This is a genomic window from uncultured Jatrophihabitans sp. (assembly GCF_964244045.1).
Classification (GTDB): Bacteria; Actinomycetota; Actinomycetes; order Mycobacteriales; family Jatrophihabitantaceae; genus Jatrophihabitans.
This window is the reverse complement of record NZ_CAXTHK010000028.1, coordinates 1-50,428: the sequence shown is the minus strand read 5'-3', so window position 1 is coordinate 50,428 and position 50,428 is coordinate 1. Positions and strand designations below refer to the sequence as shown.

46 protein-coding genes and 2 pseudogenes are annotated in these 50,428 nt (G+C 69.8%); 24 read left to right on the top strand and 24 right to left on the bottom strand.

Going from position 1 to position 50,428, the window contains the following annotated elements:
- Window positions 1-312, top strand: a 312-nt coding sequence (locus ACFFC4_RS17695) for an ethanolamine ammonia-lyase light chain EutC (protein WP_375503275.1), incomplete at its 5' end; no start/stop codon positions are given.
- A gap of 17 nt (window positions 313-329) precedes the next feature.
- Here ACFFC4_RS17695 and ACFFC4_RS17690 read toward each other — a convergent pair.
- From ACFFC4_RS17690 to ACFFC4_RS17670, 5 genes are read right to left on the bottom strand one after another with little or no spacing between them, the layout of a single operon-like run.
- Window positions 330-1,352, bottom strand: a complete 1,023-nt coding sequence (locus ACFFC4_RS17690) for an LLM class flavin-dependent oxidoreductase (RefSeq protein WP_375503273.1) — start codon at window positions 1,350-1,352, stop codon at window positions 330-332.
- A gap of 3 nt (window positions 1,353-1,355) precedes the next feature.
- The gene (locus tag ACFFC4_RS17685; protein ID WP_375503271.1) at window positions 1,356-2,372 is read right to left on the bottom strand and encodes an aldo/keto reductase family protein; all 1,017 of its coding nucleotides are present in this window, start codon (window positions 2,370-2,372) and stop codon (window positions 1,356-1,358) included.
- Window positions 2,373-2,406: 34 nt separating this feature from the next.
- On the bottom strand, window positions 2,407-3,273 hold the full coding sequence (locus ACFFC4_RS17680) for an oxygenase MpaB family protein (RefSeq protein ID WP_375503269.1): 867 nt from the start codon (window positions 3,271-3,273) through the stop codon (window positions 2,407-2,409).
- Window positions 3,274-3,313: 40 nt separating this feature from the next.
- Window positions 3,314-3,769 carry a type II toxin-antitoxin system VapC family toxin gene (locus tag ACFFC4_RS17675; RefSeq protein WP_375503267.1) on the bottom strand — a complete coding sequence of 152 codons (456 nt, stop codon included), beginning with the start codon at window positions 3,767-3,769 and terminating at the stop codon, window positions 3,314-3,316.
- The gene (locus ACFFC4_RS17670) at window positions 3,750-3,980 is read right to left on the bottom strand and encodes a plasmid stability protein stbC (RefSeq protein ID WP_375503265.1); all 231 of its coding nucleotides are present in this window, start codon (window positions 3,978-3,980) and stop codon (window positions 3,750-3,752) included. The genes ACFFC4_RS17675 and ACFFC4_RS17670 overlap by 20 nt, the downstream gene beginning before the upstream one ends.
- A gap of 65 nt (window positions 3,981-4,045) precedes the next feature.
- Between ACFFC4_RS17670 and ACFFC4_RS17665 the strand changes: the two are divergent.
- Window positions 4,046-4,478, top strand: a pseudogene (locus ACFFC4_RS17665) (TIGR03618 family F420-dependent PPOX class oxidoreductase).
- 6 nt (window positions 4,479-4,484) lie between these two features.
- On the opposite strand, the gene ACFFC4_RS17660 reads toward ACFFC4_RS17665, so the two are convergent.
- Window positions 4,485-4,934 (bottom strand): MarR family winged helix-turn-helix transcriptional regulator, encoded by a 450-nt coding sequence (locus tag ACFFC4_RS17660; RefSeq protein WP_375503263.1) that lies wholly within the window; start codon window positions 4,932-4,934, stop codon window positions 4,485-4,487.
- 86 nt (window positions 4,935-5,020) lie between these two features.
- Here ACFFC4_RS17660 and ACFFC4_RS17655 point away from each other — a divergent pair, with 86 nt between their 5' ends.
- Window positions 5,021-6,829: an ABC transporter ATP-binding protein gene (locus ACFFC4_RS17655; RefSeq protein WP_375503261.1), complete on the top strand. Its 1,809-nt coding sequence runs from the start codon at window positions 5,021-5,023 to the stop codon at window positions 6,827-6,829.
- A gap of 9 nt (window positions 6,830-6,838) precedes the next feature.
- Here ACFFC4_RS17655 and ACFFC4_RS17650 read toward each other — a convergent pair whose 3' ends face one another.
- On the bottom strand, window positions 6,839-7,237 hold the full coding sequence (locus ACFFC4_RS17650) for a hypothetical protein (RefSeq protein WP_375503259.1): 399 nt from the start codon (window positions 7,235-7,237) through the stop codon (window positions 6,839-6,841).
- A gap of 80 nt (window positions 7,238-7,317) precedes the next feature.
- Between ACFFC4_RS17650 and ACFFC4_RS17645 the strand changes: the two genes are divergently transcribed.
- From ACFFC4_RS17645 to ACFFC4_RS17630, 4 genes are read left to right on the top strand one after another with little or no spacing between them, the layout of a single operon-like run.
- Complete coding sequence (locus ACFFC4_RS17645; RefSeq protein ID WP_375503257.1) at window positions 7,318-8,097, top strand: SDR family NAD(P)-dependent oxidoreductase; 780 nt, start codon at window positions 7,318-7,320, stop codon at window positions 8,095-8,097.
- A 30-nt stretch (window positions 8,098-8,127) separates the two neighbouring features.
- Window positions 8,128-9,795, top strand: coding sequence for an FAD-dependent oxidoreductase (locus ACFFC4_RS17640; RefSeq protein WP_375503255.1), 1,668 nt, complete (start codon window positions 8,128-8,130; stop codon window positions 9,793-9,795).
- The gene (locus ACFFC4_RS17635; protein ID WP_375503253.1) at window positions 9,792-11,252 is read left to right on the top strand and encodes an ATP-binding protein; all 1,461 of its coding nucleotides are present in this window, start codon (window positions 9,792-9,794) and stop codon (window positions 11,250-11,252) included. Before ACFFC4_RS17640 ends, ACFFC4_RS17635 begins: the two co-directional genes overlap by 4 nt.
- On the top strand, window positions 11,252-11,593 hold the full coding sequence (locus ACFFC4_RS17630; RefSeq protein WP_375503251.1) for a UBP-type zinc finger domain-containing protein: 342 nt from the start codon (window positions 11,252-11,254) through the stop codon (window positions 11,591-11,593). Before ACFFC4_RS17635 ends, ACFFC4_RS17630 begins: the two co-directional genes overlap by 1 nt.
- Window positions 11,594-11,669: 76 nt before the next feature.
- On the opposite strand, the gene ACFFC4_RS17625 is transcribed toward ACFFC4_RS17630, so the two are convergent.
- Window positions 11,670-11,873, bottom strand: coding sequence for a cold-shock protein (locus tag ACFFC4_RS17625; protein WP_375503249.1), 204 nt, complete (start codon window positions 11,871-11,873; stop codon window positions 11,670-11,672).
- Window positions 11,874-12,097: 224 nt separating this feature from the next.
- Here ACFFC4_RS17625 and ACFFC4_RS17620 point away from each other — a divergent pair, with 224 nt between their 5' ends.
- The 4 genes and pseudogenes from ACFFC4_RS17620 (at window position 12,098) to ACFFC4_RS17605 (ending at window position 15,864) form a co-directional block, all read left to right on the top strand.
- A complete protein-coding gene (locus ACFFC4_RS17620) occupies window positions 12,098-14,182 on the top strand; it encodes a RecQ family ATP-dependent DNA helicase (RefSeq protein WP_375503247.1) in 2,085 nt (694 codons plus the stop codon).
- A complete protein-coding gene (locus ACFFC4_RS17615; protein ID WP_375503245.1) occupies window positions 14,182-14,547 on the top strand; it encodes a hypothetical protein in 366 nt (121 codons plus the stop codon). The genes ACFFC4_RS17620 and ACFFC4_RS17615 overlap by 1 nt, the downstream gene beginning before the upstream one ends.
- Window positions 14,548-14,589: 42 nt before the next feature.
- Window positions 14,590-14,832, top strand: a pseudogene (locus ACFFC4_RS17610) (pyridoxamine 5'-phosphate oxidase family protein); the annotation flags it as partial.
- A gap of 66 nt (window positions 14,833-14,898) precedes the next feature.
- Window positions 14,899-15,864 (top strand): YihY/virulence factor BrkB family protein, encoded by a 966-nt coding sequence (locus ACFFC4_RS17605; protein WP_375503243.1) that lies wholly within the window; start codon window positions 14,899-14,901, stop codon window positions 15,862-15,864.
- 3 nt (window positions 15,865-15,867) lie between these two features.
- On the opposite strand, the gene ACFFC4_RS17600 is transcribed toward ACFFC4_RS17605, so the two are convergent.
- Genes ACFFC4_RS17600 through ACFFC4_RS17590 form a run of 3 tightly spaced genes read right to left on the bottom strand, consistent with a single transcriptional unit; the run spans window position 15,868 to window position 19,387 of the window.
- Entirely contained in the window at window positions 15,868-16,617 is a 750-nt protein-coding gene (locus ACFFC4_RS17600; RefSeq protein WP_375503241.1) for a lysostaphin resistance A-like protein, read from the bottom strand.
- Complete coding sequence (locus ACFFC4_RS17595) at window positions 16,614-17,522, bottom strand: NAD(P)H-binding protein (protein ID WP_375503239.1); 909 nt, start codon at window positions 17,520-17,522, stop codon at window positions 16,614-16,616. Before ACFFC4_RS17595 ends, ACFFC4_RS17600 begins: the two co-directional genes overlap by 4 nt.
- Before the next feature lie 29 nt (window positions 17,523-17,551).
- Complete coding sequence (locus ACFFC4_RS17590) at window positions 17,552-19,387, bottom strand: NAD-binding protein (RefSeq protein WP_375503237.1); 1,836 nt, start codon at window positions 19,385-19,387, stop codon at window positions 17,552-17,554.
- Between the two features lie 45 nt (window positions 19,388-19,432).
- Between ACFFC4_RS17590 and ACFFC4_RS17585 the strand changes: the two genes are divergently transcribed.
- Together ACFFC4_RS17585 and ACFFC4_RS17580 are read left to right on the top strand one after the other, a co-directional pair.
- Window positions 19,433-20,674: an acyl-CoA dehydrogenase family protein gene (locus ACFFC4_RS17585; RefSeq protein WP_375503235.1), complete on the top strand. Its 1,242-nt coding sequence runs from the start codon at window positions 19,433-19,435 to the stop codon at window positions 20,672-20,674.
- Between the two features lie 29 nt (window positions 20,675-20,703).
- Entirely contained in the window at window positions 20,704-20,970 is a 267-nt protein-coding gene (locus ACFFC4_RS17580) for a hypothetical protein (RefSeq protein ID WP_375503233.1), read from the top strand.
- Window positions 20,971-20,976: 6 nt separating this feature from the next.
- Here the strand turns inward: ACFFC4_RS17580 and ACFFC4_RS17575 are convergent, their stop codons facing one another.
- From ACFFC4_RS17575 to ACFFC4_RS17555, 5 genes are all read right to left on the bottom strand, one after another.
- On the bottom strand, window positions 20,977-21,396 hold the full coding sequence (locus ACFFC4_RS17575; protein WP_375503231.1) for a rhodanese-like domain-containing protein: 420 nt from the start codon (window positions 21,394-21,396) through the stop codon (window positions 20,977-20,979).
- A 93-nt stretch (window positions 21,397-21,489) separates the two neighbouring features.
- Entirely contained in the window at window positions 21,490-22,020 is a 531-nt protein-coding gene (locus ACFFC4_RS17570) for a cysteine dioxygenase family protein (protein WP_375503229.1), read from the bottom strand.
- 76 nt (window positions 22,021-22,096) lie between these two features.
- Window positions 22,097-22,564, bottom strand: coding sequence for a hypothetical protein (locus ACFFC4_RS17565; protein ID WP_375503227.1), 468 nt, complete (start codon window positions 22,562-22,564; stop codon window positions 22,097-22,099).
- A 65-nt stretch (window positions 22,565-22,629) separates the two neighbouring features.
- Window positions 22,630-23,499, bottom strand: coding sequence for a serine/threonine-protein kinase (locus ACFFC4_RS17560; protein ID WP_375503225.1), 870 nt, complete (start codon window positions 23,497-23,499; stop codon window positions 22,630-22,632).
- Window positions 23,500-23,574: 75 nt separating this feature from the next.
- The gene (locus ACFFC4_RS17555; RefSeq protein ID WP_375503223.1) at window positions 23,575-24,027 is read right to left on the bottom strand and encodes a universal stress protein; all 453 of its coding nucleotides are present in this window, start codon (window positions 24,025-24,027) and stop codon (window positions 23,575-23,577) included.
- Window positions 24,028-24,117: 90 nt separating this feature from the next.
- On the opposite strand from ACFFC4_RS17555, the gene ACFFC4_RS17550 reads away from it, so the two are divergent.
- Complete coding sequence (locus ACFFC4_RS17550; protein WP_375503221.1) at window positions 24,118-25,089, top strand: alpha/beta fold hydrolase; 972 nt, start codon at window positions 24,118-24,120, stop codon at window positions 25,087-25,089.
- 73 nt (window positions 25,090-25,162) lie between these two features.
- On the opposite strand, the gene ACFFC4_RS17545 is transcribed toward ACFFC4_RS17550, so the two are convergent.
- Window positions 25,163-25,900, bottom strand: a complete 738-nt coding sequence (locus ACFFC4_RS17545; RefSeq protein WP_375503219.1) for a class I SAM-dependent methyltransferase — start codon at window positions 25,898-25,900, stop codon at window positions 25,163-25,165.
- Window positions 25,901-25,971: 71 nt separating this feature from the next.
- Here ACFFC4_RS17545 and ACFFC4_RS17540 point away from each other — a divergent pair, with 71 nt between their 5' ends.
- On the top strand, window positions 25,972-26,613 hold the full coding sequence (locus ACFFC4_RS17540) for an NAD(P)-dependent oxidoreductase (RefSeq protein ID WP_375503217.1): 642 nt from the start codon (window positions 25,972-25,974) through the stop codon (window positions 26,611-26,613).
- Here ACFFC4_RS17540 and ACFFC4_RS17535 read toward each other — a convergent pair.
- Window positions 26,597-27,859 carry a serine hydrolase domain-containing protein gene (locus ACFFC4_RS17535; RefSeq protein WP_375503215.1) on the bottom strand — a complete coding sequence of 421 codons (1,263 nt, stop codon included), beginning with the start codon at window positions 27,857-27,859 and terminating at the stop codon, window positions 26,597-26,599. The two genes, ACFFC4_RS17540 and ACFFC4_RS17535, sit on opposite strands and share 17 nt — an antisense overlap.
- A 135-nt stretch (window positions 27,860-27,994) precedes the next feature.
- Here ACFFC4_RS17535 and ACFFC4_RS17530 point away from each other — a divergent pair, with 135 nt between their 5' ends.
- From ACFFC4_RS17530 to lat, 5 genes are all read left to right on the top strand, one after another.
- Window positions 27,995-28,852: a PP2C family protein-serine/threonine phosphatase gene (locus ACFFC4_RS17530; RefSeq protein WP_375503213.1), complete on the top strand. Its 858-nt coding sequence runs from the start codon at window positions 27,995-27,997 to the stop codon at window positions 28,850-28,852.
- Window positions 28,853-28,882: 30 nt separating this feature from the next.
- On the top strand, window positions 28,883-29,920 hold the full coding sequence (locus tag ACFFC4_RS17525) for an FHA domain-containing protein (protein WP_375503211.1): 1,038 nt from the start codon (window positions 28,883-28,885) through the stop codon (window positions 29,918-29,920).
- Window positions 29,920-30,624, top strand: coding sequence for an SGNH/GDSL hydrolase family protein (locus ACFFC4_RS17520; RefSeq protein ID WP_375503209.1), 705 nt, complete (start codon window positions 29,920-29,922; stop codon window positions 30,622-30,624). The genes ACFFC4_RS17525 and ACFFC4_RS17520 overlap by 1 nt, the downstream gene beginning before the upstream one ends.
- A 76-nt stretch (window positions 30,625-30,700) precedes the next feature.
- The gene (locus tag ACFFC4_RS17515) at window positions 30,701-31,159 is read left to right on the top strand and encodes an Lrp/AsnC family transcriptional regulator (RefSeq protein WP_375503281.1); all 459 of its coding nucleotides are present in this window, start codon (window positions 30,701-30,703) and stop codon (window positions 31,157-31,159) included.
- Window positions 31,160-31,238: 79 nt separating this feature from the next.
- Entirely contained in the window at window positions 31,239-32,540 is a 1,302-nt protein-coding gene (lat, locus tag ACFFC4_RS17510; protein WP_375503279.1) for an L-lysine 6-transaminase, read from the top strand.
- A 70-nt stretch (window positions 32,541-32,610) separates the two neighbouring features.
- Here lat and ACFFC4_RS17505 read toward each other — a convergent pair whose 3' ends face one another.
- The gene (locus ACFFC4_RS17505) at window positions 32,611-34,662 is read right to left on the bottom strand and encodes a thiamine pyrophosphate-dependent enzyme (protein ID WP_375503277.1); all 2,052 of its coding nucleotides are present in this window, start codon (window positions 34,660-34,662) and stop codon (window positions 32,611-32,613) included.
- A gap of 205 nt (window positions 34,663-34,867) precedes the next feature.
- On the opposite strand from ACFFC4_RS17505, the gene ACFFC4_RS17500 reads away from it, so the two are divergent.
- Window positions 34,868-36,307 (top strand): MFS transporter, encoded by a 1,440-nt coding sequence (locus ACFFC4_RS17500; protein WP_375503207.1) that lies wholly within the window; start codon window positions 34,868-34,870, stop codon window positions 36,305-36,307.
- Between the two features lie 14 nt (window positions 36,308-36,321).
- Here the strand turns inward: ACFFC4_RS17500 and ACFFC4_RS17495 are convergent, their stop codons facing one another.
- Window positions 36,322-36,693 (bottom strand): MauE/DoxX family redox-associated membrane protein, encoded by a 372-nt coding sequence (locus ACFFC4_RS17495; protein WP_375503205.1) that lies wholly within the window; start codon window positions 36,691-36,693, stop codon window positions 36,322-36,324.
- A gap of 84 nt (window positions 36,694-36,777) precedes the next feature.
- Here ACFFC4_RS17495 and ACFFC4_RS17490 point away from each other — a divergent pair, with 84 nt between their 5' ends.
- Window positions 36,778-39,099: a serine/threonine-protein kinase gene (locus ACFFC4_RS17490; protein ID WP_375503203.1), complete on the top strand. Its 2,322-nt coding sequence runs from the start codon at window positions 36,778-36,780 to the stop codon at window positions 39,097-39,099.
- A gap of 13 nt (window positions 39,100-39,112) precedes the next feature.
- On the opposite strand, the gene ACFFC4_RS17485 is transcribed toward ACFFC4_RS17490, so the two are convergent.
- The 4 genes from ACFFC4_RS17485 to ACFFC4_RS17470 are packed head-to-tail and all read right to left on the bottom strand — an operon-like array spanning window position 39,113 to window position 47,045.
- On the bottom strand, window positions 39,113-41,485 hold the full coding sequence (locus tag ACFFC4_RS17485) for a transglutaminase domain-containing protein (protein ID WP_375503201.1): 2,373 nt from the start codon (window positions 41,483-41,485) through the stop codon (window positions 39,113-39,115).
- The gene (locus tag ACFFC4_RS17480; RefSeq protein WP_375503199.1) at window positions 41,482-42,618 is read right to left on the bottom strand and encodes a DUF58 domain-containing protein; all 1,137 of its coding nucleotides are present in this window, start codon (window positions 42,616-42,618) and stop codon (window positions 41,482-41,484) included. The genes ACFFC4_RS17485 and ACFFC4_RS17480 overlap by 4 nt, the downstream gene beginning before the upstream one ends.
- Window positions 42,619-42,623: 5 nt before the next feature.
- A complete protein-coding gene (locus tag ACFFC4_RS17475; protein WP_375503197.1) occupies window positions 42,624-43,592 on the bottom strand; it encodes an AAA family ATPase in 969 nt (322 codons plus the stop codon).
- A 9-nt stretch (window positions 43,593-43,601) separates the two neighbouring features.
- Window positions 43,602-47,045 (bottom strand): fibronectin type III domain-containing protein, encoded by a 3,444-nt coding sequence (locus ACFFC4_RS17470; RefSeq protein ID WP_375503195.1) that lies wholly within the window; start codon window positions 47,043-47,045, stop codon window positions 43,602-43,604.
- A gap of 249 nt (window positions 47,046-47,294) precedes the next feature.
- Here ACFFC4_RS17470 and ctaD point away from each other — a divergent pair, with 249 nt between their 5' ends.
- Both ctaD and serB read left to right on the top strand, forming a co-directional pair.
- Entirely contained in the window at window positions 47,295-49,103 is a 1,809-nt protein-coding gene (gene ctaD / locus ACFFC4_RS17465; protein ID WP_375503193.1) for a cytochrome c oxidase subunit I, read from the top strand.
- An 18-nt stretch (window positions 49,104-49,121) separates the two neighbouring features.
- Window positions 49,122-50,330, top strand: coding sequence for a phosphoserine phosphatase SerB (serB, locus tag ACFFC4_RS17460; protein WP_375503191.1), 1,209 nt, complete (start codon window positions 49,122-49,124; stop codon window positions 50,328-50,330).
- Window positions 50,331-50,428 lie beyond the last annotated feature (98 nt).

The window sequence follows — 50,428 nt, the reverse complement described above, 5'->3', positions numbered from 1 at the left end:
GCAACAACGCAGAACTACACGCGAACGAGTTACACCACCCCGCGGGGCACAACCGAACGACCGGGGCTTTCCGTCAACGACAGCCTCGGCGTCTACCTGACCTACGCGCCGCGCGCCGGCCGACACGACGCCGAGCGCAACTGCGTGTCGAACATCCACCCGCCCGACGGCCTGGGCTACGCCGACGCAGCCCGGGTCGTGGCGGGACTGCTGGCGGCTTCGTTCGCAATGGGCGAGTCCGGCGTACGGGTGAAGGACCGGTCCAAGGCCGAGCTCAGCGCGTCGGACGCGAAGGTCCTGGACGCGCAGTAGCGCGGTGGCCGACGGCCTCAGGCGTCGGCGACCTGGGGCGCCACCTCGGTGCCGAGCAGTTCGATGCCGCGTAGCAGGTCGGTGTGGGCCAACCGGGTGTTAGTCATCTGCAACGCGACGCGATCGACGCCGCCGAGCTGCTCGGACACCCGCCGCAGCTTCGTCGCAACGGTAGCCGGGTCGCCGAGGAAGAACGCGCCGTTCGGCCCGCTGGTGGCGTCGAACTGTGCTCGGCTCGGCGGCGGGAAGCCGCGCTCACGCGAGACCTTCGTGAACATCTCGTGCCAGCCCGGGAAGATCGTGTCTGCGGCCGTCTGCACGCTGTCGCCGACGTAGCCGAAGACGTGCAGGCCGACCTTGAGGTCGGTGTGCCCGGCCTCTGCACCTGCACGGCGGTAGAGGTCGACGAGCGGGGCGAAGCGTCGCGGCTCACCGCCGATGATCGCGACCATCAGCGGCAACCCGAGCAGGCCGGCGCGGACGAAGGACTCCGGTGTTCCGCCGACGCCGACCCAGATCGGCAGCGGGTCTTGCAGAGGACGGGGGTAGACGCCCTGACCGGTCAGTGGTGGGCGGTGCCGTCCCGACCAGGTGACGCGCGTCGAGTCCCGGATGCGCAGCAGCAGGTCGAGCTTCTCGGCGAACAGGCTGTCGTAGTCGGCGAGGTCGAGCCCGAACAGCGGGAACGCCTCGGTGAACGACCCGCGGCCGACGACGAGATCGATGCGGCCCTTCGCGATGAGGTCGAGGGTGGCGAACTGCTGGAACACCCGCACCGGGTCTGCCGCGCTCAGCACGGTGACGGCACTGCCCAGCCGGATGCGTGACGTCCGCGCGGCCGCGGCGGCCAGGATGACCGGTGGGGCGGAGTCGTAGTACTCCTCGCGGTGATGTTCACCGATGCCGAACGAATAGAGGCCCGCGCTGTCCGCGAGCGCGATCTCCTCGAGCAGGTGCTCGATGCGCTCCGCGGGTCCGATGAGCCGGTCGGTCGACGGGTCGGTGACGGATGAGACGAAGCTGTCGACCCCGACGTGCACTGCTCAGACCGCCCGCCGCCGCGGGGTCGAGCGGGCCACGACCTCCGGGTCGCGGGTGACGCTATCGCCGAGTGCGTCGTCGATGGCCGTGAGCGCGTCCGCGGGAATGGTGACCCCTGCGGCCTTGACGTTGTCCACGACCTGCTCCGGACGAGATGCACCGACCAGGGCGGCCGAGACGTTGCTGTTCTGCAGCACCCAGGCGACGGCGAGCTGGGCCATCGACAGGCCGAGGTCGCCGGCGATCGGGGCCAGCTGCTGCACCCGGGACAGGACGTCGTCGGTCATCCAGCGCTTGATCATGTCGGCGCCGCCGTTGGTGTCGGTGGCCCGCGAACCCTCGGGCAGCGCCTCTCCCGGCTTGTACTTGCCGGTCAATACGCCCTGCGCGATCGGCGACCACACGATCTGGCCCAGGCCGAGTTCCACGCAGGTGGGCACCACCTCGTCCTCGATGACCCGCCACAGCATCGAGTACTGCGGCTGGCTGCTGACCAGCGAGACGCCGAGCTCCTTCGCGAGAGCGTGTCCGGCGCGGATCTGCTCGGCCGTCCACTCGCTGACCCCGATGTAGAGCGCCTTGCCCGACCGGACGACATCAGCGAAGGCCTGCATCGTCTCCTCGAGCGGGGTGAACGAGTCGTAGCGGTGGGCCTGGTACAGGTCCACGTAGTCCATCTGCAGGCGGCGCAGCGAACCGTCGATCCCCTCAAGGATGTGTTTACGTGACAGCCCGGTGTCGTTCTTGCCCTTAGGGTCCGGGCCCACCGGCCAGAAGACCTTGGTGAAGACCTCGAGCGACTCGCGCCGCTCGCCCTTCAACGCCTCGCCCAGCACCGTCTCGGCCTTGCCATTGGCGTAGACGTCGGCGGTGTCGAAGCTGGTGATGCCGTTGTCGAGCGCCGCGCGCACGCACTGCGTCGCGACGTCGTTCTCGACCTGCGAGCCGTGGGTCAGCCAGTTGCCGTACGTGATCTCGGAGATCTGCAGGCCCGAGTTGCCGAGGTAACGAAAGTCCATGGCCTCGACTCTACGAACCCGTGGTGAACGGCCGTCAGGCGGCGGACGTCTCGCCGGGTGGCGGGGTGCTGACCCAGCGCAGCATGCCGACGAGTCCCTTGCCCGCGGCGCGCACGGCGGTGGCCTCGGTGATGGGCAACTGCGGGGGCAGGTGCAGTGGGCGACGGGCCCAGCGCGGTAGCGACGCGACGGCGGCGGCGCCGAGCACCGCGTACGGCGGTCGCGCGATGAGCGGCAGCGGCGGGCGCAGGAGCAGGAACCGGGCCGTCGCCCGGGCCTCCGGGGTGCCCTGCAGCTCGGGCCGGAACGCCGCCAGTTGCTCGCGAAGCTCGGCCTCGGTGGTGGGTGGGTCGATGATGCCCAGCTTGCGGGCGACGACGGCCTCGTCGGCGACGTAGCCGTCCCGTCCGTCCTGATCGAGGGGTGAGGAACCGTAGCGCTGGTAGGTGTCGAGGAAACTGTCGACCTCGGCGACGTGCACCCACTTGAGCAGGTGCGGGTCGGACGCTGCGTACGGGCGGCCGTCGGGTGCCTTGCCGCGGACCCGCTCGTGCACGGCACGCACCCGGGCCACCGCCTCCTCGGCGTCCTCGGCGACCCCGAAGGTGGTGGCGGCCAGGAAGTAGCTGGTGCGTTGCAGCCGGCCCCACGGGTCGCCGCGGTAGCCCGAGTGCCCGGCCACCCCGGCCATGGCCAGCGGGTGCAGCGATTGCAGCAGCAGGGCGCGCAGCCCACCGATGAACATGGACGAGTCCGCGTGCACCGTCCGGATGGGCCGGTCCTCGGCGAACCAGCGCTCGCCCGGGGTGTTGTGGATGCGGTCGCGATGCTGCGGCCCGTCCGACCCGGCGACGCGTTCGAAGACCATTGAGCCGAGGCGCGTACGCAGATCGGTGAGCATGCCTCCATGGTGCCCCGCGCACCTGGGCCGCACGCACGCCCTACGGCCAGAGAGGTACGACGGTCACAAGGTCATCGAAGCGGGCGAAGTCATCGACGTTCATCGTCACGACGGTGTCGATGCCGTGCACAACCATGGTGGCGACCACGTTGGCGTCGTGCACCTGCTTCCCGGCGCACTCGACCGTCTCGAGCAGGGTGAGCAGGCGATCGGCCACCTTTGCGTCCTCAACCAGCAGGCCGAGCCTGGCGCGCAGGGCGCGAACGTTGGCGACCGCGTCGGATCGGGTCATCCCGAGTCCGTTCTGCTCCAGCGGCCGGGTAGACGCCGCGAGGTACTCCCGCAGAATCTGCCCACTGGCGTAGAGCACGATGCCCGCGGCAGGCCAGTCGTTGATGGCCGCGGTGGCCCATCCGTGCTCGGCGCGTGCTTCGTCCGTCGCCGCCAGCAGGACGTTGGTGTCCAGGACGGCTCGGTCAGCGACCGGTCTCGTCATAAATCTCCCTGCGGCTCCAGGTCGTGGCGCTCGCCGCCCGCACGGTCGTCAGGCGTACAGGTTCGGGGCGTGGGCGGGGGAGGGGCGCCTCGGCCGCCGCCGCCAGGACTTGGCGAATCTCTGCCTGCATCGACTGACCGTTTATCGCAGCTCGCTCGCGTAGGGCAGTCAGCACGGACTCAGGCACATTTCGCACGTGCACGGCGGGCATGGGAGCCATGCTAGCGCTAGCGATACCGTTCCACGTGCTCAGCACGAGCGTGGCAGGCTGCACACATGAGCACGCTGACCGAGGCCCGTCGGCCTCGCCCGAGCTGAGCAGGGACTCGCCGTCGTCTCGACGGTGCGTGCCGACCACACGATTCAGAGCTCACTGGTCAACGCAGGCGTCGTGCCCGAGCCCACGTCGGGCGTCGACGTCCTTGCGTTCGTGACATACGGCCGGGTGAAGCTGGCCAACCTGCGCGCGCGTCCCCAAGCCGCGGTGACGTTCCGGGCGGGCTGGAAGTGGGCGACGGTCGAGGGGGGCGCGTCCCTGGTCGGACCTGCGGACGGCGACCTCGAACCCGAGGCGCTGAGGTTGCTGCTGCGCGCGATTTTCGCGGCGGCCGGCGGCACGCACGACGACTGGGACGCCTACGACCGCGCGATGGTGGAGCAGGGACGAACTGCGGTGCTGATTGCCGCCACTCGCGTGTACAGCAACTGAGCCGCCCTACCGCTGCGCGCGGAGCTTGGTCAGGATCCGAGCGAGCGACTTCTGGTCTGCGACACTGAGCCGCCCGAAGTAGGCCTCGGCCTGCGCGGTGCGGGCCTCGCGCAGGGCACCGAGCACCCGGGTGCCCTCGTCGGTGGTGTCGACCAGGACAGCGCGGCGGTCGTGGGGGTCCGGGCTCCGCCGAGCCAGACCGCGCTCCTCCAGGGCGTCGACGACCTCAGTCGCCGATCGGGGCGCAATGTGCAGCTGGTCGGACAGTTCGTTGAGCCTGATCGGCCCGTGCCGACCCAGCACCCGCAGCGCCCGCGACTGCGACGGCGAGACCTCCCAGGGTTCGGAGGTGGACATTGACAGCCGGCGCAGATCGCGCGCCACGACCCAGAACGCGTCGGCCAGTCCGACGTCCTCACCCGGCTCGGCCGCGTCGGGATCATGGTGGTGTCGCACCGGAATAGCGTACCAACGATTGCTGTTGTAGCCTCATCATGAGGTTACCTCAGTAAACATCTCCGAGCCGGAAGAAGGAATGCTCCTTGGAAGCCAATCCACTTCACAGCGGTGGCCGCCCCGGCCGCCCTACGTCCGAACATCAGAAGGCCGCCGACAAGGCACTTGCCAGCAGTGTCTCGCTGCGCCGCATCGGCCGCTTGTTCACCCCCTACCGGTGGCCGTTGACCCTCGTCAGCGCGCTCATCGTGGCGTCGTCGGTCGTCGCCATGGCCGCCCCGTTCCTGCTGCGTGCGGTGATCGACCACGCATTGCCGCAGCAGAATGTCGCCCTGCTCGCCTGGCTGGTCGCCGGCATGGTCGGCGTCGCCGCCCTCACCGCCGCCTTCGGCGTGGTGCAGACGTGGGTCAGCACCAAGGTCGGTCAGCAGGTTATGCATCGCCTGCGCACTGACGTGTTCGCCCACCTGCAGCGCCAGTCCGTCGCGTTCTTCACCCGCACGCGCACCGGCGAGGTGCAGTCGCGCATCACCAACGACATCGGCGGCATGCAGTCGGTCGTCACCGACACCGCCACGTCCATCGCGTCCAACCTCACGACCGTCGTGGCGACCGCCGTCGCGATGGCTGCCCTGTCCTGGAAGCTCTCGCTGATCTCCCTCGTCGTCATGCCGCCGGCGATCTACCTGACGCGCAAGGTCGCGCACCTGCGTCGCGAGATCACCACCGCCCGGCAGCGCGAGCTCGCAGACCTGAACGTCACGATCGAGGAGGGCCTGTCGATCGGCGGCGTCCTGCTCACCAAGACCATGGGCACCGGCCCGGCGCTCGTCGAGCGGTTCACCGCCTCGTCGCTGCGTCTCGTCGACCTGGAACTGCGTTCGAGCCTGGCCGGCCGCTGGCGGATGGCCACCATGAGCATCATCTTCGCCGCGATCCCGGCGATCATCTATCTCAGCGCCGGCTTGCCGGCAACGCGCGGCGCCATGACCATCGGCACGCTGGTCGCGTTCACCGCGCTGCAGACCACGCTGTTCCGCCCCCTCATGGGCCTGCTCAACAGCGGCGTCACGGTCAACAGCTCGCTGGCCTTGTTCGCCCGCATCTTCGAGTACCTCGACCTGCCGGTCGACGTCGACGAGCCGCTGAACCCGGTGCCCGTCGATCCGCGGCGCGTCCGGGGTCACGTCCGCTTCGAGAACGTCACGTTCGCCTACCCGGGCAGCGAGACGGCCGCGGTCGCCGGGATCAACCTCGACGTCCCGGCCGGACACACCCTGGCCCTCGTCGGCGAGACCGGCTCGGGCAAGAGCACGCTGGCCTCGCTCGTCGCCCGGCTCTACGACACGACCGGCGGGCGGATCACCATCGACGGCATCGACGTGCGCGAGCTCGCCCTCGGTGACCTCGCCAAGGTCGTCGGCATTGTCTCGCAGGAGACGTACCTGATGCATGCGAGCGTGCGCGACAACCTGCGGCACGCTCGGCCCGAGGCCACCGACGCCGAGATCCAGGACGCCGCCCGGGCGGCGCAGATCCACGAGCTCATCGCGTCGCTCCCCGACGGCTACGACACGATGGTCGGCTCGCGCGGGCACCGGTTCTCCGGCGGTGAGAAGCAACGCATCGCCATCGCGCGGACCCTGCTGCGCAACCCGCGGATCCTGGTGCTCGACGAGGCGACCAGCTCGCTCGACACCGAGACCGAACGAGCCGTTCAGCAGGCCTTCGACGACCTTGCCGTCGGTCGCACCACCATCACCATCGCCCACCGCCTGTCCACAGTGCGCAACGCCGACCAGATCGCGGTGCTCGACCAAGGGCGCATCGTCGAGTCCGGCACGCACGACTCGCTGCTGGCCGACGCCGGCCGCTACGCCACGCTCGCCTCGTAACCCGCGGCGTCACGCACTTGGGATCAGGTCGTCTGCAGCGAAGACCTGGATGTGGTCCCCGGTCGCGAGGTGGATCGGCCACCGACACAGCTCGGCGCCCATCGCCGCGCCGAGCTCCCGGGCCCACGCCCGGTCGTCGTCGGTCATCGCGCGTGAGCCGGGACGGGAGACGAGCAGCAACACCGATTGCATGCCCACGTCGGCGACGATGTGGGCCAGGTTGCGCAGGAGCAGGGCGTCGGGATGCAACGGGATGTCCTCGATCGGCACGATCACGTCGCTGGTACAGCCTGTCTCGTCGAGGAACACGATCCACAAGGTGCGTATCCCGAACCCGCCGGGGCCCATCATCTCCTCCCACAACTGCTCCACGTCTGCTGCCGCGCGGATCGGCGTTCCTGGTTTCATGCCTTGAGCCTCGAGCACGACGGCGTCAAACCGGGGTTGTCCACAGGCCGGATCCGTCCGGTTCGGCGATACTCGGCGGCGTGGATCTCGGACTGACCGGTAAGCGCGCAATCGTCACCGGCGCGAGCCGCGGCATCGGGCTGGCGGTCGCGCAGGCTCTTGCGGCCGAGGGCGTGCAGGTCGCCATGGTGGCCCGCGGCGCCGACGAGCTGCGGGTGGCCGCCGAGGGCGTCGGCACGGCGTTCCCCGCCGACACCACCGACGACGCCTCCGTCCGGACCATGGTCGCCGACGTGATCGGCGCCTTTGGCGGTATCGACATCCTGATCAACGCCGCAGCACGACCAGCAGGCGGCACCACCCCGCCGACGTTGGCCGAGATCTCCGATGACGACGTGCGCATCGAGGTCGAGACGAAGGTGCTCGGTTACCTGCGCACCGCGCGGGCGGTGGCTCCGCATCTCGTCGAGCAGGGCTGGGGTCGCATCGTCAACGTCAGCGGTCTGAACGCCCGGCATTCGGGTTCGATCGCCGGCTCGATGCGCAACGTCGCGGTTGCCGCGCTGACGAAGAACCTCGGCGACGAGCTGGGCCCGCACGGTGTCAACGTCACCGTCGTGCACCCAGGGATCACCGTCACCGAGCGCACGCCCGGCATGCTCGAGCGCCGGGCCGCGGCCGACGGAATCACCGTGGACGAGGCGGAGGCCCGCTTCGCCGCACCCGTGAGCATCGGCCGGCTCGTCACCGCGGCCGAGGTCGCCGACGTCGTGGTGTTCCTGTGCTCGCCGCGCAGCGTCGCGATCAACGGTGACGCGCTGGCGGTCGGCGGCGGTACCCGCGGTGCGATTCACTACTGACCCGTTCGGCGCGCCACTAACCTCGACCGGGTGACCTCCGCACGTCCCCGCACCGCGATCCTGACCGTCGACGACGACCCGGCCGTCTCGCGCTCGATCGCCCGAGACCTGCGCCGTCGCTACGGCGATCAGCACCGCATAGTGCGCGCCGAATCGGGGCCGCAGGCGCTCGAGGCGCTGCGCGAGCTGAAGCTGCGCGGCGACGTCGTCGCCCTGCTGCTCGCCGATCACCGCATGCCGCAGATGACCGGTGTGGAGTTCCTCGAGCAAGCCATGGACCTCTACCCGACCGCCCGCCGCGTGCTGCTGACTGCGTACGCCGACACCGGCGCGGCCATCGAGGCCATCAACGTCGTAGACCTCGACTACTACCTGCTCAAACCGTGGGACCCGCCGGACGAGAAGCTGTACCCGGTCATCGACGCCCAGCTCGAGGCCTGGGCGGCCGCCGACCACCGCGTCGTGGCGGAGGTGAAGGTGGTCGGGCACCGCTGGTCGGCGGCGTCATCCGAGACGCGCGAATTCCTCGCTCGCAATCAGGTGCCCTACCGCTGGTACCTTGCCGATTCGCCCGAGGGGACGCGCCTGCTCAACGCCGCCGACGCCGACGGACGCACGCTCCCACTGGTTGTCACGCCCGACGGCGTCGCCCTCGTCGCGCCCAGCAACGCCGACCTCGCCGGCCACGTCGGCCTGACGACGGCTCCGGCCGAGCAGTTCTACGACCTGGTGGTCATCGGCGGCGGACCGGCGGGGTTGGGCGCGGCCGTGTACGGCGCGTCCGAGGGGCTGCGCACGGTGCTCGTCGAGCGAACCGCAACCGGCGGCCAGGCGGGGCAGAGCTCGCGCATCGAGAACTATCTCGGCTTCCCAGATGGGGTGTCCGGCGGCCAGCTCACCGACCGCGCCCGGCGTCAGGCCGTCAAGTTCGGTGCTGAGTTGATCACCACCCGCGAGGCAGTGGCGCTCGAGGCGAACGGGGCGGGACGCACCGTCCGGTTCGACGACGGGACGTCCATCGGCGCGCACACCGTCATCCTGGCCACCGGCGTCGCATACCGGCAGCTGGCAGCTGTTGACGACTTCACCGGGCGCGGCGTTTATTACGGCTCCGCGCTCACCGAGGCGCCGGGCTGCGTCGATCATGATGTCTTCATCGTCGGCGGCGCGAACTCGGCCGGGCAGGCCGCGGTCTACCTGGCCCGCGGAGCGCGCAGCGTCACCTTGCTCGTGCGCGGCCGATCGCTCGAGAGCTCGATGTCGCACTACCTGATCCAGCAGGTCGAGGCCGTCCCCAACATCATCGTTCGAACGTGCACCGAGGTCGTCGGCGCCGAGGGGGACGGGCATCTCGATCGCTTGCACCTGCGCAACGCCGAGACCGGCGAGACCGAGACCGTCGATGCCGGTTGGCTGTTTGTCTTCATCGGTGCCGCCCCGCGCACCGAGTGGCTCGAGGGCACCGTCGTGCGCGACGAGCACGGGTTCGTCGTGTCCGGACCGGACCTCGCCGCGCCGGGCGAGAAGCCGACGGGATGGGAACTCGACCGCCATCCGTTCCACCTCGAGACGAGCGTCCCGGGCATCTTCGCCGCCGGCGACGTGCGCTCCGAGTCGGCGAAGCGGGTGGCGTCCGCGGTCGGTGAAGGTGCGATGGCCGTGATGCTCGTGCACCGTTACCTGGAGGGATCGACGTGAGCGGGATCGTGAACGAGAAGTACTCCCGCGCGGTCGAGACGCTGTCCTGCGAACTCGACGAGCTGCGCACGCTGTTCCTGTTCGAGAAGCTGTCCGACGACCAGCTCGACTGGCTGTGCCGGCACGGCAAGACCGAGCGCTACGAGCCGGGCTGGATCTATCGCGAGGGCGAGCCGGGCCGGTGCTTCTACGTCGTGCTCGACGGCACCATCGCGATGTCGCGACTGGTCGGCGAGGACGACGTCGAGATCACCCGCACCGATCAGCGCGGGGTCTATGCGGGCGCGTGGTCGGCCTATCTCGGCGATCGCGTGCCGCAGACGTACGCCGGCTCGCTGCGTGCACTCACCGAGGTCCGCCTGTACGTGCTCGGCGCCAACGACTTCGCCGACCTGATGCGCGACTGGTTCCCGATGCCCGTCCACCTGCTCGAGGGGTTGTTCTTCGGCAACCGGACCACGCAGCAGGCCGTCAGCCAGCGCGAGCGGTTGCTGGCTCTCGGGTCGCTGTCAGCCGGCCTGACGCACGAGCTGAACAATCCCGCCGCCGCAGCGGTGCGCGCGACGTCGTCGCTGCGCGAGCGGGTCGCCGGCATGCGGCACAAGCTGGGCCTGATCGCCGAGGGCACCGTTGACCGCGAGACCCTGCAGATGCTGATCCGGCTGTCGGAGGTCGCCGTCGAACACGTGGCCAAGGCACCCCAGCTTGATCCGCTGGCAACGTCCGACCGTGAGGACGAGATGTCGGACTGGCTGGACAGGCACGGCATCGACGGCGGCTACGACATCGCCCCGACCTTCGTCGCCGCCGGGCTGGACATTGCGTGGCTGGACCGCGTCGCTACGAAGATCGACAGCTCGACGCTCGCCAGCGCCGTCCGCTGGCTCAACTACGCGCTCGAGACCGAGTTGCTCATGAACGAGATCGAGGACGCTACCGGGCGCATCTCGACGCTCGTCGGCGCGGCCAAGCAGTACTCGCAGCTGGATCGCGCGCCCTATCAGGTGGTCGATGTGCACGAGCTGCTGGACAGCACGCTGGTCATGCTCAGCGGCAAGATCGCGCGTGGCGTCGAGGTGGTAAAGGCTTATGACCGTTCGGTACCGGACGTGCCGGTGTACGCCGCCGAGTTGAACCAGGTATGGACGAACATCATCGACAACGCACTGCAGGCGATGGCCGGCTCGGGCACGTTGACGCTGCGTACGAGCCGCGTCGATGACGACCTGCAGGTCGAGATCGCCAACACCGGGCCGCAGATCCCGGACGCCGTGCAGGCCCGCATGTTCGAGCCGTTCTTCACCACCAAGCCGGTGGGGGAGGGCACCGGCCTCGGGCTCGACATCTCGTGGCGCATCGTCGTCGACCGGCACCACGGGGATCTGTCCGTCGTCTCCGAGCCCGGGCTGACAACATTTCTCGTGCGAGTGCCGTTGCATGGGCCGGTGGAGGACTGATGACCGAGGCAATCAATCCGAGTGTGCCGCCGAGTGGCGCGGGCTGCGTCGAGTGCGAGGCCACCGGCGGTTGGTGGTTCCACTTGCGGCGGTGCGCTGCGTGCGGGCACGTCGGGTGCTGCGACTCCTCGCCCTCGGGCCATGCGACCGCACATGCGAAGGCGGCCGGGCACCCGCTCATCACCAGCTTCGAGCCGGGTGAGGACTGGTTCTGGGACAACGACACGGAGCAGTTCTACGACGGCCCGCGGCTGGCCGACCCGCAGGAGCACCCGTTGGATCAGTCCACGCCGGGGCCGGCGGGGCGGGTGCCCGCGGACTGGCAGCGGCACCTGCGCTGACCGGCCGATCCCGGGCGAAACGACGAACGCCCCGCACCGGAAATCCGGTGCGGGGCGAACGCGTGAGAGCTGGTGCTCAGATAGCGCGGACGTTCTGCGCCTGCGGGCCCTTCTGGCCCTGGGTGACGTCGAAGTCGACGCGCTGGTTGTCGTCGAGGCTCTTGTAGCCATCGCCGGTGATGCCGGAGAAGTGGACGAAGACGTCGGCGCCGCCGTCGTCGGGAGCGATGAAGCCGAAGCCCTTTTCGCTGTTGAACCACTTCACAGTGCCCTGGGTCATTCCTCTTGCCTTTCGATCGGGTGATTCATGGAGGGCTCGCCTTGTGCGAGACCTCGGTCCTGCTCAACTTGCCAACCCGAGGAAGACACGATGTGCGTTGCACTTCCCGCACGCGTACACGTTCGAGGAATGATGCGATAGACCGCGTCGAGCATAACAGCGTTGCGGGCGCAGGTCAGCCGTCTCGCACCGATTCTGTCGGCGGTGTGCTGCACGATGAACAAATGACCGCCACGCTCGACCTGCGCGACGCCGCCCAGCAGCACCTGACCCGCCTCGCCGGTCCGGCCGCGGTGCTGCGCGAGGATCAGTGGGCAGCCGTCGAGGCGCTCGTCGCGCACCGTCGCAAGGTCGTGGTCATCCAGCGCACCGGATGGGGCAAGTCGGCGGTGTACTGGATCGCCGCCGGCCTGCGGCGGGCGCAGGGCTTCGGGCCGACGCTCGTCATCTCGCCGCTGTTGGCCCTCATGCGTGACCAGGTCGCCGCGGCCGAGCGCTCGGGGCTGCGGGCGGTCACGGTGAACAGCGCCAACATCGAGGACTGGCCGGCCATCGAGGCCCAACTCGCCGACGACACCGTCGACGTCCTGCTCATCTCGCCCGAGCGGCTCAACTCCTTCGGCTTCCGTAGCCGGGTGCTGCCGCACCTGTCACCGCGCATCGGCATGCTCGTCGTCGACGAGGCGCACTGCGTCTCGGACTGGGGCTCGGACTTCCGCGCCGATTACCGCCGCATCAAGGACGTGCTGGCCGCGCTGCCCGACGCGACGCCGGTGTTGGCCACCACGGCCACCGCCAACGACCGCGTGACCGCCGACGTCGCAGCCCAGCTGGGTACCGACACTCTCACACTGCGCGGGTCACTCGACCGTGAAAGCCTTGCGCTGTCGGTGATCCCGACGCCCGACGTCCCGACCGCCTACGCCTGGATCGCCGACGCGCTCGCCGGGGACCAGCCAGGCGGTACAAGCTTGCCGGGTGCCGGTTTGATCTACACGCTCACCGTCGCGGGGACCACGCAGCTGGCCGACTTCCTACGCGCGCAGGGGCACGACGTCGCGCCCTACAGCTCGGCCACGCCGCCTGACGAGCGCGCCGAGATCGAGCGCCGGCTGTTGGCCCACGAGCTGCGCGCCGTCGTGGCGACGTCGAGCCTCGGCATGGGACTCGACCATCCGACGCTGGGGTTCGTGGTGAACCTCGGCGCGCCCGCGTCGCCGATCTCCTACTACCAGCAGGTCGGCCGTGCCGGGCGCGCGCTCGACACCGCGCAGGCGGTCCTGCTGCCCACTGCGGCCGATGAGCGGATCTGGGCCTACTTCGACTCCACCGCCTTCCCGGCCGAGGACCGCGTCCGCCGGGTGCTGGACGTACTGGGCAACGGTCCGCTGAGCCTGCCGCGGATCGAGGCGGACTCCGGGTTGCGCCGCGGCCGGCTCGAGACCCTGCTCAAGGTGCTCGACGTCGAGGGCGCGGTCGAACGCCTCGACGGCGGGTGGGTCGCCACCGGGCGCCCATGGTCCTACGACGCCGAGCGGTACGCGGGCATCGCCGCGGCCCGGCGCCGCGAGCAGCAGGCCATGCTGCGTTACGAGCAGTCCGAGACCTGTCTGATGCAGCAATTACGCCACGAGCTCGACGACACGTCCGGCGGGGATTGTGGTCGCTGCGCGGTGTGCACCGGACGGTTGCCTGCTCCGGGCACAGCGCCCTCGCGTGACACGGTCCGGGCGGCGGTCGCCCATCTTCGTGCGCAGACCACCGTGCTCGAACCGCGCAAGATGTGGCCGTCCGGCGCCCCGCGGCGCGGGCGCATCGCCGAAGCGTCGCGCGCCGAACCGGGCCGTGCTCTCGCCGTGGCCGATGACCCGGCCTGGTCGGCGGCCGTCTCGCGTGCGCTGGCCGCCGACGAACCCGTGCCCGACGAGGTGTTCGACGGGCTGGTGAGCACGTTGTCGCGGTGGGGGTGGCCGGCGGGCCGTCCGACGTGGGTGACTTGGGTGCCGTCGCGCACGCATCCGACGCTGCTGGCCGATGCCGCTGCCCGGCTCGCCGCGCTTGGCCGGATGCCCGTCGCCACGCCACTACGGGCCGACGGCGGCGGGTTCCAGCGCGACGCCGGCACCAACGTCGAATCGGCGATCGGCGCGCTGCGCCGGTTGTCGGTCGACGGTGACATACCTCAAGGTCCGGTCCTGCTGCTCGACGACACCACGCGCAGCGGATTCACGCTCACGGTCGCGGCTGTGCTGCTGCGCGAAGCCGGCGCGGGCCCGGTGTACCCACTCGTGTTCCAGAAGGCGTTTTGATGACGGGCCCTGGCTTCCACGTCGGCGAGCTCGCGGTGCAAGAGCGGGCCGGCGTCCGCGAGTCTGCGGCGCGGCTGGCACGCCTGCTCGACCCGGCCGATCTCGACGGCGGCCTCAGGCGGTTCCTCGCCTTGCAGCGCTTCGCCGCACTCACCGCACTGGGTGTCGACGGCCTGCTGTGGAACTCACCGCTCGTCGGACCGGCCGGCTTCCTGGCCGGCCACGGCAGCGAGCTGACTGTCGCGGCCCTGCCTCGAGCCGGCGATCCATTGGTGAGCCTTGCCGCGGGCGCCGAGATCGGATTGGTCGACATTGACCTGCCCGCTCGCCGTTGCTCGGGTCAACGGCACGGTCAGCTCGCTTGACCTGTCCGGACCGGCACCCGACGCGCCGGTCTCGACTCGTCGCATCGTGGCGGCCCGCCCGGCTTCCGCACCGTCGAGCCCGACGGCAGCGTGTCGTGGCCGGACTACCCGGGCACCCACATGTTCAACAGCCTTGGCAACCTGACGGTTGACCCGAGCGCAGCCTTGCTCGTTCCCGACTTCGAGTCGGGCGCATCGCTGCACATCTCGGGTCGAGCGGAGTTGCGCTGCAGCGATCAGCGGCGCGTCATGCTGACGCCGGTCCGCGTCGTCGAGGACGGCTGAGCGGGCGCCCCAGCACATCGATCAACTTCCCGCGCGTGGGTAACCTGACTGCGTGAAGAGCCGGCCATGACGCTCGTCGAGCGGCTTGATCGGTTCCAACGCGCGCACCCGCGCGCCGGACTTCCCCTGGCCGTGGCGTACAAGTTCTTCGACGATCAGGGCTCCTACCTGGCCGCGCTGATCGCGTACTACGGGCTGCTCTCCCTGGTGCCGCTGCTGCTGCTGTCCACCACGATCCTGAACTTCGTCCTCGAGGGCAACGAGAGCTTGCAACGCAAGGTGTTCGACTCGGCCCTGGGCCAGTTCCCGGTTGTCGGACATCAGCTGGCCAATCCGAACGGGGTCTCGGGCAGCAGCCTCGGTCTGACCGTCGGCATCGTCGGCACGCTGTTCTTCGGGCTCAACGTCGCCCAGGCCGGGCAGAACGCCATGAACACGATCTGGCGGGTGCCCCGCAACGAGCGGCCGAACCCGTTCAAGAGCCGCGGACGCAGCCTGCTGCTGCTCAGCCTCGGCGGGATCTCGGTGCTGCTCACGACCGGCCTGGCCGTGCTCGGCAGCCAGGTCGACGGCTTCCCGATCACGACGAAGGTCGCTATCGGGCTGGGTACGCTCGCGCTGAACGCGGCGTTCTTCACGGCCGGCTTCCGGCTGGCTACCGCCCGCCCGCTCACCCTGCGCCAGACCGTGCCGGGCGCCGCCGGCGCTGCCGTGGTGTGGCAGGGGTTGCAGTACGTCGGTGCGCTCTACGTCAACCACGCCGTGCGCGGCGCGTCCGACACGAACGGCACCTTTGCGGTGTTCCTGGGCCTGATGGCCTGGCTCTACCTCGGCTCGCTCATCGCCGTGATCGCCGTCGAGTACAACACCGTCCGCTCGCTGAAGCTGTACCCGCGTTCGTTGCTGACGCCGTTCACCGACGACGTTGACCTCACCTCGGCGGACGTCAAGAGCTACACGCAGCAGGCCGAGGCGCAGCGCTTCAAGGGCTACGAGGAGATCACGGTCCGCTTCCCGCAGCCGCCCGAGTGAGCGCTATTTGATGATGATCGGTGGCAGCGCGAGCAGCATGATCACCGACCAGACCAGGTGCGTGATCATCGGCGCGAGGATGCCGCCCGAGGCGCGCCGCTGGAAGCCGAACAAGGTGCCCATGAGCACCGCCGCGAAGACCAGCATCGGGTTGCCGGTGGCGATGGTGACCAGCGAGTAGATCACCACTGAGATCGGGATCGGGTGCTTGCGCCCGATGGCGGCGAACAGCGCGCCACGGAAGAAGACCTCCTCCGAGGCCCCGTTCAGCAGGGTGACGAAGAAGATCAGTGCGGTGTTGCCCTGCTGGGCGTGCTGCAGCACCGTGTCGATGATCTTCCGGATCGGCTCGATCTGCGCCACGATCAGCGCCCCGACGACGAACACCGCTCCGGCCAACAGCCCGGTGACCAACGGGGTCACGAGGGGGCGCCGCAGCGACCCCCGGAACGGGATACGGCCCAGGTGCAGCGGTCCCGAGGTGAACCCGCCGATCAGCCAAACAGCGGCGACCGAGATCGTGAGCGGGTAGAAGGCGGAGTCGCCGGGGTCCGTGGCCAGCGAGAGCCCCAGCAAGGTAGTGCCCAGGACAAGGGCGATCGCGGCGACGATGCGCCGGCGCTTGAACGCCGCGTCGGACTGCTGGTGGTCGCGGGGCACCTGCTCGAGCAGCGAAGGCGCCAGCAGACGCTGAACCCTTGTCTGCAGGGCGCCGATCTTCTCACTGCTCGCCATACCGCCAGCCTCGTTCATGTCGACTTGGTCGTCAGCGCCTGGGCCCGATCTTGTAGCGCGAGTCGCACTGAGTCCCGGTAGTTCATGGTGTCGCCGGGCAGTAGGTCATGGATCGACCGGTCGTGCACGATCGTCTCGTTCCGCATCGACTCGACCAGGTTGCGGGCCGTCTTCAGATCTACGTCGGTGACCAGCGCGAGCCACCCGGACGACAGGTGCGGGGTCAGCAGCGGGACGTTCAGGCTCGGGAAGCTGCGCCCCTTGGCCTTGGCAGCCTGCTTGAGCATGTCGACGTAGCGCAGGACCTCGGGTCCGCCGATCTCGAAGCACCGCCCCATGGCGTCCGGGTTGTCGAGCACGCCGACCAGGTAGCGCAGGACGTCGGGCAGCGCGATCGGCTGGGTGCGGGTCTTCGTCCACTTCGGGGTGATCATGAGCGGCAGGTGGTCGACGAGCTGGCGGGTGATCTCCCACGAGATGCCACCGTGGCCGATGATCACCGCTGCGCGCAGCACGGTCACGGGCACGCCCGTCTCGCCCAGCAGGTCCTCGACCTGGCGGCGCGAGCGCAGGTGCGCCGACAGCTGGCCGGACTCTTCACCCAGCCCACCGAGATAGATGATCTGGCGGACGCCGTTCTCTGCGGCAGCGTTGGCGAAGTTGCGGGCCGCAGCGGCGTCCCGCTCTTCGAAGTCCTTGTTCTCCAGCGCATGCACGAAGTAGTAGGCGATGTCGACGCCGTCGAGCGCGGTGCGCAGGCTGTCGATGTCCTCGACGTCGGCGCCCACGGCCTTACCCGGACCGTCGTAGCCGTCGGGATGGCGCGTCATCGCCCGCACGTCGTGTCCAGCGTCGACCAGCCGGCCGACGAGGTGCGACCCGATGAAGCCGGTAGCGCCGGTGACGAGCACGGTGAGAGGCATCCTTGGAGCCTTCCCTCGCTCGCTGAGGACTATCCCGCCGCCGAATCGCGCCGCAGCACCTGCAGCAGCTCGCCGTAGGGCCCGACAAGGTAGGCTTGGTCGCCGCCGTCGAAGCGGGTGCCGCGTCGCGGCGGATACTCGAAGTCGCCGGTCGAATGCCGGCGGATCGCGATCACTCGGATGCGTGCCGACAGCTCGGCCATCGTCTTGCCCCGCAGCCCACCGTCGTCGGCCACGGTCAGGCGGCCGACGAGCATCGGCTGCTTGTCGACGTAGAACGTGTTCAGGATGTCCAGGCCCAACGCGGCGCCGACGAACCACGGCGCAGCGAGCGCAGCGGTCGAGCGCACGAAGTGGAACCCGAAACCAGTCTCGACGGTGTGCGCGAGATCGCGGTCGAAGATGCGCAGCACCACCGGGACCTCGGTGCGCCGCTCGGCGAGCAGGTCGTCGACGACGAGACCGGTCTCGATGTTGGCGAGGTCGCTGCTTGTCAGCACCGCGACCGCTCGGGCGCGGTCGATGCCGACCGCGTCCAGGCTGGTCGGCACCGTCGAGTCGCCGAACACGACGGGTACGTCCAGCTCGCGGGCGCGGGCCAGGAAGCGGTTGTCCTCGTCGCGTTCGAGTACGACGACGGGTTGTCCGGCCGCCACCAGGTGCTCGAGGACGCCGAGTCCGACGGATCCCAGGCCGACGAGCACGACGTGGTCGTGCATCCGGGTCGCGAGCTGGCGGCCCAGCGACTGCGCTATGCGTCGGCTCACGAGCAGATTGGTCAGCATCGCGTAGAGGACGGTGACGAGGGTGGCGCCCAGGACCATCAGCACGATGGCCCACACCCGCAGCCAGTCCTGCTGGCGGGCGAAGAAGAAATCGCCGAAGCCGACCGTGGTCAGCGTCTCGGTGGTGAAGTACGCCGAGTCGAGCAGGCTCATGTGCTTGCCCTCGGCGCTGCGGTAGCCCACTTTAAGCAGCAGCACGGACAGCACCGCGACGCCGAACAGCGCGCCGAGGGTCAGGCGCATTGCCCGTTCGGACTCGGCCACGAACCCGTGCACGTAGCGGCGCAGGGTGCCGATGGGTTTCAGTGGCGCCCGCCGGCGCGGCGGTCGGGTCATCTCGGTGACGCCGCGGCCCTCGAGGTCCTCGGGCGTGCCAATGACGAACACCCGGTCGCCGGCCTTGACCTTGAGGTCACGGCCTGGGCAGACCACCATCTCGGCGGTGTCGTCGACCGGGACCACCGCGATCGGCGCGAGGTCGCCGAACAGCAGCCGCAGGGTGCTGTCCCGCGGCGCGGTCAGCTCGCGCAGCTCGAAGGCTGACCCGTCGATGGGGAAGGGCCGAGCGCTCAGGTCCAGGCACGACTCGGCCAGCGTCGGGGCGGCGAGGGCGGCCGGGTCGAGGACGCTGTCCGGGCCGGTGACCCGGGCGAGGGCGCGCCCGAGCGCGGCGTTGCCCAGCTCGACGACGACCCGAAGCTCGGGTTGCAGGCGGCGCGCGAGCAGCGCGATCTCGAGGTTCTCGAGGTCCGTGCCGGCCGCGCACACGAGCGCGGTGGCCGTGGCGAGGTTGGCGTTCTCGAGCGCCGTCGTCCGGCGCGGGTCGGCTAGTAGGTGCGCCGCGCCGAGCTCGGTGACGATGGCCAGGCGCCGCGGGTCGGGGTCGTCCTCGACGATGACGACCTGCTCCCCGGACAACCGCAGCTGCTCGACCACCCGGAGCCCGACACCGTTCAGGCCGCAGACGATGACGTGGGCCCGCCACTCGCGCCAGGGCGCCGGGTCGATGCGGGCGGCCGAATCCACGGTTACCGGGACAGCGGGCAGGTCGTCCACGGCGGCATCATCTGGGGCGTCCATTACCGATCTGTTTCCGGGCGGACCGAGGTGGAAACCCTCGCCTCCATGAGCCATCCGCAGCCGGCACCCGCATCCGTCCTGACCGAACCGTGGGCCACCCCCCGTCGGCTGGAGTTGCAGGCCGCTGCGCGGTCCTTCGCGCTGGACGAGGTCAAGCCGGTCGCCGACGAGTTCGACCCGCAGAAGCGGGAGATGCCCCGCAGCCTCATCGAGGCGATGGGCAAGCGGGGTTACTTCGGCATCATGATCGATGAGGAGTTCGGCGGCCTGGGTTGCGGCGTCTTCGAGTACACAATGATCTCCGAGGAACTGGCCCGCGCCTGGATGAGCGTGGCCAGCATCATCGCCCGCGCCCAAGGACTGGGCACCGATGTCGGCGACGTCGAGCGGCGGGCGGCCCTGCTGCGGCGCAGTGCGGCCGGCGACTGGATCGGCGCAGCCGGCTTCTCCGAGCCGGACGCGGGTTCGGACCTCGCGGGCGTCAGCACCCGCGCCGAGCTCGACGGCGACACCTACGTCGTGACCGGTGAGAAGCGCTGGATCGGCAACGCCAAGGCCGCCGACTTCATCCAGCTGCTGTGTCGAACCGAGGACCCGGCGCCGGGGGAGAAGCGCGCGGCCGGGCTCGCCACCCTGATCGTCGAGAAGGAGCGCGACGAGTTCCCACCCGGGTTGACCGGCACCGTCATCGACAAGATCGGCTATCACGGTTTCCTGACCTGGGAGCTGCACTTCGACGGCGTGCGGGTGCCGGCCGCGAATCTGGCGGGCGGCACTGACGGGGAGGGCGACGGAAGCGACAGTGGCCCGGGCAGCACGCAGGCCTTCCGCGACACCCAGAAGTGGCTGAACATCGCCCGGGTACACACCGCGGCGCGTGCGGTGGGCCTGGCGCGTGCGGCCGTCGAGGACTGCACGCTGTACCTGCAGGAGCGCGAGCAGTTCGGCCACCCGATCGGCGACTTCCAAGCACTGCGGTTCATGCTCGCCACGATGGCGGCCAAGGTCGAGCAGTCGCGCACCTTCTACCGGCAGGTGGCCGACCTGCTCGACCGTGGGGAGCCCTGTGCCCGCGAGTCGGCAATGGTCAAGCTGGTCGCCACCGAGATGGCCGTCGAGGTCACGAACGACTCGATGCAGCTGCACGGCGGCAACGGCTACACCACCGAACGGCAGGTCGAGCGCTACTGGCGCGACGCGCGGTTGACCACGATCTTCGAGGGCACCAGCCAGATCCAGCAGAAGATCATCGCTGACTCGCTGCTGCCCCGCAGCCCGCTCGAGTGAGGTCTAGACAGGGATGGCACGCTGGACCGATGGGACTGCTGAGCTTCGGAACCGTCGGATTCGCCATGGCCGCCACAGGCGCCGCGCACTTCGTTGCCCCGGAGGCCTTCGCGGGCATCACCAAGGCCGCCTTCCCCGACGACACCGCGACCTGGGTCATCCGTAACGGGGCCACCGAGACGGCGGTCGGGCTGGCCATGATGGCCCCGCCCACCCGCAAACTGGGTGTGGCAGCGCTGCTCGGTTATGTCGGCTGGTTGGGCTACAACGCCGCCAAGGTCAAGAACAACGCGTAGCCGGCGCTACTTGCGGCGGTGCACCAGTTCGTTCGGTGGCGTCCCGCCGGGCACCAACGGTAGGCCGGCCGCGGACCAGGCCTCGACACCACCGACCAGGTCGGTGGCCGGGACACCGATGGAGTTCAGCGCGTCTGCCGCCAGCGAGGACGTGTAACCCTCGGCGCACACCACGACCCAGCGCTGCCCGGGTGCTGCCTGCGGTACCCGGGCGTCGGAGTCGGGGTGCAGGCGCCACTCCAGGTGGTTGCGCTCGACGACGAGCGCGCCCTCGATCTCACCGACCGTCTCGCGCTGCCAGCTCGGCCGGATGTCGACGAGCAGCGCGCCGTCGTTGCGGGCGGCTGCCGTCTGCTGCGCGTCGAGCCGGTTGAGGCGGGAGCGGGCGTCGGCGAGCAGGTCGTCGACCGAGGAGAAGCGCTTCATGCGACGACGAAGTCGGAGCAGGACGAATGGGCATGGCCGATGGCGGCCGGAGCGCAGCGGAGGTCGGCCATGTGGCCTAGGTTGCCACGCTCGTCAGGACGCGCGGCGGGCCGTCCCGGCGTCGAACTCCGGCTCCGGGTCGTCGGTGGCCAACGTCGTGATCGCGCTCAACTCGCCGTCGGCGAGGTCGTAGTAGGTCATCGACGTGAGCGGCGCGGAGTAGGCGTGCACGCTGACCGCCGGGCCGTCGCCGAGGTTGCGGACGTCGTGGACGTAGTGCGGCCCGAAACCGACCGTCGAGCCAGCCTCGCGCTGGTGGTCGCGCAGCTGCCGATCCCGCGTCGACCCGCTGGTCACCGTGCTCTCGGTCAGGACGCCCGAGAGCACGGTGAACGAACCAGACGAACCGCCGTGGTCGTGCAGCTGGGTGCCCTGTGTCGGCAGCCAGCTGATCAACCACACGTCCACTCGCCGGTCGCGGTAGATCCGCTGGTGCCAGCGCTGCTCGGGATCGAAGTCGACGTAGGGGTACTTGCCGGAACACACCTCGTCAGCAAAGAAGCGCGTGAAGTCGGTGAGCTGTCCGAGGTCGAAGTAGAGCCCCGTGGTGGCGACGTCGATCATAGCACCGAGTCTGCCCGACAACTCCGATAATGTCTATCGAATCGGTAGGTAATTGGCGTCGGATCTGGCACACCCCTCAGAACGGGCCGGCCGGGCCCGGTGGGACGTCCGCACTGTCGCCGGCGAACTCGGGTGGATAGGGCGTCTCACCGCCGAACATGGCGGCGAGCAGCAGCCCGATGTCCTCGGCCACGCCGGCGACGGCGTGCAGCGCCTGCTCGAGCACCGGCGCCGTGAGGCCGATCGGGCTCACCGTCTGCGAGACGACCACCGCATCGCCCTCGAGCAGTACCGCGCAGGACAACGCACGACGCTCGATGTCGTTCAGTTCTCGGAACAACCGCAGCGAGGGTTTGAGGTCGAGCGCGGCGTGCGCGAACACCCGCACCATCACCGGCGCGGTGGGCAAAACGGCTACCCAGCACGCCGCGGTGCCCTGCCGGAACGGATAGTCGCCGTCGTCGTCCGGAGCGACCCGGCAGATGCTCCAGATGTGCTCCAGCAGCTGCTCGACGTGCGATCGGATCCACAGCACTTCGCCCATGATTGGCCCCCCGTGTCTTGGTGCCAGCACCATGACAGCAGGGTCCGACAGTTCCTGCGGCGCGATCAGCCGATGAGCCGGGTTCGGGTCCAGCCCTGCTCGATCTCTATGCGGTTCAGTTCCTCGGCCAGCCATGCGGGCGAGGGAGGGCGGTCGTTCGGCTGCCCGGACATCGCCCAGGTCAGCAGGTCCGACAACGTCAACGGGATCTCCGGGTCCACGATCGGGCGCACGCTGCCACTGAGCACCCGCACGATGATCGCCGCCGGTGACTCACCGGCATAGGCGCGGAAGGCGCCGCGTCCGGCGACGAGTTCGTACAGGGTCGCGGCGAGTCCGTAGACGTCGGTCTGCACCTGCGCCTCGAGGCCCTGCAGCAGCTCGGGTGCGGTGTGCGACGTCGTCGTCTGCAGCGCCGGACGTCCCGACTGCCCGGCCCCGATGCGGACCGCCTCGTTGTAACCGGACAGGACAGGCTCGCCCCATTCGCTGAGCAGGACGTTGCCGGGATGCACGTTGCAATGCACGACGTCGCCGTTGTGCGTCGTCTCGAGCGCGCCGGCGAGCTTGACGCCTATTGCCGCCACGTCCCGGGCCGACAACCGGCGGCCGCCCTGCAGTGCGTCGGCCAGCGTCCCGCGGCAACGTTCAAGCACGAGCCCCGGTCGTCCGTCGTCGAGCTCGAGACGTTGATAGAGCGAGATGATGTGCGGGTGCGTGCAGATGGGCGCCAGCACGTTCGCCTGATGGTCGATGATCTCGTGCAGCCAGCGCGGCCCGCCCCGCAACGGCACCTTCACGGCGACGGTGCGCCTGATCGTCACGTCGCGCGCCTCGTAGACGGTGAACCGGGCGCCGCGGTGCAGCGTGCGGACGTCGGCGAACCGGTCGCCGAGATCGTCCTCGGCGACCGAGCGTCGGTCGATCAGTGCCACGCATGCTCCTTTGCAACTTCGAGCTTAACTCACGTCGGCTTCACAATCACTGTGGTGGCTCGTCACGGATACCTGCTATGGCACCACGGTGACCGGCCAGGCCGCGTCCTTCACCAGCCGGCTCGCCAGTGAGCCGACGAGCTTGTAACCGGCCTGCGTGGAAGCGCCGATGACGATCGCATCTACGCGGAACTCCTTGGCCACCGCGATCAGCGCCTTGTAGGGGTTGCCGCTGCGAACCTCGAACTGGGCACTGAGACCCAGTCGCTCGACGCCGTCGTCGAAGCTCTTTCGCAGGTCGGCCGTGATGTCCTCGGGTGCCTCGATCAGCGCGCCTGCGGTGGCGGCCACGGCTTGCACGGACGCGCTGGTCGTCGGCTGGACGTACAAGCCGATCAGGTGCACGCCCTGGCGCCGTGCCATGCCGGCCGCGTACGCCGCTGCGCGCATCGAGGTGTGCGAACCGTCGATGCCCACCAGCATGGTGCGCGGGCCGTCGGTACCGAGCTCGAAGCCTGAGTCCACCATGGCGAGATTGTGCACCTGGCATCGAACCGTCGGCGGGTCGCCTCGTTCCGTAAGTATCGGTGACCGGCTGTAACCGGTAAATTCTCGCGGATGACGATGCCGAAGAGCCGTCCGGCCCTGGCCGGTCGCGCCGATCGTCCGGGTGACGTCGGACCGGACGAGCTCGAACCCTTCGCCCTGGCCGACGGCACCGTGATCGCCCTGCACGACACCGGGCCGGCCGGGTCGTCGGTCGTCGTGCTCCTCGTCGCCGGGTGGACGCAGGATCACACGAGCTGGACGGATGTCGTGGCCGAGCTGCACCGTCAGCAGCCTGACGTCCGGGTGGTTGCCTTCGACGCGCGCGGGCACGGTCGATCGGACGCCGGCCCGCGCGGCACGTACACCGTCGATCAGCTGGGTGATGATGTCGCCCAGCTCGTCACCCGCTACTTGCCCGGGCGTCGCGTGGTGCTCGCCGGCCACTCGCTGGGTGGTCCGGTGATCATGGCCTTTGCCGAGCGGCATCCCGAGGTGGTGATAAACCAGGTCATCGGCGTCGCGTTGGTGGCGACGAGCGCGGCCGGTCTAGGGCACGACGTCTTCGGGCTGTCCGCCCGGGTCACCGCGCCGGTCATGTTTGTCACGCCGCTCCTGGCCAGGCTGCGGGGCCTGTCGCGCGCGAAGATCAACCTGAGGCACCCGGAGCTGGTCGCCGGCTTCATCCGCATGGGCTTTTACGGCCCCGGCGCAGCAACGGCCCACAATCGCAGGCGCACCGCAGCACAATTCAGTCGCGCGCATCCCGCCACCACCGCGGCGTTGGTCAACGAGATGTTGCAGCACGATCGACTGCGTTCGTTGGCCGAGCTCGACCGCACGCCGACCGTCGTCCTGGTCGGCACCAAGGACGGCTTGTGCCCGATCGCGCATTCCCGGGCCATTGCCGACGCGATGCCGAACGCCGAGCTCGTGGTGTACCCCGGCGCGGGTCACATGCTGCCCTACGAGCGACCCGCCGAGGTCGCCGAACAGCTCGCCCTGCTCGCCGTCTCCGCCGATCGTCGAAGCGCGATCGGGTAGGGGCAGGGTCGGCGGCCAGCTGAGCGGACGGCCTGCTTGCACTGGTCCGCCGGCTTCGGGCGCGGCTCGGCGTTCAGCCGGGCTTGCGCCACACTGACACGTGGTTCTCGCTGTCCGACGTGAACGGATGGCCCTGCCAGTCGGCGTGCCGCGACTCCGACTCCAAGCCGGCGAGCTCGGCCATGAGGTCGCACTCGGACGGCCAGATGTAGCGGAAGTTGCCCTGCCCGTAGTCGACCGTCCCGTCATCGCGGCGCCGGTAGTGGTGCGACGTGCATCGCTGGCTGACCAGGTCGTAGGTGTCCACGACGAGATGGCCGTCCGAGACGTGCATCGGCGCCGCGTGCTGGCCCGGCGGAAGTCGGCGTACCGGTGGTACCCAGAGCTCGACGACGAACCGACCGCCCGGGCGTAGGTGGCGCGCGGCGTTGCGGAAGCACGCCACCTGCTCGGCCTGTGTGCGCAGGTTCGAGATGGTGTTGAACACGAGGTAGACGAGCGAGTAGGTGCCGGGCACCTGCACGCTCGCCATGTCACCAACCACGACCGGCAGTTGGGGCTCGTCAGCTTTGGTCCGCAGCTGCGCGACCATCGACTCGGACAGCTCGATACCCGTCACCGGAACTCCGCGGCGCACCAGCGGCAGGGCGACGCGTCCCGTGCCGACCGCAAACTCCAGGGCCGGGCCCTCGCCGGCAAGGCGGACCAGGACATCGACCACGGGGTCGAGCGTGTCGGCGCTGAACATCGAGGCGTGGTCGCGGTCGTAGGCCGCGGCGATCGACTCGTCCCACATCTCGCTGCTCGTCATTGGCAGCAGCGTCCCCCACGGCTCGCGCCACGTCGAGGGAATAGCTGTCCGGGACGGCTCGTTCGCACGGCATGTCGACAATCAGCATTTTCGGCGGCACCGGGTTCGCCGGCAGCCGCATCGCTCGCGAGGCTGTCGCCCGCGGCCACCAGGTGACGTCCTACTCGCGCCACGAGCCCGAGACGCCGATCGACGGCGTCACCTACCGCGTCGGATCGCTCGCCGATCAGCAGACCGTCGCCGCCGCGGCGAAAGATGCCGACGACCTGGTGATCGCCACCCACGGCGCCGACGTCGACGGCAAGAAGCTCGTCGAGTACGTGCCGAGCCTCATCGAGGCCGCCAACGCCGGCGGCGCACGGTTGTCCTTCGTCGGTGGGGCCGGGTCGTCGCTGCTGCCCGATGGCACCCGGCTGATCGACGGCCCGGATTTCAAGGACGAGTGGAAGTCGGAGGCCTCGTCGCACGGTGAGGTTCTCGAAGCCCTGCGCGCGGCGCCCGAGCCGCTGAAATGGTTCTACGTCAGCCCGGCGGCGATGTTCGGCGCGTGGACCCAGTTGCCGCCCACGGGTAGCTACCGGTCGGGCGCCGATGAGCTGATCAGCGCTGACGACGGCAGCTCGAAGATCTCGGGCGAGGACTTCGCCACCGCCTACGTCGACGAGATCGAGCAGGGCAACCACCCGCGTCAGCGATTCACCGTCGGTCAGTAGCCGGATCGACCAGCGCCGAGTAGACGAGCTGGCGCAACTGCGAACGGATCGGATAGGTCGACGACGGCAACAGCTGCGTCATGAACACGGCGGTGATGTCCTCGACCGGATCGATCCAGAACGCGGTGCTCGCCGCGCCGCCCCAGCCGTACTCGCCGGCCGAGCTCATCGAGTGCCCGGCCAGCGGGTCGAGCGTCACCGAGAAGCCGAGGCCGAAACCGGTGCCGGTGAACGGCGTCTCGGCGAACAGCGGTCGACCGAACGATTCGAGGTCCGCGCCACCGGGCAGGTGGTTGCTGGCCATGAACCGCAGCGTGCGGTCACCGACGAGCCGGACGTCGCCCAGCCGCCCGTTGTTGCGCAGCAGCTGGGTGAAGCGGTGGTAGTCGCCGAGCGTCGAGCACAAACCACCGCCTCCGGAGAACCAGGTCGGTGACGTGACGCCCTTGCCCGCGGCGTCGGCGCGGGCGATTCCCCCGCCGGGTGCGGGTACGTACAGGGCGGCCAGCCGGTCGAGCTTGTGGTCCGGCAACCCGAATTCGGTGTCGGTCATACCGAGGGGCTCGAAGATCATCGTCCGCAAGGCCTCGTCGAGCGGCATACCACTGAGTACCTCGACGAGGCGTCCGAGCACATCCGTCGCGACCGAGTAATTCCACTCGCTACCGGGCTGGAACAGCAGCAACGGCATGGCCGCGAACGCGTTGGTAGCGCCTGCGAGATCGACGTCCGGCGGCGCGCCCAACTCGTAACCGCGGGCGCGGTAGATCGCGTCGACGGGGTGCGCGTGGTGAAAGCCGTAGGTGAGGCCCGCGGTGTGCGTCAGCAGGTGCCACACCCGCATCGGCTCGACCATCGGCACGGTGACCGGTTTGAGGTCGGAGCCGCCGGTGAACACCCGGGACTCGGCGAACGCCGGCAGGTAGTCCGACACCGGATCGGTGAGTTCGAAGGCGCCCTGTTCGTACAGCATCATCGCCGCGAGTGAGGTTATCGGTTTGCTCATCGAGTAGATGCGGAAAACGGTGTCGAGGTCCATAGGCAGGTCGGCCTCGGCATCGCGTCGGCCCTGGGTGCTCAGGTGCGCGATCTGCCCACGGCGGGTCAGCAGAAACGACCAGCCGGCGAGCTGCCCGTCCTCGACATAGCGGCCGATACGTCGGTCGATGCGGTCGAGGCGGTCGGGGTCGAAGCCGAGTTCGGCCGGGTCGGTCTCAACGGTGAGAGCCGGTGTTGGCGTTGTCATGTGTTCAGCATGCCCGTGTCGGGCGACATTCTCGGCGCGGGTGATGGCGTTGACCGCGGTGGTTTGGCTACCGTCGGTACGACCATCAGGACCAGCGGCGAGCGGCGTCGCGGGGACAACAGGGGCGGAGGGCGAATGATCAGCATTACGTCCACTGCGCTGACCCATCCCGGGCGCGTGCGCAAGTCCAATGAGGACAACATGGTGGTCACCGAGCGGTTGGCCGCGGTAGCCGACGGGTTGGGCGGGCACGCTGCCGGCGAGGTGGCGAGCAAGATCGCCGTCGACCGGTTGCGCGAGCTCGGCGAGATCGCCGACCTGCACCCCGACCACATCATCGACGCCATCGCAGACACCAACCGGTTGATCCTCGCCGCGGTCCGCGAGCACCCGGACAACGCAGGGATGGGCACGACCATCACGGGCGTTGCGGCTGTCTCGCTCGACGGCGTCGAGCATGCGGCGGTCTTCAACGTCGGCGACTCGCGGACGTACCGGCTGGTCGAAGGTGACTTCGCGCAGGTCTCGGTCGATCACTCCGAGGTGCAGGAGCTGCAGGACTCCGGCCAGATCACGGCCGAGGCCGCGGTGAACTACCCGCGCCGCAACATCATCACGCGGTGCCTGGGCACCGACCCGGCGCCGCAGCCCGACATCTGGGTCTTCGTGCCCAGCGAGCTCGAGCGGTTCGTGCTCTGCTCGGACGGGCTCAGTGGTGAGGTCACCGACGACGCGATCGCGGCCACGGCGCGCGAGCACGCCGACGCGGAAACCGCTGCCGAATCCCTGCTGCAACAGGCCCTCGACGGCGGCGGGCGCGACAACGTCACCGTCATCGTCGTCGACTTGACCAACGACGATCCGGTGCTGGTCGACGAGCATGGTGTCGACGAGCATGGTGTCGACGAGCACGGTGTCGACGAGCAAGGATTGGCTGGGCCCGGTGTCGCTGAGCAGGGTGTCGCCGGCGCGAGCTCGCCGCCCTCCTCGTGACGCCGGCTCCGCAGTAGGCGGGCTGGCCGCATGCCCTTCCCGCACGTGATCACCTACGTTCCCGGGCCGAGCACCGCGGTGGTTCTCTACGGGGCGGTACTGCTCGTCGACGCCGACCCCACCGACCCGGTGGTCACCGCGTGCCGCGCGGCGCTGCTCGAGCGCGGCAGCGACGGCGCGCTCGCTGCGCTGGCAGTCGGCGCGTCGCCGGCTCCGAGCTTCGCGCTCGCCGCAACCGAGGACGACGGGTTGCGCCTGATCGTCGGCGGCCGCGGGCAGGCCGAGTTCGCCGGTGGTGTCGCGGCGACAGTCACCGCCGCGGGCTCGCCCAGTTGGCTCGACCAGCGCCTGGACAACTCGCCGGAGCTGCGCCTGTCCCTCGTCGACCCGGTCCAGCCCGTGCCGTCGTGGCCGACGCTGCCCATCGAGGCGGGGACCGTGCTCGCCGCCGCACTCATCGTCCCGGCTGTCGGCGCCCGACCCGTCGACCCGGACGCGACCACCGGCCCGTTCCCGGCCGTCGCACCCCAACCGCCGCCAGCACCCCCACCAGCAGCACCACCGCCAGCCGGGCCCCCGACCTACCTGCCCGCGCAACCGCCGGCCGCCGGCCAGAGCCCGATGGTGCAGGCCGTCATGTGCGCGAGCGGTCACCTGAACGCGCCGTTCGTGGTCGGCGCCTGCCGGGTGTGCGGTTCGCCGGTGCCGGCGCAGGAGCCGTTCCCCGCCCCGCGTCCGACCTTGGGTGTGCTGGTGCTCGCCTCCGGCGAGACGGTGCCGGTGGACCGTGACGTGCTGCTCGGGCGGGCGCCGTACAGCGTGGACGCAGGCCCCCGGATCGTCACCCTTCCGAGCCCGGAGAACGACCTCTCGCGCACCCACGTCCGAGTGGCTATCGACGGGTGGCTCGTGCAGGTGACCGATCTCGGGTCGACCAACGGCACCGTGGTCACCATGCCGGGCCAGCAGGACGTGCGGTTACGGGCGCACGAGCCGTTCGTACTGGTGCCCGGGACGGTGCTCAACCTCGCTGACGAGGCCCTCGTGCGCTTCGAGGTGCCGGTCTGATGGCGTTCGACTACTCGAACCTGAGTGGTCGCCCGCGTGGTGCGTTCATCTCGCTAGCCGGCCGGGTGCTACCCGGGATCACCCGCGTGCAGGACGACGTCGTCCCGTTCGCCGAGGCCTGGCGACGCGACAACCTGGCGGCGCTGGCCGGTGAGCGTCCGCTGTGGGTGGCCCTGGGCGATTCGCTGACGCAGGGCATCGGAGCCCCGAGCCACGATCGCGGCTGGGTGGGCCTGGCCCGCGATCGCCTTTCCGGAGACGGCTTCGACCTCGCGGTGCTGAATCTGGGGATCAGCGGGGCCACGACCGCCGACGTCCTGGAGCGACAGCTGCCAGTGCTCGCCGAGCTGCCGGCCGAGCCGCCCGTCGCCCTGGTGACGCTGATGGTGGGCTCGAACGACCTGATGCGACCGAACCAGCGCAAGCTGTTGCCAACGCGGTACGCCGAGATCCTGCAGGCGCTGCCGCGCGGGTCTGTCGTCACCACCATGCCGAATCCGTCGGCGGTCGCCCGACGCGCGAATGACACGCTGCTCGAGGTTGCTCGTCAACGCGGACTCGTCGTCGGTGAGCTGCGTGATCCGCGCACGTCGTCCTGGCGTGGCAAGCTGGCCGCCGATCACTTCCATCCGAATGAGGCGGGATACGCCGCCATCGCCGACGTGCTCGCGGGTGTGTTGCGGGCGGCGGCTCGAGAGGTCTGACCGGGACGAAAGGATTACGGTGTCCAATGTGAGTGGTGGTTTGGCCGATGCCGCGGACTCGGTGACCACCCGCCGCGTGCTCAACGACTCGATCGACCGCCGGCTTGCCCACGCGCTGTCGGCAGACGGCCGCAGCACCCTGCGTTCGCTGGCCGAACTGACCGGCTTGTCGGTTTCGGCTGTCCAGGCCCGCGTGCGCCGGCTCGAATCCGATGGGGTCATTCGCGGCTACACCGCGCTGCTCGACCCGGAGGCCATCGGCCTGCCGCTGGCCGCCTTGATCGCGATCACGCCGCTCGACCCGGGACAACCCGACGACGCCCCCGAGAGGCTGGCCGGGCTGAACGCCATCGAGGCCTGCCACTCGGTGGCCGGGGATGACGCCTACGTGCTGTTCGTGCGGGTGGCGACACCCACGGCGCTGGAGCAACTGATCCGGGTGATCCGCCGGCGGGCAAATGTATCGACTCGAACGACTGTCGTGCTGCAGACGTTCTTCGAGCATCGCGCCGGTCCGCTTGAAGCCGGACCGTAAGTTTCACCGTGAGATAGCTTTTCAGCAGGAAATCCTTCGCTAGGCTGCGCATATGACCACGTTGCAGTCAGCCGCCACCGTGACCCCGGCCGAGGTCCACCGGACCATCGCGCGACACATGCTCGCCGACGGTTTCGACCTCGTGCTCGATCTGGACGCCTCGCAGGGGTCCACGCTCGTCGATGCTCGGGACGACACGCGCTACCTCGACCTGTTCACCTTCTTCGCGTCGTCCGCCCTCGGGATGAACCATCCTGCGCTCGTCGACGACCCGGACTTCGGTGCCGAGCTCGCCCGGGTCGCGATGAACAAGCCCAGCAACTCCGACATCTACACGGTGCCGATGGCGCGCTTCGTCGACACGTTCGCGCGCGTGCTCGGCGACCCGGACCTACCGCACCTGTTCTTCGTCGACGGCGGTGCGCTGGCTGTGGAGAACGCGCTGAAGGTCGCCTTCGACTGGAAGTCACGCTGGAACGAGGCGCACGGCCTCGACCCTGCGCTCGGCACCAAGGTGCTGCACCTCGAGAACGCCTTCCACGGCCGCAGCGGCTACACAATGAGCCTGACGAACACCGACCCGAACAAGGTGGCCCGGTTCCCGAAGTTCGACTGGCCGCGCATCCCGTCGCCGTCCATCAACGGGCACGCCGACGTCCAGGCGGCTGAGGACGAGGCGCTGGCCGCTGCGCGTCGCGCGTTCGAACTGCACCCGCATGATGTCGCCTGCTTCATCGCCGAGCCGATCCAGGGCGAGGGCGGCGACAACCATTTCCGGCCCCGCTTCCTGCACGAGATGCAGGCCCTGTGCCGCGAGTTCGACGCCTTGTTCGTCCTGGACGAGGTGCAGACCGGCGTCGGCATGACCGGCACCGCCTGGGCCTACCAGCAGCTCGGTGTCACGCCCGACGTTGTCGCCTTCGGCAAGAAGGCCCAGGTCTGCGGAATCATGGCCGGCGGTCGGGTCGACGAGGTGCCGGACAACGTTTTCGCGGTGTCGTCCCGCATCAACTCGACCTGGGGCGGCAACCTCACCGACATGGTGCGGGCCAGACGCATCCTCGAGGTCATCGAGTCCGACCAACTCATCGACCGCGCCGCCTTCCTCGGGGCGCACCTACTGCGCGAGCTGAGCGCACTGGCCACCGAGCACCCGGTCATGACCGATGTCCGGGGTCGTGGACTGCTCTGCGCCTTCACGCTCCCGAGCGCCGAGCTGCGCGACGAGGTCGTCACCCGGCTGCGCGAGCAGGAACGCGTGCTGGTGCTCGGGTGTGGCACGTCGAGTTTGCGGGTACGCCCCGCATTGACGATCTCGCTCTACGAGGTCGCCGCGGGCATCGCCGCTCTGGGCCGGGTCCTGTCCGAGCTCGGGCGGTAAGTCCGCAGCAAGGCACGTCGCGCGGGCGATCCCGGTGGGGACGTCCGCGCGCCGTGTCGACACCCGCCGGTCAGCGCACCAGCAGCTCCCGCGCCGCTGTTTCGATCTCATCCTCGCCGAGCAGGACGAGGTTGGCGGCGTCGCCGAGCGGTACATAGCTGTCGCGGCTGGCGACCCGGGCCATGCGTCCGGGGAAGCGCCGCTCGACGAGGGCGGTCAGCACCCCTTCGCCGACGCCGCCTGCGTGCCGTGTCTCGTCGACGACCAGCACCCGGCGGGTTGCGGCCGCGTTGAGCAGGATGTCTTCGACGGGTAGCGGGGAGATCCAGCGCAGGTCGACGACCCGGACGCCGACCCCTTCGGCCTGGAGTCGACGGGCCACCCGCAGGCTCATTCGCAACCCGTTGCCGAAGGTAATGATTGTCAGCTCGGTGCCGGCGCCGTGCACACGCGCGTCCCCGATCGGCACGTGCGAGTCGGTCGAGTAGTCGCCGAGCCAGCCGCGGTCGCCGGGCTCGTACAGGTCGCGTTCGTGGTACAGCGCGATCGGCTCGAGGTAGACGCTGACCTGCCCGTCGACGGCGGCCGCGGCCAGACAGGTGCGCAGCATCGGGGCAGCGTCCTCCGGCCGGGACGGCACCGCGACAACGAGGCCGGGGATGTCGCGCAGCACGCCGACCGCGTTGTCGTTGTGGAAGTGCCCGCCGAAGCCCTTCTGGTAGGCCAACCCCGCAATGCGCACGACCATCGGGTTGCGGAACGCGCCGTCGGAGAAGAAGCGCAGGCTGGCCGCCTCGCCGCGCAGCTGGTCCTCGGCGTTGTGCAGGTAGGCCAGGTACTGGATCTCGGGGACGGGCAGCATGCCGCTGACGCCGAGACCCAGGCTGTAGCCGAGGATCGACTGCTCGTCGAGCAGGGTGTCGAAGACCCGCGCGGCGCCAAAGGTGTTCGCGAGCCCGCGAGTGAGCCCGTAGACGCCGCCCTTGCGGCCGACGTCCTCGCCGAACACGAGCGTCTCGGGGCGGGCGGCCAGCGCGTCGGTCAGCGCGGCGTTGATGTTCTGCGCGAGCGTCATGGGGCCGGCCTGCTCGGGCAGCTTGCCGCCGAACACCTCGCTGCGCCGGGCTTCATCGCCGCGCTGACCGGCAGCCTGGGTGATCTCGCGACGTCGGCGGGGCGCCAGCGGCGCCATCACCTGCGCCGCACTCGTCAGGGTCGGGGTACCGGCGAGTTTGTCGGCAATGGCCTTGATGCGTTCGCCGACGAAGGCGTAACGCTCGGCCGGCACGGCACCGCCGATGTGGCGGGCGAGCGCGAGCAGCGGGTCTCGCGCCCGATCGGCCGAAAGGTCGGTGGCCGCCCGGTATGCGGTCTCGACGTCAGTGCCCGCGTGGCTTAGATACCGCACAGTACGGAGATGGAGCAGGGCGGGTCGACGACGTAGACGGGCGATATCTACGGCTTCCCGGGCCGCGGCGCGCACAGCGTCCGGGTCGTCGCCGTCTGCGGCCAAGTAAGTGATGCCGGGGCGTCGCGCGGCCTGCGCAACCCAGCCGGAGGGGGTGGGCACCGAGATGCCGATGCCGTTGTCCTCGCAGACGAACAGCAACGGAAGGGGCAGGCCCTGCTCGGCGGTGTAGCCGGCCGCGTTGAGAGCGCCGGCGGCCGTCGAGTGGTTGAGGCTGGCGTCGCCGAACGAGCACACGGTGACCGCGTCGGCCGGCCACCGCACCGGCACTCTCAGGCGCTTGGCCCGGCTCGTCGACATCGCGACGCCGAGCGCTCGTGGCAGGTGCGAGGCGATCGTCGACGTCTGGGGGATGACGGCCAGCGCGGCGTCACCCCACACCTTGTGCCGGCCGCCCGAGGCGGCGTCGGCCGTGCCGGCGAGCATGCTGAGCAACACCGCGCGCAGCGCGTCGTCGATCGAGCGTCCGGCCTGCAGGGCACGGGCGAGGAAGAACCCGCCCGAGCGGTAGTGCAGCAACGCGGGGTCGGTGGGCCGCAGCGCCTCGGCCACGTAGGCATTCGACTCGTGACCGGCCGAGCCGATCGTGTAGTGGCCGCGACCGGTCTCGCGCATCCGACGGGCATGGATGTCGAGCAACCGGCTGCCCGCCATCGCGTCGAAGAGGGTCAGCAGAGCAGGGTCCGCGTCAGGTGACGCGGGCCCGTCCGCAACCGTCGCCAACTGCTCTCGGACGTGCTCGTCAAGGGTGTCGTGCGGTGCAGCAGAAGCCGGGAGAGTCACGCCTGCGATCCTCTCGTACCGTCGAGGTGACCGAGTACAAGCGTGTTAGTTAGCCGGGCTAAGTATTGTGAATGCCGTGCCCGAACTGAGTCGACGCCGCCGATTCCTCATCCTCGGAATCTGCTGTCTCAGCCTGCTGATCGTCGGCATGGACAACTCGATCGTGAACATCGCGCTGACGTCGATCCATCAGGATCTGGGCGCCTCGCTCAGCGGTCTGCAGTGGACGATCGATGCGTACACCGTCGTCCTGGCCAGTCTGTTGATGTTCGCGGGCTCGACCGCTGACCGGCTCGGACGCCGCCGGTTGTTCCAGATCGGTCTCGGCGTCTTCGCCCTCGGTTCGCTGCTGTGCAGCCTCGCCCCGACTTTGGGTTGGTTGATCGCCTTTCGAGTCGTGCAGGCGGTCGGCGGCTCGATGTTGAACCCCGTCGCGTTGTCGATCGTCACCAACGTCTTCACCGAACCGAAGGAACGCGCACGGGCCATCGGGGTCTGGGGCAGCGTGGTCGGGTTGTCGATCGGACTGGGCCCGGTGGTCGGCGGCAGCCTCATCGACGCCATCAACTGGCGGGCAATCTTCTGGGTCAACATCCCGATCGGGCTTGCGGCGCTCGTCCTCACCGCGCTGTACGTGCCGGAGTCCCGGGCCGCGCATCCCCGCCGGCCCGACCCGGTCGGCCAGCTGTTGATCATCGCCTTGTTGGCCGGGTCGACGTTCGCCATCATCGAGTCGCCCCGATGGGGTTGGACGTCCCCGGACACCCTCGTTGCCGGCGGCATCGCTGTCGTCGCGCTCGTGGCACTGCTGGCCTACGAGCCACAGCGGGCCGAGCCGCTGCTGGACCTGCGATTCTTTCGCAGCGTCCCGTTCGCGGGAGCCACTGTGATCGCCGTCTGCTCCTTCGCCGCCTACTCGGGCTTCCTGTTCCTGAACACGCTGTACCTGCAGGAGGTGCGCGGGCTGCGGCCGCTCGTCGCCGGGGTGTGCACGCTGCCGATCGCTGCCATGACGGCCGTGCTGCCGCCGATCTCGGGTCGCATCGTGGCAAGTCGTGGTGCCCGCATCCCGATGCTGTTGGCCGGCTTGCTGCTGTGCGTCGGCGCGGTGACCCTCGTTCCGCTGTCGGCAAGCGAGTCGTACTGGTGGTTGACCGTCAGCTACCTCGTCTTCGGGGCCGGCTTCGGGTTGGTCAACGCGCCGATCACGAACACCGCCGTGTCGGGCATGCCCCGCGAGCAGGCCGGGACGGCGGCCGCCGTGGCCTCCACGAGCCGCCAGGTCGGCGCGACGCTGGGGGTCGCCATCATCGGGACGGTGCTGGCCAGTCAGCTCAACGGCCCGCTGCCGACCGGTTTCGTCGCGGCCAGCAGGGCCGCGTGGTGGGTGATCGCGGTGCTGGGCCTCGCTGTCCTGGCTTTCGGCCTGCTGTCGACAGGCCGGCGCGCCGACGCGACCGCACAACGCACGGCCCGACTCATGGCCGAGGAGCGGGTGCCCGTCCTCGCGGACTGACGACTACGAAGTCGTCAGGCGCGGCTGCGTACACGCAGCGCCCAGCCGATCAGCGGAGCCTGCGCCGGCAGCCGCAGGATCGTGCCGGCGCGGTAGGCGACGGAGTCGCTGCGTCGGGCGTCGATGGCCATCTTGACGTTGCCGGGTAGCACGGCGGCGAACAGCGCGGCCGCGGCCAGCGCTCCGGCACGGCGGGTCCGCGGCACCAGCACCGCTGTGCCCACAGCGAGTTCGAGGACACCGCTGCCCCGCGTCCACACGCGCGGCGAGCCCGGCAGGAACTCGGGGATCATCGCGTCGTAGAAGGCCGGTACCGCGAAATGCGTGACGCCTGCGCCGATCAGCAGCGTGGCCAGAGCAGGCGCAGGCGGGTACGGAGCGGTCACGACGGGAGGGTCTCACGTTTCGGTGCCGTTGCTACCCTCGGGCACCAGGTGCGCTTGTGAAGTTTGGGAGGTTCGGTGGCGCTGATGCGTCGTTCGAAACCTGCCCCGCAGCACGATTTCTTCCCGGGGTTCACCGACGTTGCCGAGATCGGCGTCGGCAGCCTGGCCACCGTCTACCGGGCTCGGGAGACCGGCACCAACCGCTTCGTCGCGCTGAAACTGCTCAACATTCGCGACGCTTCGCCGCGAGCCCTGGAATCCTTCGAACGCGAGTCGATCGCGCTCGGCGCGGTCAGCTCCCACCCGAACATCGTGACGCTCTACCGCTCGTTCCGGGCTGCAGACGGTCGGCCCGTGCTGGTGTTGGAACTGTGCCGCGGATCGATCGGCGACCGGATGCACGGGGGAGCGGGGCTACCGGCGGCCGGGGTGGTAGCGCTCGGCATCAAGATCGCCGGTGCGTTGGAGACGGCGCACCGGGCCGAGATCCTGCATCGCGACGTCAAGCCGCAGAACATCCTGCTGACCGAGTTCGGCGAGCCCGCCCTGGCCGACTTCGGCGTGGCCATGCTGCAGTCGTCGACGCAGACCACCGCCGGCCTGTTCGACTTCACCACGCTGCACGCAGCGCCCGAACTGCTTGAAGGCGGCGAGACGTCCGCCGCGACCGACGTGTATGAGCTCGCGTCGACGCTGTACCAGTTGATCGCCGGTCGGGCGGCGTTCCGGGCCTACGAGGGAGAGTCACCCGCGGCGGTCATCCTGCGCATCCTGCGTGACCCGGTGCAGCCGCTGGTGAACACGCAGGCGCCGACGTCGCTGTCGGATCTGCTGCTGTACGCAATGTCGAAGGAGAAGAGCAGCCGCCCGCCGACTGCGGCCGAGTTCGCCGCCGAACTCGCCACGATCGAGGTCGAGCAGCAGTGGCCACGGACGCAGTTCCTCATCCGCGATGCGAGCGGCGGCACCTCCGGGCTGCCAACGATCACCAGGATGCCGGACGTGGGGCGTCGCGCCGCTGGGCTTGTCGCTGCGCCGCTGCTCCCGCCGCCGACGGGTCGGCCGCTGGCCGGCCCGCAGCCTGTCCCGCCCCTGGTCGATCCGCGGCCTACCAACGAACGGGTGGTCGTCGAGCGGCAGGTCATCGAGCGGTTGGTGTTCGAGCGTCCGCCGGTCGCCCGGGACGGGTGGTCCGAGGTCTCGATCGTCCACGTGCATCCTGACCAATCACCGACGTCCGCGGACGAGGTGCCGGCCGATGAGGAGCCGGCCAACGAGGTGGCGCTGGCGGGGCCGCCGCAACCCTGGGCGCCGCCTCCACCACTCGAGGTCACCGAGGCGGAGCTAGTAGCGGCCGCGCGGCTCGAGGCTGAGCGCGAACGTATGGAGGCTGAGCGGCTGGAGCGCGAGCGCGTGGAGGCCGAGCGCGTGGAGGCCGAGCGCGTGGAGGCCGAGCGCGTGGAGGCCGAGCGTCGTGCGGCCGAACGGGTCGAAGCGGAACGGGTCGAAGCGGAACGGGTCGAAGCGGAACGGGTCGAAGCGGAACGGATCGAGCCCGCGCGGAGCGCGACGGCACGGCATGCCGAGCCCGAACCAGAGCCTGAGCCCGACCCCGTGCCGGTGGCGGAGCCGGACTTCGCTGCCATCTGGGGCGACCTTGCCGAGCTGCCGTCCGCCCCGCCACCGCTCGCCCCGCCCAGCCCGCCTCCGTCGGCGTTCCACCCACCCCCGGACCCGGCGACACGCATCGACCGGCCAGTTGGCGAGCCGCAGCTCGACGTGCCGTTCCAGCCCGCCGAGCCCATCGAACCCGTGAGCGAACCGCTCGAACCGGCGGAGTCGGAGACGCCGCTGCCTTTCGTCCCCTGGCGAGGTGCGGTGGCCGAGCCCGACCCGTTCGACACCGGCGAGCACGAGGTCGATCCGACCCTCGCCGCAGGCGGCGCGCCGGCGGACGGCCAACCTGCCCAGTACCCGATCCCGCCCGCAGGCGTGCCGAACGACGCGTCGGTCGAGACGGTCGGGGGCACCGGCACTGTCCCCACCTGGGCCTTCCGCGCGGCCACCCAGGCACCGGCCGGCCCGGCCTCCTACGGAGACCTCGCCCTCGACCCGATGTCGCTGCGCAATAAGGTCAGCCTCCGCGCGGGCACGTCTTCGCTGGTCGTCGACGATTCCGGATTGGCGGTGCGGATGCGTATGCGCAAGTCCTCGATCCCGTGGGGCGAGGTGCTCGGGTTCGAACCACGCTTCGACGAGGGCGGCCGCGCCGCGCGGCTCGTGGCCCTGACCCACTCCGGACCGGTCGAACTGGCCGCCACCCACTGCCCGGCCGGGGAAGTGCGCTACATCCACGCGCTGCTCGACGCCTACCGCCAGCGGGCAGCAATCCTCGGCTCACGCTGAGGGACCTAGCTGCTTAGTGCGCCCGGTGCCGCCGGCGACCACCAGCCGGTCGGGTCCCGCTCGTCCACGACGTCGGCCCACGCTGCTGCGGCACGCGCGGCGGACGGTGGTAGCGCAACCGCGCCGTCATCCGCTGGCGCCAGCTGAGCCGCCGACGCACCGATCGCCGCAGAACCGTCTGGGCGCGCCAGGCGGCTTCGGCCTCGCCGGCCCCGATCCACGACGTCGGGCTGAAGATCGCGGCGTTGGCCGAGTCCCCGAGATAGCGCGCCTGGGCCGCCGGCTCACCGCCGAACTGCTCGTGTGTGCGCGCTGCGACCTCGGCGCTGGTCAGGGTCGACAGATCGGGCAGGCCGTACTCGACAAGCATGTCCAGGCTCTCCTGCCACGCTCCGACGACGCGTTTGCGGGGGTCGCCGCTACGTCGTCGGCGGCGGATCCGCAACCGTTTGCGCAGGACGAGCAACAGCAGGACGAGTACACCGATTCCGACCGCAAGCGCTGTGACCAGGACTGTCAGCGCGGTGGACGAGATGGTGTGACGTCCACCGGTCGAGCTCTTCGGGGCGACGGCGTTGCCGTTATCGGCCTGTGTGACAAGACCGTTGGGGGTCAGCGTCGGCGTGGGGCTCGGGGACGGGCGTGCACTGGCGCTCGGCTGGGTCGTCTGAGCCCCGTAGGTCGTCGGCGACGGGTCCAGGACTACCCATCCGCGACCCTGCACAGGGATCTCGACCCACGTCCACGCCTGGTCACCCGTCACCCGGTGCATGCCGGCCGCGACACTGGTCGAGCGACTCAATCGGAATCCGGTGACCAGCCGCGAGGGCACCCCGATCTGGCGTGCCACCAAGGCCACCAGCGTCGCGTACTGCTCGGGCGAGGCCGCCCGGTTCGGGCCGAGGATCGCCGCCAGGACGTTGGCGAAGCCGGTCCCCCCGCTGCGGGCGGGCACGGTCGTCCCCGAGGCCGATGACGACCCCGTGGCGGACGGCGAGGCCGACGCCTTCGCCGGGCCACCGGACAGCGTGTAGTTGGTGCGCAGGTCGTTCGTCAGGGCGCGCAGGAACGCGAGCTGGTTGGTGCTGCTCGTGCGCGTCTCGTCAGCCAGCGACGTGACCACCGTGCCCAGCGAGCGACCGACCGCTGCGGGCACGCTGAGGAAGTTCGGCGGGGTAGAGGTCGCGATCGACGCCGACGCGGCAAGGGTGGAGATCGTGCCGGTCGTTGCGGTCGAGCGCACGGTGTACATCGTCCCGGCGTGCAGTCGGCCGGCCGGCACCACCATGCCGCTGGCCGTATCGATGTCGACCGCGGTCCCCGTGACACTCTCGGGGCGGTAGACGAATGGCATCCACGGTGCGTCGGTCAGGACACCGGCCGAGACGCGGTATTGCTGCGTGACGGCAGGACCGGGCGGCCGCAACCCGGGATCGATCTCTGCAGGTAGCACGCCGCCGGACGGGCGGAAGGTGCGCTCGAAGGTCCATCCGTCGCCGTCATAGGAGTCGACGTCAGCGATACCGACGTACGGCGACGTGCGGCGGTTGAGGTCGACCGTGAACAGCGTGCGCCCGCCGCGCGTCGGATCGTCGGGACGTAGTCCGGCGACGAACTCGACGGGGCTCAGCGGGGTGCCGCGGTCGAGCGGCGGTGTGCGCGCCGGCATCGCCGGCGGTCCGGAGAACGCCGAGGACTGCACGGCCGCGCCGGCGACAAGGGCGACGACGACCGACACCACGCCGCCGATCGCGAGTCCGCGCAGCGGCAGTACGCCGTCCGGCTGCGCGGTCTCGGCGTCCAGATCCTGCTCTATCCACGCCTGGGCGGCACGCATCAGCAGCAGCGTCAGCAGCAGCCCGCCGGCGAGCAGGGTGTCGTAGCGCCGGCCGTCGTCGCTGTTCGTGATGCCTCGGACGCTTGCCGCGTAGGCCAGCCCGAAGGCGACCAGCAGCGTGACGTACGGCAGCAGCGAGTGCCAGGCCCGCGCCACGCACTCGCCGACGACGGTCCCGGCGATCCAGCACAGTGTCACCGGGGCGACGAGCAGGGTGCGCGGGCTGATCAACGGCAACGCGAAGCTCAGGATCTGGGCCGGGCCGTGCACGACGCCGTCGTAGAGGTGGCCGAATCCTGACGGCTCGTGCAGCGCGACGAGCAGGGTGAAGAAGATGTAGATGACGACGTCGACGGCAGCGGTCTGCCAGAGCTTGCGCACGCCGATGCCGACGGTGATGACCGGCACGAGCACGCTCAGCGCTGCCGCACCGAACAGCGGTACGGCCAGGACGCTCGCCGGATAGGCGCGCAGCCACGGCGAGGAGGCGAGCGCCGTGGCGACGAGGGCTAGCGGCAGGACGACGAACGGGACGGCGCGGCGGATCATCGCGAGTTCGGGTGGTTCCAGGCCAGCGCGACCTCGTCCGCGTCGGCGCCGACAATGATGCGCAGACCCGGCAAGCGCGGCACCGGCGTGCGCTGCGGATCCAGCGAGACCACGACGAGCCGGTCGTACCGTCGGCGCAACGCGGCTACGTACGGCAGGTCCTCGCGGTCGATCTCGCCGGTGATCATGATCAACGACGTGCCGCCTCGATTGCGCCGCAGGCGGGTCAGCTCCGTGCGCAGGTCCCCGTCGGCCACGGCCTCGATGCCGGTCAGGTGGTCGATCAGTGAGGTCGCGTCGCGCAGCCGGGGACCACCGACGACCGTGCCGTCGGTGGTACGCAGTTCGACCGGGGACTTGTTGGCCGCCGCCGCGCTGACCACGGATGCCGCGATGTCGACGGCGTGCTCGAACGCGGCCTCGGTGTACAGGCTGGGCCGGTGGTCGAAGAGCACGACCGTGTACGGCTGCGAGGTGTCGACGTTGTGCTTGACCAGTAACTTCCCGGCCCGGGCCGACGAGCGCCAGTGCACCAGCCGCAGGTCGTCACCCTCGACGTAGTCACGCAGCCGGTGGAAGGTGATGTTGCCCTGGGGCGACGTGTCGGACGACGGGCCCTCGAGGTTGCGCGTCTGCCCGGTGGGCAGGGTGCCGAGTCCGACGACGCGCGGATACACCCAGATGCGCGCGACCTCGGCCTGCCGGCGAGAGCGGCGGAACAGCTCGAAGGAGTCCCGGCGCGTCAGTTCGACGGGCTCGATGTCGAAGACCCCGCGCCGGGTCGTCGGCAACCGGTACGCCCGCGTGCCGCGCTCCCCGCCGCGCAACTTCGGGATGACCGTGCGTACCCGCTGCGTACCGAAGGCCTGCGTCGCGATCGTCACCGGGATGGTGCGTCTGCCCCGGTTGGCAAAGGTCAGGAACGCGATGGCCGGCGAGCCCTTGGGTACCCGCGGCGGCTGGATCTCGCGTTGGATCGCAAGGCTTGACGGGCGGACGACCACCGCGAAGCCGAGGACGACGACCAACAGCAGGCCGAGGCCGACGAGATCGAACGACAACCAGTCGAACGTCAATCCCAGCACCAACGAACCGATGCCGGCCAGCAGCGTCGCCAGCCCGACAGGAGTCATCGCGGCTAAGCCGAGACCGCGCGCGGCACCGGCACCGACTGCACCGCCCGCGCGACGAGTTCGGTTCCGGTACGGCCCTGCAGTTCGGCGTCGGGCTGCAGGATGACGCGATGTGCCAGCACGACCGGGGCCATTGCCTTGACGTCCTCGGGCACGACGTACGGCCGGCCGGACGCCGCGGCCCAGGCGCGAGCCGCACGTAGCAGGGCAAGGCTCCCGCGTGGGGAGACGCCGAGGCGCAGCTCGGACATCGAGCGGGTGGCCGTCGTGACGGCCACGATGTACTGCTCGAGCGCCGGCGCGACCTCGACCCGCCGGACGATGTCGATCATGGCCGTGACGTCGGCGGCGCTGAGCACCGGCTGCAACGTCGTCGCGGTCGAGCCGGACTTCTGCGTACGGAGGATCTCCGCCTCGGACTCGAAGCTCGGGTAGCCGACGGTCACCTTCATCAGGAAGCGGTCGAGCTGCGCTTCGGGCAGGACATACGTGCCCTCCATGTCGATCGGGTTCTGGGTGGCCACAACCATGAACGGCCGGGCCATCCGGTACACCTCGCCGTCGGTGCTGAGCGTGCCCTCCTCCATCACCTCCAGCAGCGCGGACTGGGTCTTCGGTGACGCCCGGTTGATCTCGTCGGCCAGGACGATGTGCGCGAAGACCGGACCCCTCTTGAACTCGAAACGGCCGCTGGCCTGGTTGTAGATCGACACGCCGGTGACGTCGGAGGGCAGCAGGTCCGGCGTGAACTGGATGCGGTGCCAGCTCAGCGAGATCGACGACGCCAGCGCGCGGGCCAGTGACGTCTTGCCGGTCCCCGGCACATCCTCGAGCAGCAGGTGACCCTCGGCGAGCAGGCAGGTGACGACCTGACGGATGACCTCGGACTTGCCCTGGATGGCGATGCCGATGTTCTGGCACAGCCGTTCGACGTCGTGGGCAACGCGCGGTATCGCGTCTGCGGGGCTGGACACGGGCTGCTCCTAGTTCGGGGGGTCGCCAATGACGGTTACGGACGTGGTCTTCGAACTGCCGTCGCTGTCGAGGTAGCTGATGGTTACCGACCAGCCGTTCTCGGTGGGAGTGGCCGAGCAGGTGACGGGCACCGTCTGCGCCGGCGCCCCGGAGGCGCTGCCGCAGTCGCCGGACGGCGCCACCACGCTGTACGTCCAGTTCGAGCAGCTCTTGAGCGGGCCGGAACTGCCGGCCGCCACGATCACGGACGGCGCGGTCTTCGACCCCGACCAGGTCGCCGACAGGCCGGCGTTGCCGACGTCGCACACCGGCGCGGTGTACGTCGGTGCGGCGCCACCCGCGATGCCGTTGACCGCGTAGGGGCCCTCGTCGGTGCCGCCGTAGTCGAAATGCGTGACGGTGACGGTCCAGCCGTCACCACTGGCTCCGGACCTGTCCACGCACGACTGGTCGATCGGGACGTCCTGCAGGGTGGCTGCAGCGGTGTAACCGCCGCAGCGGGTGCCGTCGGGACCGGTGACAACGACGTCGAAGTCATGGCCGAGCTGGCCGACGAGGACGTTGCCAGACGTCACCTGTACGGCCGAGGAAGAGCCGGCGCTCGTCCACTGCGCGGCGAAGTTGGCGTCGCCGAGTGCCGGCAGGCTCGGCGCGGCGATGTCGAACGTTGGTGTCGTCACCTCGGCCGAGCTCGTCCCGTCACCGAACAGCGGCGGATCGGTCAGCGAGCCCGACTGCGTCAGACGCAGCTGGACGGCGCAGGTACCGAAGTTGTTGTGCGTCCGATCGGTGGTGAAGGTCAGCGGATCGGCGGGGTCGATGTTGCTGCTTGCGATGCCGTCGCTGGCGTTGCCACAACGCAGCGTCCCGTCGACCGCGAAGGTCTCACCGCGCGCGGCGGCGCTCGTGACGCCGGCGATCTGCACCTGGTAGGTGGCGGTGCTGGGGGAGGAGGTGTCGTCCACCGCTGTGACGCGCGCGGAGATCGCGGGCCAGGGTGCAACGGCGGCCTCGAGCGGCACCGGCCCCACCGTGACCGCTGCCTCCGCGTGCCGTGGCGGCGCGACGCTCGCCTGGGCCTCGTAGCGCTGCCTGGGCCGGATCCCGTCGAAGCTGACGCTCGTCTCCTGCGTCGGACCGATCGTGCGCACCGGCGAACCGCCACTGAGCAGGGTGTACGAGAACTGCGCGCCGACGCCGCCGGTGGCACGGCTGGCGTTGCTGCCGAGGTCGAGCGTGACAGTGGCGCTGGTGGTGTCGGCCGCGCTGTTCAACGGCTTGGTGCTGGCGTGCAACGACAGTTGGGCAGTCAACGGTGTGGCCCAGCTGTAGGTGCACGCGGTGTAACCCGAAGGTTGGCCGACGGTGCCCTGAGGACCGGTCCCCTCGACCTGGAAGCGCAGGCCGCGTCCAAGCAGGGCGTCGCCGCCGCGCAGTTGCGCCGGCGGCTGGGTGACCGAGGTCGGGTCCGCCGTGACCGAGATCGGCGACGGAGCGCCCGCGAGTCCGCGGCCGTCGCAGAATTCCGGGACGACCTTCCACGCGGCCGCGGCAACACAGCCCCTCCGTGCCGACCCGCACGAGGACCAGGTGACGGTCCAGTTGCCGCTGGAGTCGGTGTCGGCGCGGACGCCCTTCGGGGCAGCCGGGCCCTCGGGTCCGGTGGTGACGCGACGTGGCACCGACTCGGTGCCTTGGCCGTTGATGTAGGCACCGACCGTGATCTCGTACTGCGTCGACGGGAACAGCCCCGCCAGGTTCACGCTCTGCTGACCCTGCACGGTGACCGCGGACGGCGGGGACGGAGCGTCGCCGCTCAGCACCCGGACACCGACCTCGTACGTCGACGGCGCGCAGTCCTGCGGGCTCAGCAGGGGATAGGTCCAGGTGAGCGCGACCGAGCGCGACCCGGGCACCGCAGCGATGATCGTCGGGATGTGCGGTTTCTGCCTGACCGTCCTGCAGTCGATCTTGTTGTTGACCGGGTTGTTGGCCCTCGGCTGCGTGACCGGCGTCGGAGTGCGGCGCGGAGCGGCATCGACCCGGCTGCGGGTCAATGAATCGGCGCCGCCGGCCGCACTGACGGCCACCGCCGAGCTCTTCTCGATGGTCAACGGGAGGTGGCTGCCGTCGGTGAAGACGGCGAGCGCGTCGAGGTGCGTCGGTGAGTTGTAGATGACGCGCGAGCCACGGGCGATGACGTAACCATCGGCGAAGCCGCCGGGCTCGACAACCCGTCCGCCTTGCTCGGCCAGCGGATAGCGTGCCGCGCCGGAGATGGCCTGGACGCGATTGTCGGCGTCGATGCGGACGAGCTGACCGTTCGTGGTGTCCATCGTGTACAGCGAGCCGGCGCTCGCCGCCGGCGTCGCGAGAGCGGCCCCGTCCGACAGTCCGGTCAGCTGGGTGGGTCCACGCAACCCCCGGCCGTCCGCGCCCACCGAGGCGACACTCCAGCCGGCGCTGCCGTGGAAGAGATACGACAACCGGCCCTGCCCGTTCGTCGCGGCCAGGACGCGGTCGAGCCCGGCGATAGCCGGAAAACGCGCGGTGCCGATCTCTGCCGTTCCCTGAAAGACCCGGATGCCGGTCGCCGATGCGACGCCGATGACGTCCCCGCTGCCACCCGCGGCCGGCGGGTCCGTCGCTGCGGTCGGCGACAGCTCGGCGGAGGCCAGTGCCGCCGGCCCGTTGACCTGTCCGTGGTCCGTACTGCGCAGGGTGGCGCCCGTGCTGCTGCCGGACGGGACAGCGAGCTGACGGACGACGCGCTGATCGCCGGCGCCGAGCAGCACCCACAGACTGCCGGCGGCGCTGGCCGCGGCGCCGGGTTCGGTGCTGCCGGGCTCAGACATCGACCTGAAGGCGCGTGGCCGCACTCGGGCCGCCCCATTGCTGGCCGTCTCGACCGTCGTCTGCCCGACGAGGTACACCGACGTGCCGGTGGGGCCGGTCTGCTCGATGTAGGCGAGGTCGCCCGCACTGATGGCCGTCGCGCCGATGGCGCCTGCGCGCTGCGCGACCGGTACGCCGCCGTCGGTCTTGACCACGAAACCGGTGGCGGCAACCAGGTTGAACTCACCACTGGTGCGGTTGAGCAGCAGCGTTCCCTGGTCCAGGGGGGTGACGGCGAGGTCGGAGCCGGTGCGTGCGCCCACCTGGTCGTCGGCGTCGATCAACCGCACCGTCGGGCGTCCGCTGGCGAGGTCCACGGCTACCGGAGCCACTGAGTCCGCCAGGAACACCGAGCCGTGGAACAGGTCGAAGGTGCGCGCCCGGTCCGGTCGGACGAGGTAGGAGACCGCCACGACGGTGCCGGCGACGAGGGCCAGGACCGCGAGCAGGGCCAACGCTTGACGACGGGACGGCCGCGCGGCCGGCGTGGCGGAAGGAGCCGCGCGAAAGGCCGTCGGCCGCTGCCCGAAACCGGGACGCCGGCGTGTGCGGGACACCGCTGGCGCACCTCCTGCCACGTCTTGCCTGTGCTCCTCGGCCGCACGGGGTCGGCTACCCGATGCTCGGCAGAGCCCCGACGAGCGTAACCGAATATGCGCAATTTTCACGCGCCCGTTACATGTGGATTGATCGCTGCCCGGTGCGGCAGTCGTCGCAGACGACGTTTACTCTTTCCATAGACGGACGCGTGCGCCCGTCGGAGCCTGCCGAACTCTGGCAGGTCGCCCGAACCGAAGGGGTAACGCGTGTCCACTACCGCCGAGTCGCCTGCAGCTGCGGGGTCGGAACCAGCCGACCCGCAGCCGATCATCGCCCGGCCCTACCCCGAGCGGGTGGCAGCCAAGGGTTCCTACCTGTCGATGATGCTGCGGACCACCGACCCCAAGGTGATCGGACGCATGTACCTGGTCAGCTCGTTGACCTTCTTCGCCATCGGTGGCGTGATGGCCCTGCTCATGCGCGTCGAACTCGCGCGGCCGGGACGGCAGTTCCTTGCTCCTGAGCAGTACAACCAGCTCGTCACGATGCACGGCACGATCATGTTGCTCTTCTTCGCGACCCCGATCGTGTTCGCCTTCGCGAACCTCGTCCTGCCACTGCAGATCGGTTCCCCCGACGTCGCGTTCCCCCGGCTGAACGCGTTCTCCTACTGGCTCTACCTATTCGGTGCGCTGACCGCGACCTCAGGCTTCCTGACCCCGGGCGGCGCTGCGGACTTCGGTTGGTACGCCTACTCGCCCCTGAACAACGGTGTGAACTCTCCTGGCGCCGGCGCCGATCTGTGGATCCTCGGCCTCGCCATCTCGGGCCTCGGCACCATCCTGGGTGCCGTCAACATGGTGACCACGGTCATCACGCTGCGCGCGCCGGGCATGACGATGTTCCGGATGCCGATCTTCACCTGGAACATCCTGGTGACGTCGCTGCTGGTGCTGCTTGCGTTCCCGATCCTCACGGCCGCGCTGCTCGTGCTCTACAGCGATCGGCATCTGGGCTCGGTGGTGTTCGAGGCCAACAACGGCGGCGCCATCCTCTGGCAGCACTTGTTCTGGTTCTTCGGCCACCCCGAGGTGTACATCATCGCGTTGCCGTTCTTCGGCATCGTCACCGAAGTCATCCCGGTCTTCAGCCGTAAACCGCTGTTCGGCTACAAGGGCATGGTGCTGGCCACGCTGTCCATTGCGGCCTTGTCGCTGACGGTGTGGGCGCACCACATGTTCACCACCGGAGCCGTTCTACTGCCATTTTTCAGTGTCATGACGTTCCTGATCGCGGTGCCCACCGGCATCAAGTTCTTCAACTGGATCGGCTCGATGTGGCGTGGGGCGGTGACGTTCGAGACGCCGATGATCTTCGCGGTCGGCTTCTTGGTCACCTTCCTGTTCGGTGGCCTCACCGGAGTCATGCTCGCCAGCCCGCCCATCGACTTCCACGTCGCCGACAGCTACTTCGTGGTGGCGCACTTCCACTATGTGCTCTTCGGCACGATCGTGTTCGCGGTCTACTCGGGCATCTACTTCTGGTTCCCGAAGTTCACCGGCCGCTACATGGACGAGCGATTGGGCAAGTTCCACTTCTGGCTGACCTTCGTCGGGTTCCACCTGACGTTCCTGGTGCAGCACTGGCTCGGCGCCGAGGGCATGCCGCGCCGCTACGCCGACTACCTGCCTAGCGACCACTTCACGACGTTGAACACCATCTCGAGCATCGGTTCGTTCGTGCTGGGTGCGTCCCTGCTGCCCTTTGTCTACAACGTCTACAAGAGCTACCGCTACGGCGAGATCGTCACCGCCGACGACCCGTGGGGTCATGGCAACTCGCTTGAGTGGGCGACGTCGAGTCCGCCGCCGCGGCACAACTTCACCTCGATCCCGCGCATCCGTTCCGAGCGCCCGGCCTTCGAGGCCCATTACCCGCACCTGCTCGAGCGTCTAGAGCGCGAGGCGCACGCCGGCGGTCGCAAGCACAACCCAGAGGCGAAGTCGCTGGCCACGTCGATCTCCGGCACGGGTGGCCAGCGCCAGGGGCAGAGGGACGTCGACCCAGGCAACTAGGACTCGGGGCACGGGGAAATGGAGCCGACCTCCATCCTCGTCACGATCTCCGGGCGCGACCGTCCGGGAGTCACAGCGTGGTTCTTCGCGGCTCTGGCCGCCCATGATGTCGATGTCCGCGATGTCGAACAGGTTGTCATCCAGGACCGCCTGATCACGGCCGTGCTCATCGACCTGCGCGGGGACCCGGCCGCGCTGCGTCACTCCGTCACCCATGCCGCTGACGCGCTCGGTATGGAGTGTGAGGTCGTCGTCGCGAACGAGTCGGACGGCGCGACGCCCGGCACTCCAGTGGGTGTCGAGCGAGGGAGCCGCAGCCACGTGATCATGATGGGTCGCCCGCTTCGCCCCGGTGCGATCAGCCACGTGGCCCAGTGCGTGGCCGACGTCGGCGCCAACATCGAGTCGGTGACCCGGCTGGCCACCGAGCCGGTCTTCAGCATCGAGATGATCGTGCGCAGCCCCGACCCGGCCGCACTACGTGCCGGACTCGTCCGAGCCGCCGACGACACGGGCATCGACATCGCCGTCGAGCAGGCGGGCCTGCGGCGGCGGGCCAAGCGTTTGGTCGTGCTGGACGTCGATTCCACGCTCATTCGTGACGAGGCCATCGACGTGCTCGCGGAGCGGGCCGGCGTCGGCGGCCAGGTCGGCGACATCACGGCCCGTGCCATGAACGGTCAGCTCGACTTCGCCGAATCGTTGCGCGCCCGGGTGGCGCTGCTCGAAGGGCTGACCGTCGACGACCTCGCCGCGGTCCGCGACTCGCTCGAGCTCACGCCGGGCGCACGCACCTTCGTGCGCACCCTGCGCCGCGTGGGCTGCCACGTCGGAGTGGTGAGCGGCGGATTCACCTTCGTCACCGACCGGTTCGTGGCCGAGCTCGGCCTCGACTTCGCCGCGGCCAACGTGCTGGAGATCGTCGACGGGCGGCTCACCGGGCGGCTGGTGGGCGAGCTGCTCGACCGCGCAGGCAAGGCCGCAGCGCTGCGCCGGTTCGCCGAGCGCTTCGGGGTGCCGCTGTCGCAGACGGTCGCCGTGGGCGACGGCGCCAACGACATCGATATGCTCGAGGCGGCCGGCCTCGGGGTGGCCTTCAACGCCAAGTCGGCTCTGCGCGCGGCGGCCGACACCTCGGTGAACCTGCCCTACCTCGACAGCATCCTCTTCGTGCTCGGCATCAGCGGCGACGAGGTGGCCGAGGCCATCGCCGCCGACGACGCCTGACCCACGCCGCCTGACCCACGCCGCCGACCTCCCGACGCGCCCCGCGACGACGCGGCCGAGAAAGGCGCTGCTTCGCCCCGACCTCACCGCCCGCCCCT

Coding starts and splice junctions, on each gene's coding strand:
- ACFFC4_RS17650 (WP_375503259.1), bottom strand. CDS start 7,237: ATGAAACCAGGAACGCCGATCCGCGCGGCAGCAGACGTGGAGCAGTTG.
- ACFFC4_RS17570 (WP_375503229.1), bottom strand. CDS start 22,020: ATGATCGACGTCGCCACCACGGGGCTCTACTTCGACCTCGGACAGCTC.
- ACFFC4_RS17580 (WP_375503233.1), top strand. CDS start 20,704: ATGGGACTGCTGAGCTTCGGAACCGTCGGATTCGCCATGGCCGCCACA.
- ACFFC4_RS17595 (WP_375503239.1), bottom strand. CDS start 17,522: ATGCCTCTCACCGTGCTCGTCACCGGCGCTACCGGCTTCATCGGGTCG.
- ACFFC4_RS17530 (WP_375503213.1), top strand. CDS start 27,995: ATGATCAGCATTACGTCCACTGCGCTGACCCATCCCGGGCGCGTGCGC.
- ACFFC4_RS17605 (WP_375503243.1), top strand. CDS start 14,899: ATGACGCTCGTCGAGCGGCTTGATCGGTTCCAACGCGCGCACCCGCGC.
- ACFFC4_RS17520 (WP_375503209.1), top strand. CDS start 29,920: ATGGCGTTCGACTACTCGAACCTGAGTGGTCGCCCGCGTGGTGCGTTC.
- ACFFC4_RS17565 (WP_375503227.1), bottom strand. CDS start 22,564: ATGGGCGAAGTGCTGTGGATCCGATCGCACGTCGAGCAGCTGCTGGAG.
- ACFFC4_RS17585 (WP_375503235.1), top strand. CDS start 19,433: ATGAGCCATCCGCAGCCGGCACCCGCATCCGTCCTGACCGAACCGTGG.
- ACFFC4_RS17550 (WP_375503221.1), top strand. CDS start 24,118: ATGACGATGCCGAAGAGCCGTCCGGCCCTGGCCGGTCGCGCCGATCGT.
- ACFFC4_RS17615 (WP_375503245.1), top strand. CDS start 14,182: ATGACGGGCCCTGGCTTCCACGTCGGCGAGCTCGCGGTGCAAGAGCGG.
- ACFFC4_RS17480 (WP_375503199.1), bottom strand. CDS start 42,618: ATGACTCCTGTCGGGCTGGCGACGCTGCTGGCCGGCATCGGTTCGTTG.
- ACFFC4_RS17600 (WP_375503241.1), bottom strand. CDS start 16,617: ATGAACGAGGCTGGCGGTATGGCGAGCAGTGAGAAGATCGGCGCCCTG.
- ACFFC4_RS17485 (WP_375503201.1), bottom strand. CDS start 41,485: ATGATCCGCCGCGCCGTCCCGTTCGTCGTCCTGCCGCTAGCCCTCGTC.
- ACFFC4_RS17590 (WP_375503237.1), bottom strand. CDS start 19,387: ATGGACGCCCCAGATGATGCCGCCGTGGACGACCTGCCCGCTGTCCCG.
- ACFFC4_RS17490 (WP_375503203.1), top strand. CDS start 36,778: ATGCGTCGTTCGAAACCTGCCCCGCAGCACGATTTCTTCCCGGGGTTC.
- ACFFC4_RS17625 (WP_375503249.1), bottom strand. CDS start 11,873: ATGACCCAGGGCACTGTGAAGTGGTTCAACAGCGAAAAGGGCTTCGGC.
- ACFFC4_RS17620 (WP_375503247.1), top strand. CDS start 12,098: ATGACCGCCACGCTCGACCTGCGCGACGCCGCCCAGCAGCACCTGACC.
- ACFFC4_RS17670 (WP_375503265.1), bottom strand. CDS start 3,980: ATGCCCGCCGTGCACGTGCGAAATGTGCCTGAGTCCGTGCTGACTGCC.
- ACFFC4_RS17630 (WP_375503251.1), top strand. CDS start 11,252: ATGACCGAGGCAATCAATCCGAGTGTGCCGCCGAGTGGCGCGGGCTGC.
- ACFFC4_RS17525 (WP_375503211.1), top strand. CDS start 28,883: ATGCCCTTCCCGCACGTGATCACCTACGTTCCCGGGCCGAGCACCGCG.
- ACFFC4_RS17685 (WP_375503271.1), bottom strand. CDS start 2,372: ATGGACTTTCGTTACCTCGGCAACTCGGGCCTGCAGATCTCCGAGATC.
- ACFFC4_RS17540 (WP_375503217.1), top strand. CDS start 25,972: ATGTCGACAATCAGCATTTTCGGCGGCACCGGGTTCGCCGGCAGCCGC.
- serB (WP_375503191.1), top strand. CDS start 49,122: ATGGAGCCGACCTCCATCCTCGTCACGATCTCCGGGCGCGACCGTCCG.
- ACFFC4_RS17555 (WP_375503223.1), bottom strand. CDS start 24,027: ATGGTGGACTCAGGCTTCGAGCTCGGTACCGACGGCCCGCGCACCATG.
- ACFFC4_RS17535 (WP_375503215.1), bottom strand. CDS start 27,859: ATGACAACGCCAACACCGGCTCTCACCGTTGAGACCGACCCGGCCGAA.
- ACFFC4_RS17575 (WP_375503231.1), bottom strand. CDS start 21,396: ATGAAGCGCTTCTCCTCGGTCGACGACCTGCTCGCCGACGCCCGCTCC.
- ACFFC4_RS17675 (WP_375503267.1), bottom strand. CDS start 3,769: ATGACGAGACCGGTCGCTGACCGAGCCGTCCTGGACACCAACGTCCTG.
- ACFFC4_RS17545 (WP_375503219.1), bottom strand. CDS start 25,900: ATGACGAGCAGCGAGATGTGGGACGAGTCGATCGCCGCGGCCTACGAC.
- ACFFC4_RS17505 (WP_375503277.1), bottom strand. CDS start 34,662: ATGGCGGGCAGCCGGTTGCTCGACATCCATGCCCGTCGGATGCGCGAG.
- ACFFC4_RS17680 (WP_375503269.1), bottom strand. CDS start 3,273: ATGCTCACCGATCTGCGTACGCGCCTCGGCTCAATGGTCTTCGAACGC.